General features: G+C 63.8%; 46 protein-coding genes and 1 riboswitch (1 of these 47 running past the window's edge). Of the genes, 17 read left to right on the top strand and 29 right to left on the bottom strand.

The genetic code is table 11. The annotated features are described in order from the left end of the window. The 8 genes from C9427_RS09185 to C9427_RS09150 all read right to left on the bottom strand — a co-directional run. A protein-coding gene (locus C9427_RS09185) for an ABC transporter substrate-binding protein (RefSeq protein WP_107648826.1) crosses the window boundary here: on the bottom strand, positions 1-338 show its 5' portion. It extends 625 nt beyond the left edge of the window; only the first 338 of its 963 coding nucleotides appear in the window; its start codon is at positions 336-338; the stop codon falls past the left edge of the window. 74 nt (positions 339-412) lie between these two features. Continuing rightward, positions 413-1,180 carry an ABC transporter ATP-binding protein gene (locus tag C9427_RS09180; RefSeq protein ID WP_107648817.1) on the bottom strand — a complete coding sequence of 256 codons (768 nt, stop codon included), beginning with the start codon at positions 1,178-1,180 and terminating at the stop codon, positions 413-415. Further along, positions 1,177-2,010, bottom strand: coding sequence for an ABC transporter permease (locus tag C9427_RS09175; protein ID WP_107648816.1), 834 nt, complete (start codon positions 2,008-2,010; stop codon positions 1,177-1,179). Before C9427_RS09175 ends, C9427_RS09180 begins: the two co-directional genes overlap by 4 nt. Positions 2,011-2,377: 367 nt before the next feature. Then, positions 2,378-3,811: an aldehyde dehydrogenase family protein gene (locus tag C9427_RS09170; RefSeq protein ID WP_107648815.1), complete on the bottom strand. Its 1,434-nt coding sequence runs from the start codon at positions 3,809-3,811 to the stop codon at positions 2,378-2,380. A 183-nt stretch (positions 3,812-3,994) separates the two neighbouring features. Continuing rightward, positions 3,995-7,141, bottom strand: coding sequence for an efflux RND transporter permease subunit (locus C9427_RS09165; protein ID WP_107648814.1), 3,147 nt, complete (start codon positions 7,139-7,141; stop codon positions 3,995-3,997). Between the two features lie 248 nt (positions 7,142-7,389). After that, positions 7,390-8,538, bottom strand: coding sequence for an efflux RND transporter periplasmic adaptor subunit (locus tag C9427_RS09160; RefSeq protein WP_107648813.1), 1,149 nt, complete (start codon positions 8,536-8,538; stop codon positions 7,390-7,392). 54 nt (positions 8,539-8,592) lie between these two features. Next, positions 8,593-9,204: a TetR/AcrR family transcriptional regulator gene (locus C9427_RS09155; RefSeq protein ID WP_107648812.1), complete on the bottom strand. Its 612-nt coding sequence runs from the start codon at positions 9,202-9,204 to the stop codon at positions 8,593-8,595. A 151-nt stretch (positions 9,205-9,355) separates the two neighbouring features. Then, positions 9,356-10,996: an acyl-CoA synthetase gene (locus C9427_RS09150; RefSeq protein WP_107648811.1), complete on the bottom strand. Its 1,641-nt coding sequence runs from the start codon at positions 10,994-10,996 to the stop codon at positions 9,356-9,358. Between the two features lie 213 nt (positions 10,997-11,209). Here C9427_RS09150 and C9427_RS09145 point away from each other — a divergent pair, with 213 nt between their 5' ends. From C9427_RS09145 to C9427_RS09135, 3 genes are all read left to right on the top strand, one after another. After that, entirely contained in the window at positions 11,210-12,175 is a 966-nt protein-coding gene (locus C9427_RS09145; protein WP_107648810.1) for a sugar-binding transcriptional regulator, read from the top strand. A gap of 92 nt (positions 12,176-12,267) precedes the next feature. Continuing rightward, complete coding sequence (locus C9427_RS09140) at positions 12,268-14,322, top strand: bifunctional aldolase/short-chain dehydrogenase (protein WP_107648809.1); 2,055 nt, start codon at positions 12,268-12,270, stop codon at positions 14,320-14,322. Positions 14,323-14,527: 205 nt separating this feature from the next. After that, entirely contained in the window at positions 14,528-15,319 is a 792-nt protein-coding gene (locus tag C9427_RS09135; RefSeq protein WP_107648808.1) for a phytanoyl-CoA dioxygenase family protein, read from the top strand. Positions 15,320-15,389: 70 nt separating this feature from the next. Here C9427_RS09135 and C9427_RS09130 read toward each other — a convergent pair whose 3' ends face one another. The 3 genes from C9427_RS09130 to C9427_RS09120 form a co-directional block, all read right to left on the bottom strand. Next, positions 15,390-16,442, bottom strand: coding sequence for a substrate-binding domain-containing protein (locus tag C9427_RS09130; RefSeq protein ID WP_107648807.1), 1,053 nt, complete (start codon positions 16,440-16,442; stop codon positions 15,390-15,392). Positions 16,443-16,489: 47 nt separating this feature from the next. Then, positions 16,490-17,485, bottom strand: a complete 996-nt coding sequence (locus C9427_RS09125) for an ABC transporter permease (protein WP_107648806.1) — start codon at positions 17,483-17,485, stop codon at positions 16,490-16,492. Between the two features lie 85 nt (positions 17,486-17,570). After that, the gene (locus tag C9427_RS09120; protein WP_107648805.1) at positions 17,571-19,082 is read right to left on the bottom strand and encodes a sugar ABC transporter ATP-binding protein; all 1,512 of its coding nucleotides are present in this window, start codon (positions 19,080-19,082) and stop codon (positions 17,571-17,573) included. 136 nt (positions 19,083-19,218) lie between these two features. Between C9427_RS09120 and mtnK the strand changes: the two genes are divergently transcribed. The 5 genes from mtnK (at position 19,219) to dhaL (ending at position 24,130) form a co-directional block, all read left to right on the top strand. Next, complete coding sequence (mtnK, locus tag C9427_RS09115) at positions 19,219-20,505, top strand: S-methyl-5-thioribose kinase (protein ID WP_107648823.1); 1,287 nt, start codon at positions 19,219-19,221, stop codon at positions 20,503-20,505. Continuing rightward, positions 20,502-21,596, top strand: a complete 1,095-nt coding sequence (mtnA, locus tag C9427_RS09110; protein ID WP_107648804.1) for an S-methyl-5-thioribose-1-phosphate isomerase — start codon at positions 20,502-20,504, stop codon at positions 21,594-21,596. The genes mtnK and mtnA overlap by 4 nt, the downstream gene beginning before the upstream one ends. Positions 21,597-21,649: 53 nt before the next feature. Next, positions 21,650-21,848, top strand: a riboswitch (FMN riboswitch). 77 nt (positions 21,849-21,925) lie between these two features. Continuing rightward, the gene (locus C9427_RS09105) at positions 21,926-22,399 is read left to right on the top strand and encodes a 6,7-dimethyl-8-ribityllumazine synthase (protein ID WP_107648803.1); all 474 of its coding nucleotides are present in this window, start codon (positions 21,926-21,928) and stop codon (positions 22,397-22,399) included. A 75-nt stretch (positions 22,400-22,474) separates the two neighbouring features. Beyond that, positions 22,475-23,482 carry a dihydroxyacetone kinase subunit DhaK gene (locus C9427_RS09100; protein WP_107648802.1) on the top strand — a complete coding sequence of 336 codons (1,008 nt, stop codon included), beginning with the start codon at positions 22,475-22,477 and terminating at the stop codon, positions 23,480-23,482. A gap of 9 nt (positions 23,483-23,491) precedes the next feature. Then, the gene (gene dhaL, locus C9427_RS09095) at positions 23,492-24,130 is read left to right on the top strand and encodes a dihydroxyacetone kinase subunit DhaL (RefSeq protein ID WP_107648801.1); all 639 of its coding nucleotides are present in this window, start codon (positions 23,492-23,494) and stop codon (positions 24,128-24,130) included. Positions 24,131-24,192: 62 nt separating this feature from the next. Here dhaL and derI read toward each other — a convergent pair whose 3' ends face one another. Genes derI through C9427_RS09080 form a run of 3 tightly spaced genes read right to left on the bottom strand, consistent with a single transcriptional unit; the run spans position 24,193 to position 26,205 of the window. Next, on the bottom strand, positions 24,193-24,636 hold the full coding sequence (gene derI / locus C9427_RS09090) for a D-erythrulose-4-phosphate isomerase (protein WP_107648800.1): 444 nt from the start codon (positions 24,634-24,636) through the stop codon (positions 24,193-24,195). Between the two features lie 35 nt (positions 24,637-24,671). Continuing rightward, on the bottom strand, positions 24,672-25,430 hold the full coding sequence (locus C9427_RS09085) for a triose-phosphate isomerase (protein WP_107648799.1): 759 nt from the start codon (positions 25,428-25,430) through the stop codon (positions 24,672-24,674). A 7-nt stretch (positions 25,431-25,437) separates the two neighbouring features. Continuing rightward, the gene (locus C9427_RS09080; RefSeq protein WP_107648798.1) at positions 25,438-26,205 is read right to left on the bottom strand and encodes a DeoR/GlpR family DNA-binding transcription regulator; all 768 of its coding nucleotides are present in this window, start codon (positions 26,203-26,205) and stop codon (positions 25,438-25,440) included. Positions 26,206-26,477: 272 nt separating this feature from the next. Between C9427_RS09080 and fba the strand changes: the two genes are divergently transcribed. Then, complete coding sequence (gene fba / locus C9427_RS09075; RefSeq protein ID WP_107648797.1) at positions 26,478-27,542, top strand: class II fructose-bisphosphate aldolase; 1,065 nt, start codon at positions 26,478-26,480, stop codon at positions 27,540-27,542. 141 nt (positions 27,543-27,683) lie between these two features. On the opposite strand, the gene C9427_RS09070 is transcribed toward fba, so the two are convergent. The 10 genes from C9427_RS09070 to C9427_RS09025 form a co-directional block, all read right to left on the bottom strand. After that, positions 27,684-28,625 carry a sugar phosphate isomerase/epimerase family protein gene (locus tag C9427_RS09070; protein WP_107648821.1) on the bottom strand — a complete coding sequence of 314 codons (942 nt, stop codon included), beginning with the start codon at positions 28,623-28,625 and terminating at the stop codon, positions 27,684-27,686. Next, positions 28,625-30,142, bottom strand: coding sequence for a glycerol-3-phosphate dehydrogenase (locus C9427_RS09065; RefSeq protein WP_107648796.1), 1,518 nt, complete (start codon positions 30,140-30,142; stop codon positions 28,625-28,627). The genes C9427_RS09070 and C9427_RS09065 overlap by 1 nt, the downstream gene beginning before the upstream one ends. Before the next feature lie 49 nt (positions 30,143-30,191). Then, the gene (locus C9427_RS09060; RefSeq protein WP_107648795.1) at positions 30,192-31,229 is read right to left on the bottom strand and encodes a 2-hydroxyacid dehydrogenase; all 1,038 of its coding nucleotides are present in this window, start codon (positions 31,227-31,229) and stop codon (positions 30,192-30,194) included. A gap of 10 nt (positions 31,230-31,239) precedes the next feature. Next, positions 31,240-32,823 carry an FGGY-family carbohydrate kinase gene (locus C9427_RS09055; RefSeq protein WP_107648794.1) on the bottom strand — a complete coding sequence of 528 codons (1,584 nt, stop codon included), beginning with the start codon at positions 32,821-32,823 and terminating at the stop codon, positions 31,240-31,242. Then, entirely contained in the window at positions 32,823-33,947 is a 1,125-nt protein-coding gene (locus C9427_RS09050; protein ID WP_107648793.1) for an ABC transporter ATP-binding protein, read from the bottom strand. The genes C9427_RS09055 and C9427_RS09050 overlap by 1 nt, the downstream gene beginning before the upstream one ends. After that, entirely contained in the window at positions 33,944-35,062 is a 1,119-nt protein-coding gene (locus C9427_RS09045) for an ABC transporter ATP-binding protein (protein ID WP_107648792.1), read from the bottom strand. The genes C9427_RS09050 and C9427_RS09045 overlap by 4 nt, the downstream gene beginning before the upstream one ends. Before the next feature lie 5 nt (positions 35,063-35,067). Next, positions 35,068-35,925: a carbohydrate ABC transporter permease gene (locus C9427_RS09040; protein WP_107648791.1), complete on the bottom strand. Its 858-nt coding sequence runs from the start codon at positions 35,923-35,925 to the stop codon at positions 35,068-35,070. 9 nt (positions 35,926-35,934) lie between these two features. Continuing rightward, on the bottom strand, positions 35,935-36,858 hold the full coding sequence (locus C9427_RS09035) for a carbohydrate ABC transporter permease (RefSeq protein WP_107648790.1): 924 nt from the start codon (positions 36,856-36,858) through the stop codon (positions 35,935-35,937). A 162-nt stretch (positions 36,859-37,020) separates the two neighbouring features. Continuing rightward, positions 37,021-38,466, bottom strand: a complete 1,446-nt coding sequence (locus C9427_RS09030; RefSeq protein WP_107648789.1) for an ABC transporter substrate-binding protein — start codon at positions 38,464-38,466, stop codon at positions 37,021-37,023. A 44-nt stretch (positions 38,467-38,510) separates the two neighbouring features. Further along, positions 38,511-39,485: a sugar-binding transcriptional regulator gene (locus tag C9427_RS09025; RefSeq protein WP_107648788.1), complete on the bottom strand. Its 975-nt coding sequence runs from the start codon at positions 39,483-39,485 to the stop codon at positions 38,511-38,513. Positions 39,486-39,810: 325 nt separating this feature from the next. Here C9427_RS09025 and C9427_RS09015 point away from each other — a divergent pair, with 325 nt between their 5' ends. Then, a complete protein-coding gene (locus C9427_RS09015; protein ID WP_107648786.1) occupies positions 39,811-41,229 on the top strand; it encodes an FAD-binding oxidoreductase in 1,419 nt (472 codons plus the stop codon). Beyond that, positions 41,226-44,696: an indolepyruvate ferredoxin oxidoreductase family protein gene (locus C9427_RS09010; RefSeq protein ID WP_107648785.1), complete on the top strand. Its 3,471-nt coding sequence runs from the start codon at positions 41,226-41,228 to the stop codon at positions 44,694-44,696. Before C9427_RS09015 ends, C9427_RS09010 begins: the two co-directional genes overlap by 4 nt. A gap of 21 nt (positions 44,697-44,717) precedes the next feature. On the opposite strand, the gene C9427_RS09005 is transcribed toward C9427_RS09010, so the two are convergent. From C9427_RS09005 to C9427_RS08990, 4 genes are all read right to left on the bottom strand, one after another. Next, positions 44,718-46,877: an acetate--CoA ligase family protein gene (locus C9427_RS09005; protein WP_107648784.1), complete on the bottom strand. Its 2,160-nt coding sequence runs from the start codon at positions 46,875-46,877 to the stop codon at positions 44,718-44,720. Between the two features lie 3 nt (positions 46,878-46,880). Further along, positions 46,881-47,702, bottom strand: coding sequence for an enoyl-CoA hydratase/isomerase family protein (locus tag C9427_RS09000; protein WP_107648783.1), 822 nt, complete (start codon positions 47,700-47,702; stop codon positions 46,881-46,883). A gap of 73 nt (positions 47,703-47,775) precedes the next feature. Beyond that, entirely contained in the window at positions 47,776-48,705 is a 930-nt protein-coding gene (locus C9427_RS08995; RefSeq protein WP_107648820.1) for a pseudouridine-5'-phosphate glycosidase, read from the bottom strand. Positions 48,706-48,718: 13 nt separating this feature from the next. Beyond that, on the bottom strand, positions 48,719-49,828 hold the full coding sequence (locus C9427_RS08990) for a carbohydrate kinase (protein WP_107648782.1): 1,110 nt from the start codon (positions 49,826-49,828) through the stop codon (positions 48,719-48,721). Between the two features lie 153 nt (positions 49,829-49,981). Between C9427_RS08990 and C9427_RS08985 the strand changes: the two genes are divergently transcribed. The 6 genes from C9427_RS08985 to ftsZ all read left to right on the top strand — a co-directional run bounded on the left by C9427_RS08985 (position 49,982) and on the right by ftsZ (position 56,070). Continuing rightward, positions 49,982-50,947 carry an isopenicillin N synthase family dioxygenase gene (locus C9427_RS08985; protein ID WP_107648819.1) on the top strand — a complete coding sequence of 322 codons (966 nt, stop codon included), beginning with the start codon at positions 49,982-49,984 and terminating at the stop codon, positions 50,945-50,947. A gap of 66 nt (positions 50,948-51,013) precedes the next feature. Then, positions 51,014-52,051, top strand: a complete 1,038-nt coding sequence (locus C9427_RS08980) for an ABC transporter substrate-binding protein (RefSeq protein WP_107648781.1) — start codon at positions 51,014-51,016, stop codon at positions 52,049-52,051. 105 nt (positions 52,052-52,156) lie between these two features. Continuing rightward, positions 52,157-53,233, top strand: coding sequence for an ABC transporter ATP-binding protein (locus C9427_RS08975; protein ID WP_107648780.1), 1,077 nt, complete (start codon positions 52,157-52,159; stop codon positions 53,231-53,233). After that, positions 53,230-54,096: an ABC transporter permease gene (locus C9427_RS08970; protein ID WP_107648779.1), complete on the top strand. Its 867-nt coding sequence runs from the start codon at positions 53,230-53,232 to the stop codon at positions 54,094-54,096. Before C9427_RS08975 ends, C9427_RS08970 begins: the two co-directional genes overlap by 4 nt. Next, positions 54,093-54,875, top strand: a complete 783-nt coding sequence (locus tag C9427_RS08965; protein ID WP_107648778.1) for an ABC transporter permease — start codon at positions 54,093-54,095, stop codon at positions 54,873-54,875. Before C9427_RS08970 ends, C9427_RS08965 begins: the two co-directional genes overlap by 4 nt. 229 nt (positions 54,876-55,104) lie before the next feature. Then, positions 55,105-56,070, top strand: a complete 966-nt coding sequence (gene ftsZ, locus C9427_RS08960; protein WP_425351638.1) for a cell division protein FtsZ — start codon at positions 55,105-55,107, stop codon at positions 56,068-56,070. A gap of 32 nt (positions 56,071-56,102) precedes the next feature. Here the strand turns inward: ftsZ and C9427_RS08955 are convergent. After that, positions 56,103-57,671 (bottom strand): molybdopterin dinucleotide binding domain-containing protein (locus C9427_RS08955; RefSeq protein WP_107648776.1); only part of this gene is annotated, 1,569 nt, incomplete at its 5' end.

Raw genomic sequence — 57,671 nt, 5'->3', positions numbered from 1 at the left:
AGATCCCTCGGCGATTTGATGTCGGCACGGTCGGCGTTGAAGACGACACGCCCGGTCTCATGCTGGACGACCGCGTAAACCGCCCTGAGGTCGGCGCCGGCCGCGTGCTGGGTGTAGAAGCCGACGCCGGCGACACCGAAATCGGCGAGGCGATTGCTGACCAGCGTGCCGGCGGCGGTGTCGGAATAAGGCAGGATCTCGACGTCGAGGCCGGCCTCCTTGTAGAAGCCTTTCTCGCGCGCGACGTAGAGGCCGATATGGTTGGTGTTCGGTGTCCAGTCGAGCGCGACGGTCACCTTCTTTGCCTCCTGCGCATGGACGGGGGCTGCAAGGACCATAGCCCCGGTCAGCGCGGTGGCGACGAGTTTGATTGCGTTGCGGCGATCGATCAATTCAGTCTCCTTGTTTGAATTCAGGCAAGTTCGGGCGAAGCGCTGCCAAGCAGCGCGTGGAGAAGTTCGGCTTCGATCCGCGTCGCTTCGGGGGCGGACAGATCGCGCAAGGTGCGCGGGCGGCCGAGCGGCACGGCGATCTCGTGGATCACGCGGGCCGGACGTGCAGAAAGCACGTAGATCCTGTCGGACAGAAAGACGGCCTCCCGCACGTCATGGGTGATGAGCAACGCGGTCCAGCGATGGCGTTCCCACATCCGTTCGAGCCATTGCTGCATGGAGGTGCGCGTCAGCGCGTCGAGCGCGCCGAACGGCTCGTCGAGCAACAGCATCTGCCGGTCCTGGACGACGGTCCGCAACAGCGCGACGCGCTGGCGCATGCCGCCCGACAATTGGCTGGGGTAGTGCTGCTCGAAGCCGGCAAGCCCGAACTGCTCCAACAGCGGGGCGACACGCCGGTGGGCCTCACGGCGCGGCACGCCCTGCACTTCGAGGCCGAGCACGGCATTGTCGATGACGCGCCGCCACGGCATCAGCGCGTCGCGCTGCGGCATGAAGGCGAATTTGCCGGCAGGGTCGGTCAGGTCGGCCCCGTCGAAGGCGATGGTTCCCGCGCCGGGCGTGGTGGCACCGGTCAGGATCTGGAACAGGGTCGACTTGCCGGCTCCCGACGGGCCGAGAATGGAGACGAATTCGCCGGGCGCGACATCAAGATTGATGCCGCCCAGCACGTCGAGCGTGTCGAAGCGTTTGGCGACATGGCGCAACGAAAGCCTGGGCGTGCTCATTTGCGGTCGTCCTTACGCACCTTTTCCCAAGGCATGGACAAGCGCTCGATCACCACGGTGCAGCCAAAGAGGACAAGCGTGATGAGCGCGCTGCAGAACACCGCCGCCAGCACGAGGTCGGGACGAAAATTGTTCTTGGCGGCAAGCATGTAGATCCCGAGGCCCTTCGCCGCGCCTGAATATTCGGCAAAGATCGCACCGACCACCGCATAGGTGATCGAAATGCGCAGTCCGGTGAAAAAGAAGGGGATGGCCGATGGCAGCCGCGCCTTGAGGAACACCTGCGCGCGGGTGGCACCCATGGAGCGCAGCAGCCACTCCATGTCCTTGTCGGTCGAGTCATAGCCCTGGACCAGGGCCACCATCATGGGGAAGAAGGTGACCAGCGCGACCAGCAATATCTTGGGCAGCAGGCCAAAGCCGAACCAGAGAACGACGAGCGGCGCGATCGCCACCAGCGGCAGCGTCTGGCTGATGATGAACACCGGGAACAGCGCACGGCGCAGCGGCCGCACGAAATCGACCAGGATCGAAGAGATGAAGGCGGATGCCACCGAAAGCGCAAAGCCGCTCAAGGTTGCGGCGACCGTGGGAAGCGCGTTGTCGATCAGCGCCTGACGGTTTTCGACAATCTGCTGGAGGACGCGCGACGGCGCCGGCAGCGTCGTTGGCTTGATGCCGGAATAGCGGGTATAGAACTCCCAAACGAGTATTATCGTCACAACGAGGACCGTCGCTGGCCAGGCCGCGCCGATTGCGGCGCCAAGGCGCTTTCCGGGGCCGGTCAGTTGCCCCACGATCCTGGAGACAGGCGAATAGTCGACAAGCATGACGATCTCACTTGCATCATGCCCCCCCGCAGATCGCTCTAGCCTTAGTTCCGCTATTTCGCCAGATCGCCTCGCCAACTTTGCCGTGGTCAGTTGAAGGCGTCCTCGCAGGCGGCAACCCTTGCACGCACGCGGCTGCCAAGCAGCCCGACTGCAATGTCCACTTTTTATAGACATTGCGATTGAGAGAAAGGAATGGATGCTCGCCACGACGGAAAACCGCGGATAATTTTTCTGTTTGCGGCGGCGTCGAAAAAACAGAGCCGCCGCCTGCCCCACGCGGATGACCGATGTCCAGGAGCGGGCCGGCGCCACAAAACTTCCCCGTGAGCATTTTTCGAATGTCTGGTCTGTATAGGCGGCCTGCTCAGTCGATTTTGATGAACACGCCCTTGGTGCTGAGATACTCGTCGAGGTGCTCGGCGCCGCCCTCGCGACCGTAGCCGCTCATCTTGTAGCCGCCGAAGGGTACGGCCGGATCGATGGCGTGATAGGTGTTGACCCAGACCGAGCCGGCGCGGATCTTCCGTGAAAGCTGATGCGCCTTGGTGACGTTCTGGGTAAAGATGCCGGCAGCAAGGCCATAGGGCGTATTGTTGGCGCGCTCGACCGCCTCGTCCAGCGTATCGAAGGGCAGCGCCGAAATAACCGGCCCGAAGATTTCCTCGCGCGCGATCTTCATATCATCCGAGACGCCGGCAAAGACGGTCGGCGCGACGAAATTGCCGGCCGCGAGCGCGCCTTCCGTCAGCCGTGCGCCGCCGGTCACGAGCGTCGCGCCCTCGGCCGTGCCGGCTTCGAGAAAGCCAGTGACCCGTTCGAGCTGCCGCAGTGAAACCAACGGGCCGATCTCGGTTGCCGGGTCGATGCCGTCGCCGACCCTAAGACCCTTGGCATAGGCAGCCAGCCGCTCGACGAACTCGTCATGAATAGGGCGCTCGACGAACAGGCGCGAGCCGGCGATGCAGATCTGGCCGGAATTGGCGAATACCGACATCGCCACCACCGGCACCGCCCTGTCGAGATCGGCATCGGCGCAGACGATAACCGGCGACTTGCCGCCGAGCTCCAGCGAAACGCGCTTGAGATTGCCGGCCGAGGCGCGGACGATCGACTGTCCGGTCGCCGTCGAGCCGGTGAAGACGATCTTGTCAACGCCCATATGTTCGGCAAGCGCAGCGCCTGCCTCGGCGCCGGTGCCGGTGACGATGTTGACGACGCCTGGCGGAACACCTGCCTCGTTCATGATGTCGGCGATCAAAAGCGGTGTCAGCGGGGCTTCCTCAGACGGCTTCAGCACGATGGTGCAGCCTGTCGCCAGCGCCGGCCCGATCTTCCAGACGGAGGCGGCGGTCGGCGCGTTCCAGGGGATGATGGCGCCGACGACGCCAACCGGTTCCTTGCGGGTGAAAGAGACGACCTCACCCGGCAGCGAGTTTTCGATCGTCTCGCCATGCAGCGCCGTGGCCATGCCGGCATAATAGCGCAACATACCGATGACGCGGTTGCGGTTGGCGCGGGTGCGCATGATCGGCATGCCCATGTCGGTCGTGTCCGACCGGCTGATCTCTTCCCAGTGCTTTTCGAAAAGGTCGGCGATCCTGAGGAGCAGCACCTGCCGCTCATAGGGCTTGAACCGGCTCCACGGCCCGTCGAAGGCCTGGCGCGCCGCAGCTACCGCCAAGTCGATGTCCTGGCGATCGCCGCGCGGCACCGTGGCGATGACCGCGCCGGTCGCCGGATTGCGGGTCTCCATGATGCGGCCCGAGCGGGCGTCGAGCCAGGCGCCATCGATGAACATCTGGCGATGGCGTCCGTCGATCGGCAGACGTAGGTCTATCGAGGTCTGAGCCAGGGTCAATATCTTCCTCCTTGTGAGGCGGGCATATAGCCGCCCTGTAATGGAGGACGCCACAACGCCGCAACGTCAGACGTACGGCGTTCTAGCATTTTTTGGCCGGCGCATCCTATGCGCCAGCAAGGATTACTCGGCCGCCAGGGGCAGTTGCATTTGGGGCCTTTCGCTTTCTTCCGCCTCCCCTGTCCCGGGCGCCTGCTCGGCAGCCTTCTTGGGCTCCCTGCCGAAGAACAGGGCATAGCCTGCCGGAAGGACGAGGATGGTGAGCACGGTGGCAACCAGGATGCCGCCCATCATGGCATAGGCGAGCGGACCCCAGAAGACGGCGCGCGAGATCGGGATCAACGCCAGCACCGCCGTCATCGCCGTCAGCACGATCGGCCGGAAACGGCGGACGGCCGAGCCGATGATGGCCTCCGAGCGCTCCATGCCTCTCGCGATGTCCTGGTCGATCTGGTCGACCAGGATGATCGAGTTGCGCATGATGATGCCGAGCAGCGCAATGACGCCAAGGATGGCGACGAAGCCGAATGGCGCGCCACTGATCAGCAGTGCGGCGGCGGCACCAATGATGCCGAGCGGGCCGGTCGCCAGCACCAGCATCGCCTTGCCGAAATGCTGCAGCTGGATCATCAACAGCACGACGATGACGGCCAGCATGATTGGAGCTTTCGCGGCAATCGAGGCCTGGCTTTCGGCCGAATCCTCGGCACCGCCCTGGATCTCGATCTTGTAGCCGGGCGCCAGACCGTCGCGCAGGCCCTTCATGTCGTTGTACATCTTGGTGACGACATCGTTCGACTGCACGCCGTCCGGCAGCGTGGCGCGCACGCTGATCGTCGGCAGGCGATCGCGTCGCCATTCGATGCCCTGCTCGAGCACCGGCACGACCTTGGCCACCTGCGACAATGGCACGAAGCCGCCGAAATCGGTCGGGATGTAGACCGAGTCGACCGACGACAGCAGCTTGCGGCTCGCCTCCGGCTCGCGGGCGACAATGGAAACCGTCTCCTCGCCGTCGCGGAAATCGTCGAGCGGCGCGCCGGACATCGTCGCCTGCAGCATCTGACGGATGCGCTGCGAGGTGACGCCGAGCGCACGGGCACGATCCTGGTCGATGACCAGCTTCATCGCCGGCACCGGCTCCAGCCAGTCGTCGTGCACGGCGCCGAGCAGCGGATTTGCCTGGAATTTCGCCTTCACCTCATCGGCGATGCGGCGCACCTCCTGACGGTCCGGACCCATGACGCGCATCTGCACCGGCCAGCCGGTCGGCGGACCGAGGAACAGGCGGTCGACCTTGGCGCGGATCGACGGGAAATCCTCAGCCAGGATGGTGCGCATCTTGACGATCAGCCGTTCGCGCGCCGGCTCGTCCTTGGCCATCACCAGAAGCTGGGCAAAGTTCGGATTCCTGAGCTGCTGGTCGAGCGGCAGGAAGAAGCGCGGCGCGCCTTCGCCGATATAGGTGGCGATGAAGCGCTTGTCCGGGTCGTCCATCATCCTTGATTCGAGCGCCTTGGCCTGCGTCTCGACCTCCTTGATGCTGGTGCCTTCCGGCAACCAGAGATCGACAAGGATTTCCGGACGCGACGATTGCGGAAAGAAGTTCTGCGGGATGAACTGGAATGCCCAGAGACTGGTGGCGAAGGTCATCAGCGTCATGGTCAGCACGATGATGCGATGGCGTACGGCCCAGCCGACCGTGGCGCGAAGCCGGCGGTAGAAGCCTGTGTCGAAGGCATCGTGGTGACTGCCGGCGTGCTTGCGCTGCTTGAGGATCATGTGGCCGAGCCATGGCGTGAAATAAACCGCCACGAACCAGGACACGACCAGCGCGATGCCGACGACGTAGAACAGGGTGCGCACATATTCGCCGGCGGTCGAGGCGGCGAAGCCGACCGGGATGAAGCCGGCGGTGGTGATCAGCGTGCCGGTCAGCATCGGGAACGCGGTGGAGGAATAGGCGAAGCTCGCCGCCTCGATCTTGACCAGTCCTTCCTCGAGCTTTCGCTCCATCATCTCGACGACGATCATGGCGTCGTCGACCAGGAGGCCCAGCGCGATGATCAGCGCGCCGAGCGAGATGCGCTGCAGATCGATGCCGATTTCGTACATGATGGCGAAGGTGGCTGCCAGCACCAGCGGAATGGCGATCGCGATCACCAGGCCCGAACGCCAGCCGATCGACAGGAACGAGACGACAAGCACGATCAGCAGCGCCTCGCCGAGCGCCTCCATGAATTCGTTGACGGCGTCCTTGACGACCTCAGGCTGGTCCGAAATCTGGTCGACCGCAACGCCATAGGGCAGTCCTTCCTCGAAGCGTTGGTAGGTCGCCTCGACATCCTTGCCGACGTCCCTGACGTTGAAACCCTTGGCCATGACGACGCCGAGCTGGACGCTGTCGTGGCCGTTGTAGCGGTATTTGCGCTGGTAGGGGTCCTCGAGACCGGAGGTGACGGTGGCGATGTCGCCCAGCCGCGTCACCTGGTTGCCGGCGCGCAGGCGAAGTTCGCGGATATCGGCCGCCTTGGTCACGTCGCCTTCGACCGAAATGCGCACCGAGTTCGTGCCGGTATCGACCGAACCCGCCGGATCGACATTGTTCTGGCCCTTGATCGCATTCTGCAGATCGGTGAGCGTCAGGCCGCGTTCGGCCAGCGTTTTCGACGAAACGTCGATGTAGAGTTTCTCGGGCTGGTCGCCGATGATGACGGCCTTCTCCACTCCGGGCGTCGTCAACAGCATGTCGCGCGCCTGGATGGCGAATTTCTTCAGCTCGGGATAGCTGTAGCCGTCGCCGCTGATCGAGTGCAGCGTGATGAAAGTGTCGCCGAACTCGTCGTTGAAGTATGGGCCGAGCAAGCCCTGCGGCAAGTCGCCTGATATGTCGCCGACCTTCTTGCGCACCTGGTAGAAGGCGTCCGCCACCTGCGCCGGATTGGTGTCGCCCTTGATCTGAACGGTGATGATAGCGCTGCCGGCGCGCGTGTAGGAGCGGACGAAATCGAGATGCGGCGTTTCCTGCAGCTTGCGCTCGATCTTGTTGACGACCTGGTCCTCCATCTCCTTGATCGAGGAGCCCGGCCAGACGGCCTGGACGACCATGACGCGGAAGGTGAAATCCGGATCTTCCTTCTGGCCCATGCGCATCAGGCCGAGCGCGCCGGCAATGATGATCAGGCCGAACAGAAACCGCGCAATGCTCGGGTGGCCGATTGCCCAGCGCGAAAGATTGAAAGGCCGCTTCTCAGTGCTGTCGGTGGTCATGACGCCAGTCCTGTCCAATTGATCGGCAGCGCTCGCGCTTGCTGCTCATGAATTTTCGATCTGGCTTCCGGGCGGCGAGGCTTTCCGAGCGGAGAGACACTCGTCGTGGTGGGGCACGAGGATCGATGTGGGGGGTACATCGACCTCGCGTCTCGACAATCGGGCGCTCACCGCCCGGAAACCATGACCCACTCGACCCGTGGCTTGCGCCTCGGCGATGACGGTGGGGCTTTCATTTCGCCCGCGCTTCAGCGCAGGCTGCTGGTGGTGTCGCCATCATTCTCGGCCGATGCGGACTGCTGGGCTGCATCGCCGGAAAGCTTTACTTTCAGATTCTCGGTCATGAACTGCGTCCCGGCGGCGACGACGACGTCGCCGGGCTTCAACCCGTCGGTAACCCGCACGCCGTCAGGAGCGAATTCGGCGACCTTGACCGGCCGTGCATGGACGGTGTCGCCGTTGCGGTCCACGGTCCAGACGATCTTTTGGCCATCCTTCTGCGCCAGCGCGCTCAACGGGATCGCAACGCTTTGCCGGCTGTTGGACACCGAGGCTTCAATGGTCGCGGTCATGCCGAGAAGCACGCGCGGATCGTTTGGCAGGCTGACACGAACGGCAAAGGTGCGCGATTGCTGATCGGCGCTGCCGGCGACCTCGCGGACCTTGCCGTCGAGCGTCAGCGCGTCGTCGGACCAGAAGCCTGCCTTGACGTCCTTTCCCGGCTTGAACTGGGCGATATCCATTTCCGGAACGGCGATCAGCACTTCCTTTTCGCCATCGACGGCAACGGTCACGACCGGACTGCCGGAGCCAACCACCTGGCCGACATCGGCGGCAACCGATGTGACGATGCCGTTTCTGTCCGCCTTGAGGTCGGTGTAGAGAACCTGGTTTTTCGCCTGGTCCAGCGATGACCGGGCGGAATCCCGGGTGGCGACCGCCTGATCGTAGCTAAGGGTTGCCTGCTCGAGCTGCGATTTCGACGAGACGTTCCTGGTAAACAATTGTTCGGTGCGACGGCGCGCGAGACCTGCTGTCTCGACCCCCCTTTCGGCGGCATCAAGTGCTGACTTGGCGCTGCTGACCGAGAGCTCGTAATCGGCGGGATCGATGCGGGCAAGGACATCGCCCGGCTTCACCCTGTCGCCGATATCGACCAGGCGCTCAGTGATCTTGCCGTTGATGCGGAAGCCAAGATTCATCTCGGTGCGGGCATGCACCGAGCCGGAATAGGAGAGCTCACGGGTGTCGTTCGCCTTGGCGATCTCGACCACCTTGACCGGGCGGATGATCTCCTTGACCTCAGCTTTTTCCTGCGAGCAGGCGGCGAGCCCAAGCGTGGCGACGATCAGGCCAGCGACTGGCAGCCTGCGGATGATGATACTGGACAAGGACACTTTCGCACTCCTGCTGGAGATGAATTGTCGACACTGACACCCGGCGGGCGGCGGCTATTTCTTCAAGGCCTGGATCGCATAGTCGATGAGGTCGTCGGGCATTGCCCGATTGGTCTTGGCAAGACACTGCGCCACCATTTGCGGGTGGCACAAAATGACCGTGGCGGCGCCGAAGCAGCGCGACGCGATCACCGGATCCTGGTCGGCAAACTCGCCGGCTTCAATGCCGTCGCGGATTACCTCGGCGAACAGATCGTGGATGCTGTCGATATGCTTGTCGATGACGCCCCAGTCACGTTCGAGGGCGACGATGACCATCTCATGGACCTTCTGGTCGTCGAGCATGACCTCCATCGTCATCTTGTATTGCGCGTGCACGTAGCGCCGCAGCCGCTCCTCGGCGCTGATCGGCAGACGGGAAATCTCGTAGGCCATTTTGTAGCTTGCGCCGAGCATCCGGCCACAGACGGCCTGGTGGATTTCGACCTTGGAGGCAAAGAAACGATAAATGTTGGCCGGCGACATGCCGAGTTCGCGCGCGATGTCGGCGACATTGGTCTTGCCGTAGCCATAATGGCGAAACAGGCGTTCGGCGCAGTCGAGAATGCGCGTCACATTCTCCTGGCGGGTGGGGTCGGCCACGATGTGGGTTGCGGCTTCTGACATGGCTCTCTGTCAATTTACGAGTGACGAATTTTAACTTTCGTCACTCGTAAATTGAAACCAACGACCTGTCAATGCGATTTCGACGTACGCGTACGCCTGGTGACATATGGTGACAGAATCGACTGATGTTGCCGAAGTCCGGGGCCGCCTATCAGGCGCCCTTCGCCATTTCCCGCAGCCGGAACTTCTGGATCTTGCCGGTCGAGGTCTTCGGGATCTCGGCGAAGATCACCGCCTTCGGCACCTTGAAGCGAGCAAGCAGCGAGCGGCAATGCTCGATGATCTCGGCCTCGGTCGCCGTCCTGTCCGGCTTCAGCTCGACATAGGCGACCGGCACCTCGCCCCATTTGTCGTCGGATCTGGCGACCACGCCGCAGGAGGCGATGGCCGGATGCTTGTAGAGCGCGTCCTCGACCTCGATCGAGGAGATGTTCTCGCCGCCGGAAATGATGATGTCCTTGGAGCGGTCCTTGAGCTGGATATAGCCATCGGGATGCATGACGCCGAGGTCGCCGGAGTGGAACCAGCCGCCGGCAAAGGCCTCGTCGCTGGCTTTGCGGTTCTTCAGATAGCCCTTCATGACGATGTTGCCGCGGAACATGACCTCGCCGATCGTCTCGCCATCGGCCGGGGTTTTTTCCATCGTCGCGGGATCCATCACGGTCAGGCCTTCGAGTGCGGCGTAGCGCACGCCTTGCCTGGCCTTCTTCGCCGCCTTCGGACCCTTGTCCAGCCCATCCCACTCGCCATGCCATTCGTTGACGACGGCCGGGCCGTAAGTCTCGGTCAGGCCGTAAAGATGGGTGACGGCGAAACCGGCATCGGCCATGCCCGACAAAACGGCTTCCGGCGGAGGCGCCGCGGCCGTGTTGAAGGTGACGGTCTGCGGGAATTCCCGCTTGTCCTCATCCCTGGCATTGATCAGCACCGACATGACGATCGGGGCGCCGCACAGATGGGTCACGCGATGGTCGGCGATCGCGTTGTAGATCGGCTTTGGCCGCACCCAGCGCAGGCAGACATGGGTGCCGGCCTGGATGGCCAGCGTCCAGGGAAAACACCAGCCGTTGCAATGGAACATCGGCAGCGTCCAGAGATAGACAGCATGCTTGGCCATGCCAGCATGGATGGTGTTGGTGTAGGCCATCAGCGCCGCGCCGCGATGATGGTAGACGACGCCCTTGGGATTGCCTGTGGTGCCGGAGGTGTAGTTGAGCGATATTGCGTCCCATTCGTCGTCGGGCATCGACCAGGCGAAATCCTCGTCGCCGCCGGCGACAAACTCCTCGTAGTCCAGCGTGCCGATGCGCTCGCCCTTGGGATATGGCGCGTCGGCGGCGTACTCCGGATCGTCATAGTCGATGACCAGCGGCTTGACCTTGGCCATGGCCAGCGCTTGCCTGACGACGCCGGCGAATTCGCGGTCGACGATCAGCACTTTCGTCTCGGCGTGGTCGAACTGAAAGGCGATGACCGCGGCATCGAGGCGGGTGTTAAGCGAATGCAGCACTGCCTTGGTCATCGGCACGCCGAAATGCGCTTCCAGCATCGGCGGCGTGTTGGAGAGCATGACGGTGACGGTGTCGCCCTTGCCGATGCCATGTTTCGAAAGCGCCGAGGCGAGCTTCAACGACCGCCGCCAGAAATCGCGATAGGTGGTTTGCTGGCGGCCATGAATGATGGCGACATGATCGGGGTAGGTGCTTGCCGCCCGCTCCAGATAGGTCAGTGGCGTCAACGGCTGGTAGTTGGCCGCGTTCCTGTCGAGATCCTGTTCATACTGATTGCCCATCCCCGTCCTCCCCCTGATGTGCTTGTTGGAAACTTCTAATCACAGGCTCCCGGCCGCGTCACCACCCTTGTATGGCCCCCTTGCATGGCCAAGCCTATGATACGCTGCATGCAGCTCGACCTTGATCCCCATCAAAAGAGGGAATGTATTCGTGCTCCCACCCAAGTTTGACTTTTGTCGAGAGCCGTGAATAATGTCAGAGAGGGAGATGGCATGGCGATCCGACCGGCAGAACAGCTTATCCACAAGGCCGCATGGCTCTATTATGCCCATGGCCTGCGCCAGGATCAGGTGGCCAGCCAGCTCAAGATTTCCCGTGCCTCGGTCGCCATGTATCTGCGCAAGGCACGCGAGACCGGCATCGTCAACATCTCGACCTCAACGCAGCTCTTCACCGACGACGTGCTGGCGCGCAAGCTGGAAGACGCGCTGAAGCTCGACGCGGTCTGGATCGCGCCGGAAAACGGCCATGTCGCCGATCCCTCGACCGACATCGCGGTGCTGGCGGCCAGCGTCTTCCTCGAACTGGTCAAGAAGGGCGACCGCATCGGCGTCGCCTGGGGACGCACCGTCTATACGATCGCCGATATCATGTCCTATGCCGACCTGCAGGACGTCACGGTGGTGCAGCTCTGCGGCAATCTGGGAGCGCCTTATTCGTACCGGCCCGACCAATGCACCATGGAGATCGCGCGCCGGCTCAACGCCAAGGGGCTCAATTTCTATGCGCCGCTGGTGCTGACGACGGAAGAACTGGCGCGCGGCCTGCGCGCCGAGCCGGTGATCCGCGAGCAATTGTCGGGCATTGGCGATTGCGACCTGGCGCTCTATTCGGTCGGCACCGTCGATGCCGACAGCCACGTCGTCAAATGCGGCGCGCTGACGGCCGAGGAGATGGCGGCATTGCGAAAGGCGGGGGCGGCCGGTGTCATTGCCGGGCAGATCATCGACGCCGAAGGCAAGGCGCTCGACTGCAGCTACAACCGCCGGGTCATTTCGGCGGCGCTGTCATCGCTGCGCAAGATCGAAAAGCGGCTCATGGTCGTACAGGAGGACAGCAAGTTCGAACCGCTGATCGCGGCGATCACCGGCGGGCTGTGCACACATCTAGTGGTCGGTGCGCATATGGCACGGCGGCTGCTGGACCATGCCGGGCCTGCGGCAGAAAAGGCCTCATAGCAAAGACATCTCTTGCCGCAAGCGCATTGTCATCAAAGCGTCGCGGCATTCCTGTTCACAACGACAAAAGACAACAATCGGACGAAGCGAACATGAAGAACCTGTGGAATGACGGCAACGCAGAAAAGCTCGTTGCCGACTACGCGAAGAAGGGCGTCAGCCGGGATCTCGCGCTGCGCGTCTACACGACGCGGCTTCTGGGCGGCGAGCCGCGGCTTGTCCTGCATGGCGGTGGCAACACCTCCTGCAAAACGAAGGCGACCGACCTCGTTGGCGACGAATGGGACGTGCTCTGCGTCAAGGGCAGCGGCTGGGACATGGGCGTCATCGAGCCCCAGGGCCTGCCGGCGGTCAAGCTCGGTGCGCTGCTGAAGGCGCGGTCGCTCAAAAGGCTCTCCGACGAGGACATGGTCGCCCTGCAGCGGGCGAACCTCATCGATCCAACCTCGCCGAACCCTTCGGTCGAAACGCTGCTGCATGCCTTCCTGCCGCATAAATTCGTCGACCACACGCATTCGACCGCTATCCTCGCCATCGTCGACCAGGACGACAGCGAGGCGCTGAGCGAGAAGGTCTTCGGCAGCAAGATGGGTTACGTGCCCTACATCATGCCGGGCTTCGACCTGGCGAAAGCGGCTGCCGATGTCTTCGAAGCCGACCCGGCGGTCGAAGGCCTGATCCTCGACAAGCATGGCATCTTCACTTTCGGCGACGATGCCAAGCAGGCCTATGACCGCATGATCCATTACGTGAACGTCGCCGAGGATTTCATCGCCAGGCATGGCAAGCCGCGCACCGAAAAAGCCGTCCTGCCTGCGAGACTGGCGACGGCGGCGGATCTTGCGCCGATGCTGCGCGGCGCTGTGGCCGTGGCGCGCGGCGAAGGCCGCTTCGAGCGCATGATCAGCGATTTCCGCACCTCGGACGCGATCGTCGACTTCATCAATTCGGCCAGGATTGCCGACTATGCCGGGCGCGGCGTGTCGACGCCTGATCTCTCGATCCGCATCAAGACCGGACCGATGGCGCTGCCGGCGCCCGACGCGGCAAAAATCGGCGACTACAAATCCGTCATCCGCAGCCACGTCGGGGCATTCGCCAAGGATTATCGCGCCTATTTCGAAAGCAATGACGGGCTCGACGATGTGAAGCGTACCATGCTCGACCCGATGCCGCGCCTGACGCTGGTGCCGGGCCTCGGCATGTTCGGCCATGGCCGCACGCTGAAGGATGCGAGGATCGCATCCGACGTCGGCGAGATGTGGATCGAGGCGGTGCGCGGAGCAGAGGCTGTCGGCGACTTCCGGCCGCTGTCGAAAGCCGACCTGTTTTCGCTCGAATACTGGTCGCTGGAACAGGCCAAGCTCGCCACCAACAAGCCGAAGCCGCTGACCGGCCAGGTGGTGGTGGTTACCGGCGGCGCCGGCGCGATCGGCGCCGCCACCGCAAAGCTGTTCGCCGACAATGGGGCGCACGCCGTCATTGTCGATCTCGACGCGACGAAGGCTGCCGAGGCGGCAAGGAAGGCCGGCAACAACTCGATCGGCATCGGCACCGACATCACCGATCCGGCTGAGATGCGCGCTGCGTTCGACAAGGCCGTCGCCGTCTTCGGCGGTGTCGACATCCTGGTTTCCAATGCGGGCGCTGCCTGGGAAGGCCGGATCGGCGAACTCGACAACGCCACTTTGCGCAAGAGCTTCGAGCTCAATTTCTTCGCCCACCAATCGGCGGCACAGAACGCCGTGCGCATCATGCTCGAACAAGGCACCGGCGGCGTGCTCCTGTTCAACACCTCCAAGCAGGCGGTCAACCCGGGTCCAAAATTCGGCGCCTACGGCATACCGAAGGCGGCGACGCTGTTCCTATCAAGGCAATATGCCCTCGACTATGGCGCCCATGGCATCCGCTCGAATGCCGTCAACGCCGACCGCATCCGTTCCGGGCTATTGACCGACGCCATGATCGCCAGCCGTTCAGGCGCGCGCGGCGTGTCGGAGAAGGAATACATGTCCGGCAATCTGCTCGGGCAGGAAGTGACGGCCGAGGACGTGGCCTTGGCCTTCCTGCATCAGGCGCTGGCCGAGCGGACCACCGCCGATGTGACGACGGTGGATGGCGGTAACATTGCCGCGGCGCTAAGATAGCAATCGGGCAGCCAAGAGCTGCCTGTGTTTCCAACGACCTTGGTCGAGCGCTTGCATTGCAGGCTACGCCGGCCTATCCGGATGCATGATGTTCATGTCCACATTCTTCCCGCTCGCCTGACCGAAGCAACGTTTCGGGGCGCTTGATGCGCCGAGCAGGTTTGAAGGCGCCGCAGCATCGGTCGCCGAGTGGAGATAATGGATAATGACCAAACCCCGTCAATCCGACCTGAGCGAGGCTCAGGTCGGTCAATTCATCGATCATGGTTATGTCGCGCTGGAGGATGCATTCAGCGGCGCCCTTGCCCGGATGTGCCGCGGCATGTTGTGGACGGAGATGGGCCTTGCCCCGGATCGCCCGGAGGAATGGAAACAGCCTGTCGTTCGCCTCGGCTTCATGACGCAACGCCCCTTCGTTGAAGCCGCCAACACGCCGCGGCTTCACAATGCCTATGACGCTCTCGCTGGAGCGGGGCGGTGGATAGCTCCGACAGGACTCGGAACGTTTCCCATTCGCTTCCCTTCGAAGCAGGGTCCCGGCGATGCCGGCTGGCATGTCGACATGAGCTTTGGAACTGACCATGCGGACTTCATGCAGTGGCGAACCAATGTCACAAGCAGGGGACGAGCGCTGCTGATGCTGTTCTTGTTTTCAGACGTGGGACCTGACGATGCGCCAACGAAGATTCGTGTTGGCTCGCACCAGACGATCGCGCGTCGGCTGCTGCCTCATGGGCCGGAAGGCATGACACTGCAGGAATTGGCGACGGACGGTTTTGCCGAAACGGAGGCCTGCGACGAAGTCCTGGCAACCGGCCGTGCCGGAACGGTTTTCCTGTGCCACCCCTTCATCGTGCACACCGCACAGCCGCATCGCGGAACACAACCGCGTTTCCTCGCGCAACCACCATTGCTGCCGAAAGCCGAGTTCGATTCGGCTCTGCCACCATCCCCGGTGCAGATCGCGATCCGCCGCGCCTGCGGCCTTGGTTTCTGATCATCCCAGAGGAAACAGAAAGGGCCGCCCCTGGAGGCCCTTTCGTTCGTTCGAGGTCGAACGTTAAACGTTACTTGGCGTTCGGGTTCGGCATCCAGGCCGGCATGGCGACATCGGCATGGGCGAACTGCGGCAGCTTGGCCGAGAGATCTTCCATGTTCTTGATGTCCTTGTCGATGAGGTCCTTCTGGGTGATCAGCGTCGGCGGCACGATGACATTGTGGCCGGGATCTTCGCCGGCAAGCATCTGCGCCAGAGCGCGCACGGAGACTTGGCCGACGACAGCCGGGTTGGTGGCGGCGGTCGCCGCCCAGGCGCTGTCCGGCTCGCGCATGGCGGCAATGTCAGAGGTCGAGATGTCGGCAGAGTAGATCTTGATGTCCTTGTTCATCCCGGCTTCGTCGACGGCGATCTTCACACCCTTGGCGAATTCGTCATAGGGGGCGAACATCACCTTGATGTCAGGATGGGCCGACAGCACCGAGCGCGCCTGGTTGGCGACGGAATTGGCGATCGGATTGTCAAGCGTGCCGAACATGGCGACTTCATCGATGCCGGCATGCTTCTTCTTGACGTCGACCCAGGTCTCGTTGCGGCGGTCGAGCGGCGCGATGCCGGCGACATAGACATAGCCGGCCTTCCAGCTCTCGCCATTGTCCTTGACCGCCTGTTCGAGTGCCAGCCGCGCGAGGTCGCGGTCGGACTGCTCGATCTGCGGAATCTTCGGGTTTTCGACATTGACGTCGAAGGCGACGACCTTGATGCCGGCATCCACCGCGCGCTGGGCGGCCTCCTTCATCGATTCCGTCAGCCCGTGCTGGATGATGATGCCCTGCACGCCGAGCGCGATGGCCTGGTCGACCATGTCGGCCTGTAGGGCCGCGTCCTGGCGGCTGTCGAGCACGCGCAAATCGACGCCGAGGGCCTTCGACTGCGCCTCGACGCCGGAGAGATAGGCCTGGAAGAAGTCGCCGGTCGAGAGGTAACGGACGAGCGCTATCTTGACGCCCGGCTTGTCGAAGGGCGCCGGCTTGTCCGCGGCAAGAGCCGGAAACTGCATCAGCATTGTTGCGCCGGCCAGCCCGAGGGCTGCCTTGCCCAAAAGTCTTCTTGTGATCTTCACGTTGTTTCCTCCACTTGTTGAACTCAAAAATCTGATCCGGCCGAAAGCTATCTCCTGTCCCTGCCGGAAAGGGCGAAGGTGAAGACAAGGGCGACGACCAGAACCACGCCCTTGACGAAATCCTGCGTGTAGTAAGGCGCGTTCATCATGGTAAGGCCCTGCAGTAAGATGCCGACGAACAGCGCGCCGACGGCGGTGCCAAAGGCGTTCGGCTTGGCGGCCCCGAGCACCGCATAGCCGATGAGCGCCGCGGCGACAGCGTCAAGCAGCAGATTATTACCCGAGGCGATGTCGCCGCGTCCAAGCCGGGCGGCGAGCAAAATACCGCCGATCGAGGCAAAAACGCCTGAAATAATGTAGGCCCAGATTTTGTATGCCTTGACAGGCGCGCCGGCGAGTTCAGCGGCCCGCTCATTGCTGCCGACCGCATACATCATGCGTCCGAAACGGGTGTATTCGAGAAAGAACCAGATCAGCGCCGCCAGCACGAGCAGCACGACGACCGACACCGGAATGAGGTTGGGGATGAAGAAATCGAAGCGATGTCGGCCAAGCGCCAGGAAGGCGTCGGAGAATTTGCCGTTGGCGACCGAGCCATCGGGCATGGTCATGCCGGTAGCGATCGAGCGGCCCTCGGTCGGGATGCGCTGCAGGCCGACCAGCAGGAACATCATGCCGAGCGTCGCCAGAAGGTCGGGCACGCGCATATAGACGATCAGCCAGCCATTGATGAGGCCGACAACGGCGCCAATCAGAAGGCAGGCGACGACCGCGACGACAGCATTCTGCTCCAGCACGACCATCACATAGGCCGCCGCCATCATGGCGCTTGTAGCGACGGAGCCGATCGACAGGTCGAAGCCGCCGACAACCAAAGTGGCGGTGACGCCGAGCGCCAGCACGCCGGTGATGGCGACCGACTGGAAGATGAAGACGGCACTTTGCGGCGAGACGAAGCCGTCGGCGGCAATAGCGAAATAGGCGATCAGCCCGAACAGCAGAAGGATGAAGCCGTAGCGAATGGCGTAGTCGCGCAGCGTCATTCAGCGCTCCCGCGCGGTGCCGCCATTTCTAGCCGAACTGAACTCATGCCTTCTCCGTTCCACGTCTCATCATCGTCTTGTGATCTCATGCCGCGCCGTGCAGCGACCCGCCCGCGACTTCCGCGAGCAGGCGATCCATGTCGACGTCGCCGTTGCGGTGTTCGCCGACGATCGTCTGCTCCGACATCACCAGGATGCGGTCGGCCGTTTCCAGCGCCTCGTCGAGTTCGGTGACGAACAGCAGCGTTGCCCGGCCGTTGGCGCTCGCCCTGAGCTTGGCCGCGATGTCGCGCCTGGCGGAGATGTCGACGCCCTGAAACGGCTCGTCGAGGATGAACAGCCTGGCGGCCTGCGACATCCAGCGCGCCACCATCACCTTCTGCTGATTGCCGCCGGAAAGGGCTGACATCTCGTCCTTCTCCGAGCGGCAGACGATACCCAGTTCCTGGATCTGCCGGCGGGCCGTGGCGCGTTCGATACGGCGCCTGAGAACACCGAGGCGCGATGTCCGCTTGAGGAACGGCAGGCTGACATTCCGCTCGATGTTGAAGTCACCGACGATGCCGCTTGTCGCGCGGTCCTTGGCGACCAGGAACACGCCGGCCGCGATCGCCTCACCGGCCGTTTCAGGCGCATAAGGCCTGCCGTTCATCGTCATGGTGCCGGCGAGCGGCTTGCGCACGCCAAACAGCGTCTCGGCGAGCGCGGTCTTGCCGACGCCGACGAGGCCGGTGATGGCAACGACCTCGCCGTCGCCGAGCGTCAGCGAGATCGGCCGGGCGCCCGGTGCGATACGCAGCCCATCGACGGTCAGGACAGGCTTGACCGAATTCCTGGCGACGATGCGGTCGAGATGGATCTTGCGGCCGAGCATGGCGTTGACCGCGCCTTCATAGTCGAGCGGCTTCCGGTCGAAGACGCCCGAGATGACGCCGTCGCGCATCGAGACGATGCGGTCGGCAAGCCGCCTGATGTCCGACATGCGGTGCGAGATATAGAGGATCGCCACGCCTTGCTCGCGCAGCCGGTCGAGCAGCGCGAACAGCCGGTCGGCCTCGGCGCTGGACAGGGAAGAGGTCGGCTCGTCGAGAATCAACACTTTCGGCTGATGCGCCATGGCGCGGGCGATCGCCACCATCTGACGGTCGGCCAGTGAGAGATCGCTGATGCGGGCCTTGAGGTCGATGACCAGCCCCATGCGGTCGGCAACGGCCCTCGCCTCGCGGCGCACCCGGCCCGGATTGAACAGGAACGGCGCACTGCTGCCGCTCAGCCGGTCCAGCGTCAGATTGGTGGCGACGTCGAGATCGGCGACGACGCCGTCATTGATGTTCTGGTGAACGGTGACGACGCCGGCGCGGATCGCTTCTGCCGGCGTATTCGGGGCAAACTCGTGACCTACCAGGCTCATGCCGCCGCCGCCGCGCTCATAGACGCCGCTGATGATCTTGACGAGGGTGGATTTGCCAGCGCCGTTGGCGCCCATCAGCACGGTGACTTCGCCGGCATGCAATTCGAGCGAGACGCCGCCAAGCACCTCGATATGGCCGAAGGATTTCCTCAGGCCGCCCACGCGGAACACGGCATCATTGCCCATTCGTTCCTCCCTGACCGTGACGCTATGGGCTCCATCGGCAATTGTCAACACGATTGACAATTGCCAGAGGGCTTCCTAGCTTGGCCCCGTCGCCATGCCTCCGTTATATCAGGAGCGCATATGCGGGAGGATGACGATGACTGGGAAATTGCCGTTCGAAGCACTATCGGTCGAGACGCTTTCGACGCGCCTTGGCACAAACGATGCGCTGTGCGCGCGGATCGGCAAGGACACGGCGAACTGGAAGGTCCGAGAAGTCGGTGACGGCAATCTGAACCTGGTGTTCATTGTCGAGGGCACGACGGGCGCGGCCATCGTCAAGCAGGCCCTGCCCTATGTCCGCCTGGTCGGCGACAGCTGGCCGCTGCCTTTGAAGCGCTCCTTCTTCGAATATCATGCGCTGACACGGCAAGAGGCGCGCGCGCCGGGTTCGGTGCCGGCCATCCATCACTTCGACGAAGGCCAGGCGCTGATCATCATGGAGTATCTGTCGCCGCACATCATCCTGCGGCGGGCGCTGATCGAAGGCCGGCAGCTTCCGAACATCGCGCGAGACATCGGCCTGTTCATGGCCCGCACGCTGTTTCGCGGCTCCGACCTCTCGATGGTAACCAAGGATCGCAAGGCGGATCTGGCGCTGTTCGCCGACAATGTCGAGCTCTGCGACATCACCGAGAATCTGGTGTTCTCCGACCCCTATTTCGACGCCAAGATGAACCGGCATACGTCACCTCAGCTCGACAGCCTGGTCGCCGAATTGCGCGCCGACCGCGACCTCAAGGTCGAGGCACAGCGGCTGAAGCATCTGTTCGCGACCAATGCCGAAACGCTGCTGCATGGCGATTTGCATTCCGGTTCGATCATGGTCACCGACACCGAAACCAGGATGATCGATCCGGAGTTCGCCTTCTACGGTCCGATGGCCTTCGACGTCGGCATGCTGCTCGCCAATTTCTGGATGGCGTTCTTCTCGCAGCGTGGACATGAGCAAGCGGGGCACGAACAGAAGGAAAAGCGCGACGCCATGCGCGCCTATCTGCTCGATGTCATCGTCGAGACTTGGGTAGTGTTCCGCGCCGAGTTCTCGCATCTGTGGCGAACCGAGCGCACCGGCATGCTCTACCAGAAGAGCCTGTTCGAGGATCAGGGCGACAGGCTCGGCGCCGAGCAGGCGCTCGACCATGTGCTGCATCAGATCTGGGACGACCTGCTGGGCTTTGCCGGTATCGAGATCCATCGGCGCATCCTTGGCCTCGCGCACAATGCCGATTTCGAGACCATTGCCGACGAGGACCTACGCGCCACATGTGAGGCCAAGGCGCTGAAATTCGGCCGCCACATCGCAGTCAATCGGCGCCAGATCCATAGCATCGACGAGGTCAACAATCTGGCCGCGCGGATCGAACAGGAGAGCAGAGTTTGAACGTCGGCGACCGCCACTATCGCACCATCTGGCTGAGTGACGACAAGCGCTCGGTCGAGATCATCGACCAGCGCTGGCTGCCGCATGATTTCCGCATCGAAAAGATCGGCACCGTTGCCGGCATCGCCACGGCGATCCGCGATATGTGGGTGCGCGGCGCGCCGCTGATCGGCGTCACCGCGGCTTACGGCGTCGCCATGCAGATGGCCGACGACCCTTCGGACGCCGCGCTCGACGCGGTCTGGGAGACCTTGCACGAAACCCGGCCGACTGCGATCAATCTGCGCTGGGCGCTGGATGAGATGCGGCGCTTCCTGCGACCTCTGCCACTTGCAGAACGCGCCGCGGCCGCCTACCGGCGCGCCGGCGAAATCGCCGACGAGGATGTCGGCCTTAACCGCGCCATCGGCGCCAACGGTCTTGAAATCATCAAGGCGATCGCGGCGCGCAAGCAGAAGGGCGAGCCGGTCAACATCCTGACCCATTGCAATGCCGGCTGGCTGGCCACCGTCGATTACGGCACCGCCACCGCGCCGATTTACCTCGCAACCGAAGCCGGCATTCCGGTCCACGTCTATGTCGATGAGACGCGGCCGCGCAACCAGGGCGCACAACTCACCGCCTGGGAGATGGCCGGGCACGGCGTGCCGCACACGCTGATCGTCGACAATGCCGGCGGCCATCTGATGCAGCGCGGCGAGATCGACATGGTCATCGTCGGCACCGACCGCACGACAGCCGACGGCGACGTCTGCAACAAGATCGGCACCTATCTCAAGGCGCTGGCCGCCGCCGACAATGACGTGCCGTTCTATGTCGCGCTCCCCTCGCCGACCATCGACTGGACGGTGGGCGACGGGCTCACCGAAATCCCGATCGAACAGCGCTCGCCCGACGAGGTCTCGCTGGTCTGGGGCAAGACCGCGTCCGGCGAGATCGCCCAGGTCCGGGTGTCACCGGAGGCGACGCCGGCGGCCAACCCGGCCTTTGACGTGACGCCGGCGCGCCTGGTCACAGGCCTGATCACAGAGCGCGGCGTCGCTAAGGCCTCGCGCGAAGGCCTGAAGGCGATGTTTCCCGAACGCGAGTGACCCCCTCGATGGGAGATTGACACCGGCGCCCTGCCCTTCCATACAAACGCCGTCAAAGTTCTCAGGGCGGGGTGAAACTCCCCACCGGCGGTAAGGGTTCTTGGTTGCGCATGATTCCTTTGCGAAAACCGTTCCGGTTTTCGGGGTCATGTGCCGGATCCAAGCCCGCGAGCGCTTCTCTGATAAGGGAAGGTCAGCAGATCCGGTGCGATTCCGGGGCCGACGGTATAGTCCGGATGGAAGAGAACGAGCGAAAGACAGACCGTCTCGACGGGCCGGATTTTCGTATCGTGCGTCCTGATTCTGGTTCGAAACGGAAGGATGGACCCATGAATCAACATTCCCCAAAAGGCTACGAAACCGTTCGCGTTGGCGTCATTCGCGCGCGCTGGCATGCCGACATCGTCGACCAGTGCGTGCAAGCCTTCGAAGCGAAGCTCGCCGTGCTCGGGGAGAACCGCTTTGCCGTCGATGTCTTCGACGTGCCGGGCGCCTACGAGATCCCGCTGCATGCCAAGACCTTGGCCGGAACCGGTCGCTATGCCGCAATCCTCGGCGCGGCCTTCGTCGTCAATGGCGGCATCTACCGGCACGAATTCGTGGCGAGCGCAGTGATCGACGGCATGATGAACGTGCAGCTTGCGACCGGCGTGCCGGTGCTTTCAGCGGTGCTGACGCCGCACAATTATCATGACAGCGCCGAGCACCACCGCTTCTTTTTCGAGCATTTCCAAGTGAAGGGAAAAGAGGCGGCCAAGGCCTGCGTCGAGATCCTGGCCGCGCGTGAAAAACTTGCGGCGTGAAATGTTCGCAGCCGGGTGGAAATCGCGATAACACCCGGTAGTATTTGCGAAAATTCCGAGTTGGGGAGGACGCCGATGCAGACCAAGAAGATCATCAATGACGGTAGCCGCTCCGTCGACGAGATGCTGGAAGGCATACTCGCCGCGCATCCGCGCCACCTCAAAAGCGCTGCCGGCAGCCCGCGCTCGATCATCGCCCGCGACGGGCCGCGCCGCGGCAAGGTCGGCCTCGTCATCGGCGGCGGCTCGGGCCATGAGCCGACCTTTCTCGGCTTTGTCGGCAAGGGGCTGGCGGATGCGGCGGCAATAGGCAATGTCTTTGCCTCGCCGCCGCCGAACCCGATCCTCGAATGCGCCAAGGCGGTCAACGGCGGCGCAGGCGTTCTGTTCATGTATGGCAACTATGCCGGCGACGTGATGAATTTCGACATGGCGGCCGAGATGGCCGCAATGGACGACATCGAGGTGCGCACGGTGCTGAGCACCGACGACGTCGCCTCGGCGCCACGTGACCAGCGGCATAAGCGGCGCGGCGTCGCCGGCAATTTCTTCATCTTCAAGGCGGCGGGCGCGGCCTGCGACCGGATGCTGTCCTTCGACGAATGCGAGCGCATCGCCCGCAAGGCCAACGACCATACCTTCACCATGGGCGTGGCGCTGTCGCCCTGCTCGCTGCCGCAGACCCGCCGGCCGAATTTCGAGATCGGGCCGGACGAGATGGAGATCGGCATGGGCATCCATGGCGAACCCGGCATCGCACGCGGCAAGCTCAGCACGGCCGACGAGATCACCGACGAGATGCTGGACAAGATCCTTGACGAGATGGCGCCGGCACGCGGCGACAAGGTCGCCGTGCTCGTCAATTCGCTCGGTTCGACGCCGCTGATGGAACTCTACATCATGAACCGCAGGGTCAAGCGGATGCTCGACGACATCGGCGTCTCAATCCACGCGACCTGGGTCGGCAATTACTGCACCTCGCTGGAGATGGCCGGCGCCTCGGTGACGCTGATGCATCTCGACGGCGAATTGCAGACCATGCTCGATCACCCCTGCGATTGCGCTATGTTCCGCGCCGGCTGAGAGCAGACCATGACAGCCATCGACACAGCCGGTCTGAAGACAATGTTCGATGAAATCTCGGTGGCGATCGAAGCCGACAGGGACCGGCTCTGCCAGCTCGACGGCGTCATTGGCGACGCCGACCACGGCATCGCCATGGCGCTGGGCTTCGGTGCGGTGCGCGATGCGCTGGCCGCGCTCGACCTTTCGGCGATCGAGCCCACGGCCTTGCTCAACACCGCCGCGAAATCCTTCCTCAATGCTGTCGGTGCCTCGTCCGGCCCGCTCTATGCCACGGCGTTCATGCGCAGTGCGGCCGCCGTCAAGGGCAAGGCGGTACTGGAGGACGCGGATGTGGTCGCCATGTTGCAGGCGATGGCGCAAGGCATCAGGGATCGCGGCAAGGCCGATATCGGCGAAAAGACGATGGTCGACGCCTGGCAGCCGGCGGCTGAGGCGGCAGCTGCCGCGCATGCCGCCGGCAAGACGCTGACCGAAATTCTTGACGCTGCGTTCGCCGCGGCCGAGCGCGGTGCCGAGGCGACCAAGGACATGATCGCCTCGAAGGGCCGCTCGTCGCGGCTCGGCGAGCGGTCGCTCGGGCACATGGATCCTGGCGCCGCGTCGGCCGTCACTGTCATCGGCGCGATGCGGAAAGGTCTGGCTTAGAGCGACGAATCAATCTGCCATTCTAACTCTTTGTTTGAGAGTCGGAATTTGGGTCCGCTGCTCTAGCCTGCCTTGGCCGCATCAAGCTTATTGATCGCCTGGACATTGCCGGCGGACGGGCCCTTTTCGTCGAACTCCGAAGCCAGCCAGGTGTCGACGATCGCTTTGGCCAATTCCGGACCGATGATGCGGGCGCCCATGGTGATGATCTGGGCGTTGTTGGATTTCGCCGCGCGCTCGGCCGAATAGGTGTCGTGGGTCAGTGCGGCACGAATGCCGGGCACCTTGTTGGCCGAAATCGAGACGCCGATGCCGGTGCCGCAAAACAGGATGCCGCGATCGTTCTCGCCATCGACGATCGTCTGGGCGAGTTTCTGCGACAGGTCGGCATAGTAGCCGGCCTGGCTGAGGTCGCTGACGGTGAGGCCGGGCTTGGTGGCGAGATGGGCGGCAATGACGTCGAGCAGCGGCTTGCCGGCGCTGTCGGCTCCAATGGCTATTTTCATGGTCGTGTCCTTCCTTGAATGAGATTTCGATTGGTTCAGATCGCCGCCGAGGCGCGTTGCAGGATGTCGATATAACCTTCCGCCTGCCAGGCCGAGCGGCCGATGAACAGGCCGTCGACATGCGGCTGGCCGATCAGTTCGGCGGCATTCTGAGGGTTGACGCTGCCGCCATAGAGGACCGGCGGTGTGGCAGGAAGCAGCGCGGCGGCGACCTGCTTGATCAGCGCCTGCTGCCTGTCGGCATAGTCGGAACCGGCCGGAATGCCCTTGTCGCCGATCGCCCAGACCGGCTCATAGGCGAACAGGATTTTTTCTCCCCTTGCCTCGGCTTCGAGGAATTGCAGCGCGCCTTGAACCTGCGCGGTCAGCACGGCATCGGCCCGCCCGCCTTCGCGCTCGGCAAGCGTCTCGCCGACGCAGATCAGCGGTATCAACCCATGCTTCACCGCCGCCGCGGTCTTGAGGCCGACGGCATGGTCGGTCTCGCCGAAATGCTCACGCCGCTCGCTGTGGCCGAGTTCGACCAGGTCGAGCCCGCAATCCCTCAGCATCAGCGGCGAGATCTCGCCGGTCCAGGCGCCGGCGTCGGCCCAGTGCATGTTCTGCGCACCGACCTTGACGCGCGTCGACGACAGAGCCTGCTTGACTTCGCGGACCGCCGTGAAGGGAGGAATGACGAAGGGCTGGATACGATCGTCGAAGCCCGGCACGAAGCCGGCCAGCACTTTGGCGAAAGCAAGTGCCTCGGCGAGCGTCTTGTTCATCTTCCAGCTTGTACCGACCCAGTAAACCACGCGTCTTTCACTCCTTGTCGACAATCGTTACCGAAACGCCGGCGGCGTCCAGCGCCTCGCGCATGGGAGGCTCCAATTCGCGACCGGTGAAGACGGTGTCGAATGCCTTGAGATCGGTCAGGAAATGCAGCGCCGTGCGACCGAACTTGCCATGATCGACCAGCAGATATTTGCGCGCCGCGGCAGCCATCATCAGCCGCTTGGTCTGGACCACTTCCTGGTCCTGATGGAAGGCGGAAGCGCCGTGGATGGCCGACGACGACAGGAAGGCGACATCGGCGCGCAGCGATTTCAACGTGTCCTCGGCCAACAGGCCGAAGAATCCGTGAAACTTCTTGCTGTACTGGCCGCCGAGCGCAATCAGGGTGATGCCGCCGACGCCGGCCAGATCCTGGATGACGGCCAGATTGTTGGAGATCACCGTCAGTGGGCGCAGGTCCGCAAGGTGCCGCGCAATGCCGCCGGCCGTCGAGCCGTCATCGATGATCACCGTCTGGCCCGGCTCGATCATCGTCACCGCGGCAGCGGCCAGGCGCCGTTTTTCCTCGCCCGCCTGCTTCTGGCGGTAGCGGAAGTCACTCTCGAACAGACCGCTCGGCTGGATCGAGGCGCCACCGCGCACCTTGCGCAGGAAGCCGCTTTCCTCGAGCTCGTCGAGGTCACGATGAACGGTCATCCTGGACACGCCGAAACGCGCGGCAAGGTCGTCGACACTCGCCGTTCCCGCGTCCATCAGAAAATCCATGATGCCTTGCCGCCGGCCGTCGCTCTTCATTGCGCAGCTTTCTCCGGGCGACCCTGTGCGCCCCGAATTCCTCAAAGAATTATAACACAGAAAATCGCAATCGCATCAAAATCTTTGTGATAATGTTATATTCATATGAGATGTTTTCGCTCCCAGATCGCTTTCCTGTAACAAGAATTGCTCCGCCCGGGGCGTCCAAAGGTTGCGGTCTGGCGGAAATCCGGCCAGAAGCATCAGCGGGTCGAACGACGATCGGACGGCTCGCAACCAGAGGCCTGAAACCAGCTACGGGAGACTATTGGGTGGCTCGCATCACATTGAGACAATTGCTCGACCATGCCGCCGAACACGGCTATGGCGTGCCCGCCTTCAACATGAACAACATGGAACAGGGCCTCGCCATCATGGAGGCCGCAGAGGAGACCAAGTCGCCGGTCATCCTGCAGGCGAGCCGCGGGGCGCGGGCCTATGCCAATGACGTGGTGCTGGCCAAGCTGATCGACGCACTCGTGGAAATCCACCCGGATATCCCTGTCTGCATGCATCTCGACCACGGCAACAACGAAGCCACCTGCGTGACCGCGATCCAGTACGGTTTCACCTCGGTGATGATGGACGGGTCGCTGAAGGAAGACGGCAAGACGCCGGCCGACTACGCCTATAATTCCGGCATCACGCGCCGCGTCGTCGACATGGCGCATTGGGGCGGCGTCTCGGTGGAAGGCGAGATCGGCGTGCTCGGTTCGCTGGAGATGGGCGGCGGCGAGCAGGAGGACGGCCATGGCGTCGAAGGCGCCGTCAGCCACGACCAGCTTTTGACCGATCCGGAACAGGCGGTGGAATTCGTCAAGGATACGCATGTCGATGCGCTGGCTGTTGCCATGGGCACCAGCCACGGCGCCTACAAATTCTCGCGCAAGCCCGATGGCGCCGTGCTGGCCATGAACGTCATCGAGGAGATCCACCGCCGTCTGCCGAACATGCACCTCGTCATGCATGGCTCGTCCTCGGTGCCGGAAGAGCTGCAGGAGATCATCAACAAATATGGCGGCCAGATGAAGCCGACCTGGGGTGTGCCGGTCGAGGAGATCCAGCGCGGCATCAAGCACGGCGTGCGCAAGATCAACATCGACACCGACAACCGCATGGCGCTGACCGGCGCCATCCGCAAGGTGCTGACCGAGAACCCGAGCGAGTTCGACCCGCGCAAATATCTGACGCCGGCCATGGCGGCGATGCGCAAGCTGTGCAAGGAGCGCTTCGAGCAGTTCGGCACCGCCGGCAACGCGCCGAAGATCAAGCCGCTGCCGGTCTCGGAAATGGCCAAGCGCTACAAGTCGGGCAGCCTCGATCCAAAATTCGGCTGACGCATTCAGGCTTTAACGCGCGTCGCATTGAAACCGATTCAATCGACGCGCTTAAGTCTTTGTTTTTAAGCATGTCATCGCGCCAGAAGCGCTGGCATTTGGCGATACGCAGCAGGTGGGAGCCGTACGGCTTCCGTCAGCCTATCCTGTTCGTGGCAAAAGACTGGCCCTGCCCGCGTCGATGAACGGCGCCCAGTAGTCGACCGACTCGCGGATCATGGCGACGACCTGGTGATCGATCGGCTCGCGCTCCCTGAACGACAATTCGAGGCAGATCTCATTGTCGGTGCCGCCGCCGCGCCGCACCGTCTCCAGGAATTTCTCCGGTGTGATGCGGCCATCCCTGTTGTAGGCGTCAGTGAAGGGCCAATGGCCGCCCTTGTTCATCGACGACTGTTTGATGTGGATGATCGGCGACTCCAGGGGAAACGCTTCGGCCCAGGCATAGGGGTCGATGTCGGCGGGGTTGCTCGAGGTGACGTCGCCATGATCGATGTCGACCATCATCTTCAGCGGAATGGCCATGCCGGCCGCTTCGATCTCCCGGTGCAACGCCCGGCAGCTTTCGATCGTGTGACCGAATTCGCGGCCGACCGACATCGGCTCCCAGAACAGATAGGTCAGCCCGGCCGCTTGCGCATGTTCGGCGACCTCGCGCCAGCATTCCATGGCGATGTCGAGAAGCCGCGCGCGGCGTTCGGGATCGTCATAATCCTTGTGGGTGAAGATCGCGAATTGCGTGCCCATGCCGCTGGCGCCGAGTTCGGCGGAAATGTCGGCGAAGGTCTTGAACCAGTCGACATAGTAGCGGCGCACATCGGCGTCGGGATGGCCGAAATGATTGAGCCGGCCATAGGGGCCGGTCATCCCCGATGTCACGCGCACGCCGGTGCGGTCGAGCGCGCCGCGAAACAGCCTGATGAATTTCGCGATCGTTGCCGCCGGCCAGCCGGGATTGACGAATTCATGCGTCAGCTGCACGTCCCTGATGCCGATGTCGTAGGCGATCGTGTCGATCAGATCGTCCGGATCGGCAAAGCGGTTGACCAGCGGATTGGTGTTGAGGGACAGCGTGAAGGTCATCAACCCGCCTTTGCCAGCCGGCTCGCGCACCAATTCTCAAATGCGGTTCTTTCCGCCGCCGACAGATGCAGGCCATGCTTGGTGCGCCGTTCCACAATATCGCTCGATGTCAGCGCCCATTCATGCTCGAACAGGTAATTGGCTTCGCGTTCGAAGAAATCCTTGCCGAAGCGCCGCCCCAAATCGGAGAGCGAGCGCGCCGAACCGACCAGAACGCGCGTCCGTGTGCCGTAGAGTCGGCCATAGTGCTTGGCGAGGGATGCCGGCATCCAGGGATAGTCGCGGCCGAGGTCGCCGAGGAACTGTTCGAAGTCGGCATTGGCGATGTCGCCGCCCGGCAGATGCCCTTTCGATGTCCAGGGCTTGCCCATCCCCGGAAAAAACGGGGCGATCCGGTCCAGCGCGTGTTCGGCCAGCTTGCGGAAAGTGGTGATCTTGCCGCCGAAAACGGAGAGCAGCGGCGCCTGCCCCGCCGAAGCGTCGAGTTCGAAAATGTAGTCGCGTGTCACCGCGCTCGGATTGTCGGCGTTGTCGTCATAGAGCGGCCTGACCCCGGAAAACGAATGGACGACATCCTCGCGGGCAAGCCCGCGCTTGAAGTAGCGATTGACGACCTTGATCAGGTAATCGATCTCGCTGGTGTCAGCCTTGACGTCTTCCGGCCGTCCTTCGTAGGGAATGTCGGTGGTGCCGATGAGTGCCAGATCGTTCTGGTAGGGGTTGATGAAGATGACCCGCTTGTCGCTGTTCTGGATGAGATAGGCCTGCCGCCCTTCCCAGAATTTCGGCACGACGATGTGGCTGCCCTTGACCAGGCGTACGTTGCGCCTGGAATTCTGGCCGGCAACGCGATTGATGACGTCGTTGACCCAGGGGCCGGCGGCGTTGATCAGCGCCCGTGCCCGCACCGTGGTTTTGACGCCGGTCCTGCCGTCGCGCATCTCAACCGACCACAGACCGTTTTCGCGACGGGCGGCGGTGCAGGCAGTCCGGGTCAGGATCTTCGCGCCTCGTTCCGCTGCGTCCAGCGCATTGAGAAGGACGAGGCGGGCGTCGTCGACCCAGCAGTCCGAATATTCGAAGCCGCGCCGGAACGCGTCCTTGATCGGCGCACCTTCGGGCGCGGTGCGCAGGTTCAGCGTACGGGTGGGAGGCAGCCGCTTGCGGCCGCCGAGATGGTCGTAGAGGAACAGGCCGAGCCGGACCAGCCAGGCCGGCCGGTCGTCGGGGCTGTGCGGCAGCACGAAGCGCATCGGCCAGATGATGTGCGGTGCCGATTCCAGCAGCACTTCGCGCTCGATCAACGCCTCGCGCACCAGGCGGAACTCGTAATATTCGAGATAGCGCAGGCCGCCATGGACGAGCTTGCCCGACCGTGAGCTGGTGCCTTCGGCGAGGTCGTCCTTCTCGCACAGGATGACGGATAGGCCCCGGCCGGCGGCGTCGCGCGCGATGCCGGCGCCGTTGACGCCGCCGCCGATGACGAAGAGGTCGACGATTTCGCTATCGCCGCTCATCTCACTGGGCCCTCGATACGTAGCAAGTCCTTCATGGCTCCTGCGGCTTTCAGCACGGATTGACCGGCGGCAGACCGGCGATGTAGCGGCGCACCTCCTCGGCTGCCTGTTCGGCGGCGTAGGTGACGGTGCGCACCGAGGCGCCGGCGATGTGCGGCGTCAAGGTGACGTTTGGCAATTGCAGCAGCGGCCAGTCGGCGGGCACCGGCTCGACCGCGAAGGTTTCCAGCATGGCGCTGGCGATCTGGCCGGACACCAAGGCCTCGTAGAGCGCGTCATAGTCGACCAGTGGTCCGCGCGCGGTGTTGACGAGGGTCACCCCCGGCTTCATTCGCGCGATGGTTTCCTTGCCGATCATGCCGCGGGTTTCCTCGGTCACCCGGGGATGAAGCGTGATCACGTCGGAGCGGGACAGAAGCTCGTCCAGCGCGACCAGTTCGACACCGCCATTGCGATCGTCGGCGCTCAGTTGCACGTAGGGATCGGTGACCAGGATGCGGCAGCCGAAGGCGCGCAACAAGCGGACAACCTTGGTGCCGATGTTGCCATAGCCGATGACGCCGACGGTCATTTCATTGAGCTCGCGGCCGGTGCGGTCGGCGCGGTAGAGATCGCCGCGCCATTCCCCCTTGCGAAGGGCCTCGTGCCCCACCCGGATCAACCTGGTTTCGGCAAGGATGGCGCCGATGGCGAACTCGGCCACGGCGCTGGCATTGCGACCCGGCACGTTGACCACTCTGATGCCGTGCGCTTTGGCGGCGGCCATATCGATGTTGATCGGACCGCCGCGCGACACCGCAACCAGCTTGAGCGCCGGCAGGCGCCGCATCATGGCCTCGGAAAGTGGCGAGAGTTGAGTGACGAAGATTTCGCCATCGCCGATGAAATCCACCACCTCGTCCGGATCGCCAAAATACTCCTTGACCTTGTCGAGGCCGAGGGCTGCATTGCCGAACTGCATCGGCTCGTCGGGCCAGGCGGTCTCAAGCGTGCGGATGTCGAGATTGTCGCCGCAGGCTTCCTCGATTTTCGCGCGGAACACTTCGGGAAGCATGAAACGGTCGCCAATGATCGCTATCTTGCGCATACTCGACTTCTCAGTTCGTCAGGCCAGTTTTGGTCACGTCGGTTTTTGTTCTGGGCGCGGCCATCGAACGCCAGACCGGCCGCAGCGCCTCATGCGCCAATGTGTAGGATGGAACAAGCCGCTCGTATGTCGCGGCAAGTTTTCGGTCGCTCGGCTCGGCCGCGCCAAGCAGCGGCGTGACCCATTCCTCGACGCATTCATCCATCGATGCGTATTGGCCAACGCACACCGCTGCGATCATCGCCGCGCCCGCCGCACCCGCCTCCTCGCGCTCGCTGGTGCGAATGTCGGCACCGATCGCAGCGCCCAGTATCTTGCGCAAGGCCGGACTTCTGGCCGCGCCGCCCGTCAAACGAACCTCCATGGGCAGCGGACCCATGGCGGCGTAGCAATCGCGGGCCGCGAAAGCCAGCCCCTCGAAAACGGCGCGGACCAGGTCGGCATAGCCATGCCGCGACGAAATGCCGACGAAGCCGGCCCTGGCATTGGCATCGACGAACGGGCCGCGCTCGCCGGCTTCCGACACATAGGGCTGGTAGAGCAGCGAGGCCGGTTCCGACGACGATATCCACTCGTCGACCAGCGCGATCATCTCGCCATTTGTCCGCGTGATGCCTTGCGAGGCGAGAATGCCGGAGGCAAGGCCAAGCACCCAGTCGATGTTGAGCGTCGCCGCCATGTTCGACTGCATCTGCGCAAAGACGCCGGGCGCCGGCATCGTCATGGTGTAGCCGGTCGCAGCCTCGTTCAGCAGCACCTCGTCCGGCGTCTCGGCCAGCCGCATGTGCATGCCGGTAGAGCCGATGATGGAACAACCGGGCTTGCGCTCACGATCGAACAGTCCGGCGCCAAGCGCGGTGCAGACGACGTCGACATAGGCGAGCACGACCGGCGTGCCGGCGATAAGCCCGGTGGCGTCGGCCGCCGCCTGCGACAGGCTCGCATTATGCCTGGTACCGTCGACGATCGGCGGCAGCAGATGTCTGAGATCGGTGACGCCGAGCACATCCAGCACCTCGTCGCTGTAACCGCGCGTACGAAAATCACCGAAGGTGAAGGTCCCTTCCGACGGGTCGGTAGCGCGCTCGCCGGTCAGCTTGAAATAGAGCCAGTCCTTGCAGTGGAATGCGGTCGCCGCCCTGCCAAGCATCTCGGGCATGTTGCGCTTCATGAAGGCGAACTGCGATCCCTGCTGGCAGGCGGCGAGACCGCTGCCGGTCTTCTCAAACCGCAGCCGATCCTCCGGCCGGGCGCGGATTTCCTCGACCACCCCTGCGGCGCGCGCGTCGAGCCACAGCCAACCCCTGGCGACCGGTTCGCCTTCCCTGTCGATCAGCCAGGTGCCATCGCCCTGCCCGGTCACGGCGATCGCAATCACCCGACCGGCGAGGTTGGGCACCTTGTCGGCGAGTTGGCGCAAGGTAGCAGCGGTATCGAGCCAGGTGCGCGCGAGATCCTGTTCGGCGCCGCCGCCCGGCAATGTCTCGTATTTGTTCGGCAGCGCGGCGGCCGCGATCTGCCGGCCCGCCGTGTCGAAGGCGACGGACTTGATGACAGACGTGCCGGCGTCGATGCCGATCAGCACATCCCGCATCAGGCGAGCTCCATGCCGTGCGAAATGGCGTTGCCGCTGGCCTGGTCGAAGACGTGCAGGTTTTTCGGATCGATGCTGATGTTGATCGGCGCGCCAAGCTCAAGGCGGGTCCGGTCATGCTCGACCAGGACCAGCGAGCCGCCGGCGAAATCGGCGGCGATGTGCGTCTGGTCGCCAAGCCACTGATTGGCCGAGACGGTGGCCGGCACGCCGTCCTTGGAGCGGCGGACCGCATAGGGCCTGACGCCGATCACCACCCGCTCGCGGTTGAGCAGCTCATCGCGCACGGGGGCGCTGAAAGCATCCTTGTCGTAGTCGAGGGAAAGTCCATCGGGGAGCCGCAGATTGATCTTGCCGGCGTTCATTCCAACATAGGCCTCGAAGACATTCATCGGCGGTTCGCCGACGAAGGTGCCGGTGAACAGATTGGCCGGCCGCTGCTTGATCCTGTCAGGCGTATCGAACTGCTGCAGCACGCCGCCTTCCATCACCGCGATGCGGTCTGCCAGCGCATTGGCCTCGGTCTGGTCGTGGGTGACCAGGATCGCGGTCAGGCCGCGCTCCTTGATGAAGTGCTTGATGCGGCCGCGCAGCACGGCGCGCAGCTGCGGCTCGAGCTGGCCCATCGGCTCGTCGAGCAGATGTAGGTCGGCCTCGCGGATCAGCGCCCGGCCAAGGCTGGCGCGCTGTTGCTGGCCGCCCGAGATAGAGCTTGGATAGCGCTCGAGGATATCCTCGATCTCGAGCAATTTGGCAATGCTGGCGACCTTGGAGTCGACCTCGCTCTTCGGCAGCCTGGCCGCTTTCAGCGCGAAAGCCATGTTCTCGCGCACGGTCAGCGGCGGATAGAGCGAATAGCCCTCGAAGGCCATCGCCACATTGCGCTTGACCGGTGCCAGCCTGTGTACCTGGCGGCCGGCAACCGAGATCGTGCCGCGCGAGACCTCCTCGAAGCCGGCTATCATGCGCAATGTCGAGGTCTTGCCGCAGCCGGACGAGCCGAGCAGCGCGACGATCTCACCCTTGCCGATCTCCATCGTCAGGTTCTGGACGGCGTGCACGCCTCTGTCGATGGGGCCGTAGAATTTGTCGACGCCGGAAATGGTGAGTGCGCTGGCGCTCATGCCGCTTCTCCATTGCGCAGGCTGACGACGTTCTTCGAGCCTATCCGCTCGCCGCTTGCCTGATCGAACAACAGCGCGCTTTTGCTGTCGATGGCGATATGGGCCTTGCCTTCGGCTTGGCCCGGCGCTCCGGCCGGACGCGACACCAGGATCTCGCGACCGCGCACGGTGCGCACCAGCGTAACGATCTTTTCGTTGAGCGGCGTCTCGGCCTCGACCGTCACGGGAATGGCGCCGGGCGCTCCTGCATCGACGAAGCTCAGCGCTTCCGGGCGCAAGCCAATCACGCAGTCGCGGCCGACCGCCGTCTCATAGGCGGCTGGCAGATGAACCTGGACATTCGACAGGCCGACATAGACGCCCTTGCCGTCACGCGCGGGCTTGACGTCGAGCAGGTTGATGGTCGGGTCGCCAAACAGTCGCGCGATCTCGATGTTGGCCGGCTCGCGATAGATCTGCTCGGGCGTGCCGAGCTGCCTGACGACGCCCTGCGACATTACCGCGATGCGATCACCGAGCGCCATCGCCTCCTTGTAGTCCTGGGTGACGTAGACGACGGTGGCGCCACGATCGGCCAGGAGCCTGGGCAGTTCGAGCCGCATCTCGAAGCGCAGTTTGGCATCGACATTGCGCAAGGGATCGTCGAGCAGCAGTAGCGGCGGCGCGCCGACCAAAGCACGGGCGAGCGCGGTGCGCTGCTTCTGGCCGTTGGACAGCGCGCGCGGCTTGTGGCTGAGCACATGGCCGATCTTGAGCAGCTTGGCGACGCTCTCGACACCTGCCTTGATCGTCGACTGCGACGAGTGCCTAGCCTCAAGCGGTGTCGCAATGTTGTCGAAGGCACTCATATGCGGAAACAGCGCGAAGTTCTGGAACGCCATGCCGACGCCGCGGAACTCGGCATCGACATCGGTCATGTCCTCGCCGCCGATCAGGATCTTGCCTTCGTCGGGGTCGATGACGCCGGCGACCAGGCGCAGCAGCACGGTCTTGCCAGCTCCTGAGGGTCCGAACAGGACCAGCGTCTCGCCATCGGCGACGGTCAGCGACAGATTGTCGAGGACGGTCTGGCTCTTGTAGCGCTTGACGATGTTTTTCAGTTCAAGGCTTGCCATCGGACCTATCCTTTCACCGCGCCAAGCGACAGGCCTTCGACGAGATAGCGCTGCGCGTAGAGTGCGAGCGCCAGCGTCGGCGTGATCGACAGCACGATCGCCGCCGAGATCTGGCCGTACTGGATGCCCGAAGAGGTGATGAAGGCAAGCGCTCCGACCGTTACCGGCTGCTTGTCGGCCGAGGCGAGCACAAGCGCGAAGACGAAATTGTTCCAGGCGAAGATGAAGGCGAGCAGGCCGGCGGCCGCGATACCGGGTCCGGCGAGCGGCAGCGCGATCTTGCGGAAGGTGGCGAACCAGGAATGGCCGGCGATGCGATAGGCGTATTCGATGTCGGCCGGGATGTCCTCGAAATAGCCGCGCACGATCCACAGGATCAGCGGCAGGCAGATCAACTGGTAGACCCAGATCAGCCCGATATAGGTGTTGGCGAGGCCGAGCTTCTGGAAATAGAGGGTGAGCGGCAACAGCACCAGCAACGCCGGCGCGAAGCGGAACGACAATAGCGTGAAGGCGATGTCCTCAGAGCCGCGGAACTTGTGCCGCGCAAAGGCGTAGGCCGCGGGAACGCCGAGCAGCAGCGCGACGGCAACCGAGGTGGTTGACAGGAACACCGAATTCCAGAGGTTGCGCATGAAGGCGATATCGAGCGTGCCGGACATCGTCGTCAGCTTGCCGGTGATCAGCGCCGTGTAGTTGGCGAGCGTCGGCTCGAAGACAAGCTGCGGCGGGATGCGCAGGATGGTCTCGTTGGTCTGGAACGACATCATGAAGATCCAGACGATCGGGAACATGAAGAAGATGACGACCAGCGTGAGTGCCACGCCGCGCAGGATGCGTTCGAGAAGCGAGGTGTGTTCCATCCCGGCCTCCTATGCCAGGCCACGGGCGCGCTCGCGCAGGCGCAGCCAGTTCTTGATGAAGATGTTGGAGAGGAAATAGGTGATCGCCCACAGGATGATCATCAGCGCGGCCGAACGGCCGACATTGGTCGACTGGAAGAAGTTGAGGTAGGCCTCGACCTGGAAGACGGTCAGCGTGTCGCCGGGGCCCCCTTGAGTCATCGCATAGATGATATCGAACTGCTGGATGGAATCGAGCAGGCGAAACAGCGTCGCCGTCAGGATATAGGGCGTCAGCATCGGCAGGGTGATGCGGAAGAACACGAAGCTCCTCGGCACGCCGTCAAGCGCGGCCGCCTCGAAAGGCTGAGTCGGCAGGCTGCGCAGGCCGGCAAGCAGCAGGATCATGATGAAGGGCGTGTAGACCCAGATGTCGACCAGCACGACAGTGAAAAGCGCGGTCGACGGCGACGAGGCCCAGCGGAAATCCTGCAGGCCGATGAGGCTGGCCAGGTAGCTGAGCACGCCGAAGCCGGGGTTGGTCATCAGCTTCCACATCAGCGCGGCAAGTGCGGGCGCCGTCATCAGCGGCATCAACAGCATGATCGAGATGAAGTTGTTCAGCGTCGTGCGCTTCTGCAGCAGCATGGCGATGCCGAGGCCGAGCAGCAGTTCGAGCAGGACCGTGATGCCGGCATAGAGCAGCGATATCTCGAGCGTGTTCCAGAACTTCGGGTCGGTGAAAAAGTTGAGGTAATTCTCGCCCCAGTTGAACTGCCGCGCCCAGGGCTGGCTCAGCCGGTAGCGCTGGAACGAATAGACCACAGACGTGAAAAACGGGATCAGGATGCCGATGCAGACGAGCAAGGCCGGCAGGCTGAGCACATAGGGCAGAACCCGCTTGCTGATCCTGAAGCCGGAAGGCCTGTTTCTTTGCACCGTCACCGCAGTCATCGTGGCTCACCCGTCATTCCTGTTGCTTCGCCCTGCCGGCCGCCCAAGGGAGCAAGGCGGCCGGGTCGGGCGAATGGCGGCGCCGGGAGCGCCGCATCGCAAGATGTTGAAGTTCCCGGCTGGCTGGCCCGCCCAAGCGGGCCAGCCAGCCGGCGGCCCGGCTTAGCCGAGGCCGGCTTCCTTGAGCTGGCCGTTGATGCTCTCGGCCAGCTTGTCCAGGCCTTCGTCGACCGGCACTTCCTTGGCCACCATCTTCTGCAACGTCGCGGCCCATTCGGTTGTCAGATCGAAGAACAGCGGCTGCGGCGTGAACTTGATGCTGGCTCCCGGCGCCGAAGCGTCGAACATCTCGACATAACCGGGATAGCTCTTGTTCAGCTTCTCGCGGAACACCTCGTCCTTCCAGACCGACTGACGGACAGGATTGACGAAGTCCATCTTGGTGGCGCCGAACAGTGCGTGTTCGGGTCCGGATGCCCATTGCATGAAGTACCAGGTGGCGTCCTTGTCCTTCGAGAAGTTGGACATCGACAGCGACCAGATCCAGATGTTGGGCGTCGGCGCCTTGGCCGCAGGATTGGCCTTGAAGCCGGCGAAGGCGAGCTTGCCGGCCATCTTGTTGTCGCCGCCATTCATGAAGTAGCCGAGGATATCGGCGTCGAAGATCATCGCCGAGGCGCCGGCGCCGAGATCGGTGCCGACCTGATACCAGGTGTAGGTCGACCAGTCCTTCGGGCCGCTCTCCTGGATCATCTGGACCCATTGCTTGTGGAAGGCCTTGGATTCGGCGGTGTTCATGGCAGCCGACAATTTGCCGTCGGCCGACAGGTTAAGGTCCTTCTGGTCGAAGTTGGCGTAGGCCGACAGGAAGCCCGGATGGATCGTCGCCCATGAACGCGAGCCGCGCACGCCGATACCGTAGACGCCGCCACCGACATCCTTGGTGAGCTTGGCCGCCGCGGCGACCATCTCGTTCATATTGCCGGGAACGGCGACGCCGGCCTTGTCGAACATGCCCTTGTTGTAAGTGATGTTGTTCTGCTCGAAGCCCCACGGAATGCACCACTGCTTGGCGTCCTCGGAACCGAGCACGCCGCCCGGATGGCCATTCCAGGCGCAGGACTTCCTGACGCCGGGCAGGAAGTCGTCCCAGGCATAGTTCACATTGGTCTTGGCGGGGTCCTTGATCCACTCGTTGAGATCGGTGATCCAGCCGGCCGGGCCATATGTCCAGGTCATGTAGGCGCCGGTCATGAACGCATCATATTCGGGCGAGCTGGCAGAGAGCGCAGCCGTGACCTTGTCGAAATAGACGTCTTCCGGGAACACGTCATAGACGACATTCATGCCGGTCAGCTGCTTGAAGTTCTCGAGATTGGCGATCATCGCATCGGCGTAAGGATGCTTGTTGAGCAAGAGCTTGATGGTCTTGCCCTTGTGCGCCTGCCAATCGAAATCCGCGGCAAGCGCGCGGGTCTGCCCCAGATTGAGCAGCGTGCCGGCCGTGCCAGCGGCAAGGCCCATTGCGCCAAGGCCCTTGATCAGCCCACGGCGATCGACTTGTCCGCGCAGGAACGCGTCGATCAGGTCTTTTTCTTTCTCATGCATTTTTCTTCTCCTCCACAGGGTAGTTTCAACTTGGATGTTGCCGGCTACCCGACCGGCGTTTCTCCCACGAGCGCTCGCGCCGTCCGCTCATCGGTGACCAGGCCCTTGAGATAGCGGCCCTCCAACACCGATTTGATGGCACGAACCTTCACCTTGCCGCCGGCAACGGCGACAATTCTGCGATTGCTGATGTCTTCGCGCGCTAGCGCCAGCGCCCGGTTGGAAAGTGTCGTTTCGACCGCCTTTCCGGTGTCATCGAAGAAATGGCCGAGCAGTTCGCCGACGCCTCCCTTGCGACGGGTCTCCTCCATTTCGCCCTTCTCGATCATGCCGGTGGCGACAAGCGAGGCCTCGCGCTCGGCTGTGCCGATGCCGGCAATCAAAAGGTCGGCCGATTTGGCGAGATCGAAGACCTCGCTGATGCCCTTCTGGCCGAGCAGCACGGCCCGATCCTCGACCGTGTTGGCGAACATCGGCACCGGCATGACATAGGCTTCCGCGCCAGTGCGTTCGGCCAGGCGATGAATAACGTCGTGCGGGTTGGCCGAGAACTTGCGCGTCAAGCCGCCCAGCAGCGACACAAAGCGGATCCCGTCGGCCGCAATGCGCGGCAGATACTCCACGCAGGCGGCAAGCGTGCGGCCATGACCGACGCCGATCAGCGTGCCCTCGCCGCGTTCGATCTCACGCTTGAGAAACTGCGCGCCGGCGATGCCGAGCGCCTTGAGCGGCAATTCTTCCGCATCGAAGTCCGGAACGACTTCGCAATAATCGAGGCCGTATCGCCCGGACAGTTCGTCCTCGAGCGCGACGCATTCCGACACTTCGCCGTCGATATAGACTTTGACCAGACCTTCCTGATTGGCCTTGGTGATGAGGCGGTGCGCCTTGAGGCTGGTCAGGCCGAGCCGCTTGGCGACCTCCGACTGGGTCAGCCCGCCGGCATAATGAAGCCAAGCGGCCCGGGTCGCCATGCTGGTTTCATCGTCGCGCAGGAGACCGTTGCCAAAACCAACCATTTCCGCCCTATGATATTTTTATCAGTTAGTGCAAAATTTTTCACAAGGCGCCGCCGAAGTCAAGCGCCGTGTGTACGGCAAGCGGCTGTTTCACCTTGACCGCGCAATGGCGATCGGGTTCTCAAACGTTTGACAAATAGCAGGCCGCGCCTATGGTCGATCCGTTACAGGAGCGACGCATGGCGAAGACAACCGGCTGTATTTTTGGCGGGTTTTCCCCACATTTGCCTGACGGTAGAAATCAGCCGCGACCGCTTTCACCGCACTCGCCCTTCCCTCTCCCGGCCGCGTCGAAGCGTCCGGGTCATCCGTTTCCTTGACCCTCATGTCCCGAAAAATTGCCGAGCTTCTGTCGCGGCTGGAAAAGCGGCTGGACAGGTCCGCGATTGTCTCGGCCGACGAAGCCGGACCGCGCTATCAGGAGGACCCGGACGGCAAGGACGGCGCGCCGCCGGCGATCGTCCTGCGGCCGCGCACGACCGGCGAAGTGTCGGACATTCTGCGGCTCTGCAACGATGCCGGGCAGAGGCTCGTCGTCCAGGGTGGCCGCACCGGGCTTGCGGGCGCGGCGCGCATTCAAGCCGGCGAAGCGGTGCTGTCGCTGGAACGGATGACGGCGATTGCTGCGCCCGACCGCGAGGCGGCGACGATCATCACTGAAGCCGGCGCGCCGCTGCAGATGGTGCAGGAAGCGGCAGACGCGGCCGGCTTGCTGTTCGGCGTCGACATCGGCGCGCGCGGCACGTCCACCGTCGGCGGCAATATCGCCACCAATGCCGGCGGCATCCGCGTGCTGCGCTACGGCATGTACCGGGCGCAGGTTCTGGGCCTCGAAGCAGTGCTTGCCGACGGCAGCGTGCTGACGTCGCTCAAGGGCTTGCCCAAGGACAATTCCGGCTATGACCTCAACCAGCTCTTCATCGGCAGCGAGGGCACGCTTGGCGTCGTCACGCGCGCCTGCCTGCGCCTGCATCCTAAGCCGGCCACCGAGGTCAACGCCTTTTGCGCGCTTGCCTCGCTCGATGCGGCGATCGCGCTGCTTGCGCTGCTAAGGCAGAAGCTCGGGCCGTTGCTGTCGGCCTATGAGGTGAATTTCGCGCCGCTCTACGGCGCCATGGTCGCCGGCATGGATGCGCTGGCGCCGCTGCCGGTCGGCGCGCCCGTCTATGTGCTGGCAGAGATACAGGGCAACGAGCCCGACCGCGACGGCGACCGCTTTGCCGCGGTGCTGATGCAGGCGGTCGAGGACGGGGTGGTCGACGACGTGGTCGTCTCGCAATCGCCGCGCGAATTCCGCGCGCTGTGGGCGGTGCGCGAGGACGCCAACCGCTTCCTGTTTTCGAAGCGAGGCCTGATCGGCGTCGACATCAGTATCCCGCTAGCCAGGATGGGGGCTTTCCTGCAGGACGCGGAAGCCGCGATCCGGGCTGTCGACCCCAATGCCGACATCTATGTCTTCGGCCATCTCGGCGACGGCAATCTGCATTATCAGGTCGGCACCGTGGATCCGGCGGCGGCGTATGACATCGTCTATCGTGGCGTCGCCGCTGCCGGCGGCGGCGTCTCGGCCGAACACGGCATCGGCCTCGACAAGAAGCAATGGCTGCACCTGGCGCGCAGCGATGCCGAGATCGCGGTCATGCGGCGCTTGAAAGCAGCCTTCGACCCGAACAATATCCTCAATGCCGGTCGCGTCTTCGACCTTGTGCCGGCGACTGCGTTGTCTGACGGAGTGCCCCAATGACAGCTGCCGCTCTCCCGAAAGCCGGCCAGGCGAATGCGGGCCCAGTCAGCCTTGACGACCGCTATGTGCTCGAGCACGGCCGCATCCTGGTCTCGGGTACGCAGGCGCTGGTGCGGCTGCCGCTCGTCCAGCGCCAGCGCGATCTTGCCGCCGGTCTCAACACCGCCGGCTATGTCTCGGGTTATCGCGGTTCACCGCTGGCCGGCTTCGACCGCGAGATGCAGCGCGCCGGCAAATATCTCAAGGCGAACCATGTCGTCTTCCATCCCGGCCTCAACGAGGACATGGCCGCGACCGCGGTCTGGGGCACGCAGCAGACCGGCATGTTCGCGGGTTCGCGCTACGACGGCGTGTTTTCCATGTGGTACGGCAAGGGTCCCGGCGTCGACCGGACCATGGACGTCATCCGCCATGCCAACGCCGTCGGCACCAATCGCCATGGCGGCGTGCTGCTTCTGGTCGGCGACGACCACGGCGCCGTCTCCTCGACGCTGCCGCATCAGAGCGAGCACAATCTGATCTCGGCCATGGTGCCGCTGCTGTCGCCCGGCGGCGTCGGCGAATATATCGTCTATGGCCTGCTCGGCTGGGCGATGAGCCGCTATTCCGGCGCCTGGATCGGCTTCAAGTGCCAGACCGAGATCGTCGAATGCACGGCGACGGTCGATGTCGACCCGGCGCGGCTTAGCATCGTCATGCCGGGGCTGGCGCTGCCGGCGGACGGCCTGTCGCTGCGCTGGCCGGATGGCCCGCATGCGATGGAGCGCCGCATCGAACACAAGATGGCGGCGGTGCACGCCTTTGCCCGCGCCAATGGCATCGACCGCATCGTGCATGGCGGCGGCAAGGCGCGGCTCGGCATCGTCTCGACCGGCAAGTCGTGGCTCGATCTGCTCGGCGCGCTGTCGGCCCTCGGCATCGACGAGCGGCGCGCGGCCGAGCTTGGCATCCGGCTATACAAGGTCGGCATGGTCTGGCCGCTCGAGCCGGAAGGGCTCAGGGCTTTCACTGAGGGGCTGGAGGAAATCCTGGTCGTCGAGGAGAAGCGGCCGGTGATCGAGGACCAGATCAAGGCGCTGCTGTTCAACGCGCCCAATCGCCCGCGCGTCTTCGGCAAGACGGACGAGCGGGGCGCACCGCTGCTGCCTTCCATCGGCGAGATCAGCGCCGTTTCGGTCGCGCGCGCCATCGTCTCGCGGCTCGGCGCGCCGGACGCAGAGCTTGGCCTGCACATGAAGACAATCGAGGCCGTCGCGGCGTCAGCACCCGGCGAGGTGATCGCGCTGAAGCGCGAGCCCTATTTCTGCTCCGGCTGCCCACACTCGATCTCCACCGTGGTGCCCGATGGCAGCCGTGCCTCGACCGGCATCGGCTGCCACATGATGGTCATCGGCATGGAGCGCGAGACTTCCACCTTCACCCAGATGGGTGGCGAAGGCGGCGCGTGGATCGGCCTGGCACCGTTCACCGACGAGAAGCACATTTTCGTCAATATGGGCGACGGCACCTATTTCCATTCCGGCTTGCTGGCCATCCGCGCCGCCATCGCCGCCAAGGTCAGCGCCACCTACAAGATCCTCTACAACGACGCGGTCGCCATGACCGGCGGCCAGCGCCATGACGGCGAGGTCTCCGTACCGTCGATCGTCGAGCAGACGCTGGCCGAAGGCGCGAAACGCGTCGTCGTCGTGTCCGAAAAACCCGAGGCCTGGGCGGGTGTCCTGCCGCGGTCCGTGACCATCCACCATCGCGACGAGCTCGACGCCGTGCAACGCGAGCTCAGGGAGATCGAGGGGGTGACGGTGCTGGTCTTTGACCAGGTCTGCGCCGCCGAAAAACGTCGCCGGCGCAAGCGCGGCGCCTATCCGGTCTCGCCAAAACGCGCCTTCATCAACGAGCTGGTCTGCGAAGGCTGCGGCGATTGCTCGGCAGTCTCCAACTGCATTTCGATCGAGCCCGAGGAAACCGAGTTCGGCCGCAAGCGCAGGATCAACCAGTCGAGCTGCAACACCGACCTGTCCTGCATCAAGGGCTTTTGCCCGAGCTTCGTGACCGTGGAAGGCGGCACGATCCGCAAGCCGAAGGCGCGGGCCATGGAGGCTGGTTCCGCCGAATTGCCGATGCCGGCGCTGGCGGCACTCGAGCGCCCCTATAACATGCTGCTGGCCGGCATTGGCGGCACCGGCGTCATCACGGTCAGCGCCATCCTGTCGCAAGCAGCGCATCTCGACGGGCTCGGCCTGCTGACGCTCGACCAGACCGGGCTGGCGCAAAAGAACGGCGCGGTGGTTTCGCATATCAGGCTGGCACGCGATCCCGAATTGCTCAACACGGTCAGGATCGGCCCCGGCGAGGCCGATCTTGTGCTTGGCTTCGACATCGTCGTGTCGGCGGCCGCTGCTTCGCTTGCGACCTTCGCGCATGGCCGCACGAGAGCCGTGCTCGACGATCATTTCGCGCCGACCGCGTCCTTCGTGCAGAACACCGCGATCGACTTCCGCCAGGAGGCGACGCTGAAGCAATTGCGGCGGGCGGCCGGTGAAGAGGCTATCACGCTGATCCCAGCGACCAGGCTCGGCCTCGCGCTGATGGGCGACGCCATCGCCGCCAACATGTTCCTGCTCGGCAATGCCTGGCAGCGCGGACTGGTGCCGATCAGCCTGACATCCATCGACAAGGCAATCGAGATGAACGGCGCCGGCGTCGCCATGAACCGCGCAGCTTTCAACTGGGGCCGCCGCGCGGCGGTCGACCTTGCGGCGGTGCTGGATGCTGCGCAAACGAGCAGTCTAGAAGCACCGAAACCCGAGACGCTCGACGCCATGGTTGCGCGCCGGATGGCATTCCTGACCGGCTACCAGGACGCCGCCTATGCGAACCGCTACCGCAAGCTGGTCGACACCGCCCGCGCGGCCGAAGCCAGCATCTCAACCGGCTCTCAGGAGTTCGCCAGGGCCGTGGCGATCGGCGCCTTCAAGCTGATGGCCTACAAGGATGAATATGAGGTGGCGCGGCTGCATCGCGACCAATCCTTCAAGAAGAAACTGGCCGAACAGTTCGAGGGCGATTTCAGGATCAGGCATCATCTCGCGCCGCCGATGATTTCACGCATCGACCCGCGCACCGGCCACCCCGGCAAGATCGCTTTTGGCGCCTGGATCAATCCGGTATTCGCGGTGCTGGCGCGATTGAAGGGCCTGCGTGGGACGCGTCTGGATCCGTTCGGGCGCACAGAAGAGCGGCGGATGGAACGGCAAATGATCGCCGATTATGAAGGGCTGATCGCGGATCTTTCGGCGCGGCTGACAAAAGGCAACCATGTCGTAGCGACGGAGCTTGCCCGGCTGCCGGAAGAGGTGCGCGGCTTCGGCTACGTCAAGATGGCGGCGGTCGAACGCTTCGAGAAGAAGAAGGCGGCGCTGCTGGCAAAATTAGGCAAGGAAAGCCGCCTGGAAACAGCGGCTTAGCGGTTGCGCCTCAGAAGCAGATCAAGGCGAGGCGGCGCCCTTTGGGCGGCCAGCGGCGCTGCCGGCCGCAATCACCAGCGCATCGAGCACGCAGGTGCCGTTCTCGAACACGACGACCGGATTGAGATCGACGGCCTCGATCAAATGGCCGTAGCGGCCGGCGAAATCGGATAGCGCCACGATCGTCTCGACCAGTGCTTCCCGATCGGCTGGCGGCGCGCCGCGATAACCCTTGAGCAGAGCGGCCAAGCGCGTGCGGTCGATGAGCGCCTCGGCTGCGTCGCGATCCACCGGCAGCAGATCGAAAGCGGCGTCCTTGACCAGCTCGACCAGCACGCCGCCGACGCCGACGACAATTCCGAGGCCGAACGGCTCATGCCGGACCAAGCCGACCAGCGCTTCGACACCGCGTCCGGCCATTTCCTGCACGACGACGCCGCGCAGTTTCGCATCCGGCGCGTGAGCGCGAGCGCTTTGCATGATCGCCGCGAAGGCTTCGGCCGCTTCGGCCGGGCTGGTTATGCCGAGCCGTACGCCGCCGGCTTCGGTCTTGTGAGGAATGTCGGGCGACTCGATTTTCAGCACGACCGGAAAGCCGATCACCTCGGCCGCCGCGACTGCCTCCTGCGCGGTAACGGCCAGACGCTCGCGCGTCACTCTCAGGCCGTTCTCGGCCAGCAATTGCTTGGCTTCCCGCTCGGTCAATTTCCCCCCGGTGGCGAGGCGCTTTGCCCACGGATCGTTTTCGCCGGCCGATTCGATTGCCGGGGCGTTCGGTGCCGTACCGCCCGTCGCGTCCAGCAGCCGTCGCACGGCGCTGAGCGCAGCGCGCGTGCCATTGAGCGCCGGGACGCCGGCAAGCCGCTGCATGACAGCGGGATGGTGTCCAGAGGACAGGTTGCTGATGAAGGCGACCGGAACGGTCGCGTCCTTCGCGTAGGCGGCAACGGCATCGGCAATGCCGGTATATTCGGCAGCGCCTGTGGCATCGAGGCCGACAGGCGCGTCCTGCGCGGCGACGATCAGGCCGACGGCGGGATCTTGCGCCAGGATGTCGAGTACGCTGCGATAGATCCCGCCATCGGCGAAGACCACGCCCGTCGTGTCGACCGGATTCTGCGGCGTCGCGAAAGGCGGCAGCAAGACCTTCAACCGCGCGACGGTATCTTGCGAAAATTCCGGCAGGTCGATGCCGACCTGTTCGGCAATGTCGGAGACATGGGCGACACCGCCGCCGCTGACGCCGACAACCGCGACGCCCTTGCGCGCGGGCCTCGCCTTCAGCGACAGACAGAGCGTGGCGGTCTCGACGAACTCGTCCATGTCGGCGACCTCGATCACGCCGGTGCGCCGGAAGAAGGCTTCGTAGGCTTCGTTGGCGGCAGCGAGCGAGCCGGTATGCGCGGCGGCGGCCTCGGCCCCCTTGCTTGACTTGCCGGCGCGCAGCGCAACCACCTTCTTGCCCGCGGCATGCACAGCCTGCATCGCGGAGGTGAAGGCGGCGGGATCGCGGATGGCTTCCACGACAAGTCCGATGACGTGCGTCGCCTCGTCATCGGCGAGATAGGCGAGATAATCGGGAAGATCGGTCGCCGCGCTGTTGCCGCAGGAGACGATGTGGCTCAGGCCGAAGCGCCCGGAATTGGCGAGCGCGATGGCGCTGGCGCCGGAATGCGACAGGATGGCGAGCTGGCCTTTCCTCAGATTGGGCGACAGCGTCGAGGAATAAAGGGCCGCACCGCTTTGCAGATTGAACAGGCCGAGGCAGTTCGGCCCGCAGACCGCCATGCCGTATTTTCGCGCGATCCCGATCAGCGCCTGCTGACGCGCCTTGCCTTCCCCGTCGGTCTCGGCAAAGCCGCTGGCCAGCACGACAGCCGCCTTGATACCGGCCTTCCCTGCGTCTTCGAGCGCGGCCAGCACGTGCGCCGCGCCGATGCCGATCACCGCCACGTCGGCTGGCGCATCGAGCCCGTCGAGCGACGGCATGGCCGCAATGCCGAACACCGTTTCGGCCTTCGGATGCACGGGGATGATGGTGCCCGAAAATCCGAACGCCATCAAATTGCGCATGACGTAGCTCGACGACGCATCGGCGCGTTCCGTCGCGCCGATGACGGCGACCGAACGCGGCGCCATCAGCGCCCGCATCGCCTCACGCGAAGCGGCAAGGCCGGTCACGGCTCAGTCGAGGCCCTTGAACGGGCCGTCGCGGAAAGCGAGGTATTCCTTGAGGCTCATCTTGGCGAGGTTGGCCATCCATTCGCGGCCCTGCCTGGTGACGTGAAGTGCGGCGATCGCCTCGATATTGTACTGGAAGGACGGCAGCAGCCCGGCCACCATCTGCTGGTTGTTGATCGACGCCTTGGTGAATTTCAACGCCGGCACCGGCATGCGGGCCAGCTTGCGGGCGAGGTTTTCGGTCTTTTCCTTCAACCGATCGGCCGGCACGATCTTGTTGATCAGATGCATGCGCAGCGCCTCCTCGGCATCGACCAGGTCGCCCGTATACATCAGCCAGCGCACATCGCGGGTGGCAAGCAGCCAGGGCATCATCAGCGCCGGCGGACCGGAATTATGGCGCACCTCGGGCTCGCCGAATTTTGCATTGTCGGCGGCGATCGCCAGGTCGCAGCACATCATCAGCTCCAGCGCACCGGCCAGCGCATAACCGTTGACGGAGGCAATGACCGGGATCGGCGCCTTCCAGATGTTGAGCAGCGCTTCGGCGTTCTCGCCCATGTCCGCGCGCCAGAAATCGATGTCGACATCGAAATCGCCGCCCTGCAGATCGTAGCCGGAGGAGAAGGCGCGGCCGGCGCCGGTGATCACCAGCGCATTGACGTCCGGATCGGCGACGGCGGCCGCGAGCGCCTTGTCGATCTCGCGGACCACCGTCTTGTTCATCGCATTGAGCTTGTCGGGACGATTGATGGTGATCGTCGCGAACTTGTCCGTCGCATCCTTATCGTAAAGGATCGTCTCGTAGGTGGCCTGCGCGCTCATGCGGTTCTCCTGGGATGCCTTCGAAAATCAGAGGAACGTGCCGGCTAGCAAAGCGCCGACTGGTTCTTCGCCTCTATGCTGCCTCGCGCTTCGATCCGGCATGCGCCACGGCGATGCGGGCGGCTAGGGCTGCATTGTTGCGGACCAGCGCGATGTTGGCCTTCAGGCTGCGGCCTTGCGAAAGCTCGTTGATGCGAGCGAGCAGGAACGGCGTCAATTCCTTGCGCCCGATGCCGCGTTTCTCGGCTTCCGCCACCGCGGCCGCGATGGTGCCGTCGATGAAGGCGGGATCAAGCGCGTCAGCCTCGGGAATTGGATTGGCGACGAGGATGCCGGTGCCCGAGCCCATCTGCTCGTGCAGCAGCATGGCCTGCGCAATCTCCTCCGGTGTGTCGAGGCGATGATCGGCCTTGAGCCCGCTGGAGCGGGTATAGAAGGCCGGGAAATCGTCGCTTTGATAGGCAATCACCGGCACGCGCTGGGTCTCCAGATATTCCAGCGTCTTGGCGATATCGAGGATCGATTTCACGCCGGCGCAGACGACGGTCGTGCCGGTCTGGCCGAGTTCGGTCAGGTCGGCAGAGATGTCGAAGGTGGCTTCGGCGCCGCGATGCACGCCGCCGACGCCGCCGGTGGCGAAAATGCCGATGCCGGCGAGGGCGGCGATCCGCATCGTCGCCGACACCGTAGTTCCGGCCGAGCCGCCGCGCACCATGATGGCGGCGAGATCGCGCCCGGAGGCCTTGACCACGTCCTTTGCCGCTGCGAGCCGTTCCAGCTCAGCGTCGTCGAGCCCTACCTTGATCTTGCCCCTCACCACGGCGATCGTGGCCGGAACGGCGCCGTTGTCGCGCACCACGGCCTCGACGCCACGGGCGGTCTCCAGATTTGCGGGATAGGGCATGCCGTGGGTGATGATGGTCGATTCCAGCGCCACCACCGCGCGGCCTTCGCGAAGCGCTGCCGCAACCTCGTCATTCAGGTAGATAAGGGAAGGTTTCATGATCATCTCGCTTTCAGGCGGGAATGCGGTACATGCCGGCGGTGAGGAAGCGCGGCGACAGATCGGGATGGACGCTGGATTCGCTCTCGGTGGTCAGCGTGGCGAGCAACGCGCCGGTGCGCGCGGCGTGCGGCACGGAATCTCCGGAAAGCACCTTGTACATGGTGCCGGCGATCATTGCGTCACCGGCGCCGGTGATGTCGACGGCGCGAGCCGGCACGGAGCGCATGGTCGCCACGCCGCTCTCGGTCGCTACCGCAAATCCATGCGCGCCCATGGTCACGATCACTTCGGCGGCTCCGGCCGCGCGCAGCGCCGCTGCCGCCTCCTTCGGCTTTAGCCGCTTGTCGGCATCGGTGATGCCGAGCATCGAATTGGCCTCGTCGTGATTGGTGAACAGAAGGTCGATGCCGGTCAGGTCCTTCGGCAGGCGCGCCGATTTCGGTGACGACACGGTGTCGACGGCGAGCTTGAAGCGCGCGCCCTGCTTGCGCGACATCAGCGCTGCGATCGTCGCCGCCGGCAGGTTGCAGTCGATGAACACCCAGGTCGCCGAAGCGAGATGCGGCCAGAAGCGGTCGAGATAGGACGGCGAGAACAGATCGAAGATCTCCATGTCGGCAATGCCGAGCACGAGATCGTTGTTGAGATCGAGGATGGCCGCATATTCGGCCGTCGGCCGCTCCGTGGTGGTGATGACCTGGCTGACATCGGCACCGAAGTCGCGCAGATGCCGCACCAGCGAGCGGCCGGTTTCGTCGTCGCCGACAATCGAGACGAAGCTGACGTCGACGCCGAGGCGGACAAGGTTCTCGGCGACGTTGCGGGCGACGCCGCCGAAGCTGCGATAGCCGTCGACCGGGTTCGACGTCTCGAAGATCAGATCCTTCTTGGCGTGGTATTTGCGGTCCAGGACCGCGCCGCCGATGCAGATCATGCGCTTGGAGGCCGGCAGGACGTAGCCGCGGCCGAGAATATAGCCCTTGTTGACCAGTTGCATGATGTGGGCCGCAACGGTCGAACGGGCGATGCCGAGCGCGGTGGCTATGTCCTGCTGGCCGGCGAACGGGTTCGCCGCGATGAGATCCAGAACCGCCTGCTCCTGTGCTCCAAGGTCGTCCATCGTCCCCGTCCAATTCGTGGCTGAACATTTTCGATATGGACAACAACAGATGATCTTGTCAACATTCGTTTGTAGCTATAACGTTTCGTTCAACCGGCGTTTCCACCGTCTGTCCCTAAGGCGGAACAAGGCAACAGAAAGGTGATCGCGATCATGCAGACCGCACCTCAGGCCGAAGCAACGGACCAGGGAATCCCCGTCATCGATGTCGGGCCTTTCATCCGCGGCGAGGCCGGCGCCGACGCTGTTGTCAAAGCCATCGAGACCGCCTGCCGGGATACCGGTTTCTTCCTCGTCACCGGCCATGGCGTATCGCCGGAAAGGACGATGCGGCTCTACAATCTGGCGCGCGCCTTCTTCGATCTGCCCGAGGACTACAAGCGCGGCCATGGGCGTGGAACAGCCTTGACCGGCGGAATGGCCTTCTCGCCGATCGCCGACGAAGCGCTGGCCGCCACCAAGGGCATCAAGACGCCCGGCGACTACAAGGAAAGCCTGAATTTCGGCCTGCGCCTCAAGGGCGACACATGGCCTGACCAGCCCGAGAACATCGAGAGTGCCTTTCGCGATTATTTCTTAGAGATGGAGACGCTGGCGAGGCATTTGCGCCGCATCTTCTGCCAGGCGATCGGCCTCGAGCCCGACTATTTCGAGCCGGCCTTCGAGAACCATCTGTCGGCGCTCAGGGTCATCAACTATCCCGAGCAGGACGTGGATCCCCTGCCCGGCCAGCTTCGCGCCGGCGTTCACAGCGACTACGGCTTCATGACCATCCTGCGTTCGGAGGCCTCGTCGGGCGGCTTGCAGGTGCAGACCCGCGACGGCCGCTGGCTCGATGCGCCGTCGATCGACGGCGCCTATGTCGTCAACATCGCCGACGCCTTCATGCGCTGGAGCAATGACGAATGGGTGTCGACGCCGCATCGCGTCGCCAATCCGCCGCGCAACAAGAAAGGCAGTTCGCGCCGCCAGTCGATCCCGTTCTTCGTCAACCCTGCCAAGGAGACGCTGATCTCCTGCCTGGAGCCATTCTGCGCCAATGGCAAGCAGGCCAAATACGAACCGATCACCTATGGAGACTATATCGAGCTGAAGACAAGACAGGCTTTCGGCCGCTGAACGATGGAGGGCTTCGGCCGTCCCAAAGAACGAATTGATTGAAAGAAATCAACAAGGGGAATTGTGATGACGAAACTGACCAGACGACAGACGCTTGCCGGAATGGGCGCGCTCGGCGCTGCCGGGCTCATCGGAATGCCTGCCATCGCCCAGGAAAAGACGCTGATCGTGCCGACGCTCGGCGGTGTCTGGGAACAGTTCTGGCGCTCGACCATCGCACCGGCCTTCGAAAAGGCCTCCGGCGCCAAGGTGACGCTCGATGTCGGCAATGGCCGCGTCTTCGGCGCCAATCTGCGCGCCGCCGGCGTCGACAAGCCGCCCTATTCGATCATCATGACCAATGAGGTTTTTGCCTCCGGCCTGCGCAAGGAGGGCTTCTTCGAAAAGCTCGACCTGGCAAAACTGCCGAACTACAACGACCTCTATCCTCTGGCCAAGATCGCCGACGGTTTTGGCGCCACCGGCGCCATCTCGCCGATCGGCATCGGCTACCGCACCGATCTGGTAAAGACACCGCCCAAGGCATGGAAGGATCTTTGGAACAACGAGGAATTCAAGGGCAAGATCGGCCTCTACAATTTCGCCAACAGTGCCGGCAAGATGGAGCTGCTGCTGGCCTCGAAGATCTTCGGCAAGGACCAGTACGATGTCGATGCCGGCTTTGACGCGCTGGCCAAGCTGGGCCAGGTGATCCAGGTCGACTTCAACCTTTCCACGGCCCTGTCGTCGGGCGAGATCGTCGTCGCGCCGTTCGATTTCGGCGAGATCGCGCGGCTGCGCAAGCAGGGCCTGCCGGTCGACTGCGTCGTTCCCGAGGAAGGCATGTTCATGTTCGACCAGACGGTCTCGATCCTGGCCAACGGTCCGGAAAAGGAACTCGCCTATCAATATGCTGATTTCCTGCTGTCGCCGGAAACCCAGATGCTGATGGCGAAGGAATTCTTCGTGTCGCCGACGAATTCGAAGGTGATCATTCCCGACGACCTCAAGGCCGATGTGCCGGTGTCGGGCGAGGCAATGACCAAGATCCTCACCTGGGACTGGGATTTCGTCAACGAGAAGCAGGGCGAGCTGGCCGAGCGCTGGGCCAAGACGATCCTTTAAGGGCTGATGTTGAACTGGGATGGCGCGTCTCGATTTCGAGGGGCGCCTCCCGCCAGCCGCGCCGCACCTCCGGTTGCGGTCGATCGCCTGTGAAGTGGAGCATTCATGACAGAGGTTAGCATCGAGCGGCTGACCAAGACCTTCGGCAGCGCCCGCGCGGTCGACGGCATCTCGATCCGCATCGCCGATGGCGAGTTCATTTCGCTGCTCGGTCCGTCGGGCTGCGGCAAGACGACGACGCTGAAGATGATCGCCGGCTTCGAGGAGGCAAGCGAAGGCGCGATCCGCTTCGACGGCAAGGACGTCGTCAACGTGCCGGCCGAAAAGCGCGACATCGGCATGGTGTTCCAGAACTACGCACTGTTTCCGCATATGACGGTGGATCAGAACCTCGCCTTCGGGCTGGAGATGCGCAAGATCGCCAAGCCCGAAATGCTGAGCCGCATCGCAAAGGTGCTCGACATGGTGCAGCTCGGCGGCTATTCCGACCGCTATCCGAACCAGCTTTCGGGCGGCCAGCAGCAGCGCGTGGCGCTTGCCCGCGCGCTGGTCATCGAACCGAAGATCCTGCTGCTCGACGAGCCGCTCGCCAATCTCGACGCCAAGCTGCGCGAGGAAATGCGCGTCTTCATCCGCGACCTGCAGCGGCGCGTCGGCATCACCACCGTCTATGTCACGCATGACCAGGCCGAGGCGATGACCATGTCCGACCGGGTGGTGGTGATGTTCGGCGGCCGCATCGCCCAGATCGGCGCGCCGTCGGACATCTATGAGCGTCCCGAAAACCTCGAAGTGGCGCAATTCGTCGGCCAGGTGAACCTGGTCAGGGGCACGATCCTAGGCGGCACGATCACCGGGCCGGCCGGAGCCGGCAAGAGCCGCGTCGCGTCGGTCTTTGGCGACGTCGCCGTCGACAGCCGCGCGGACCACGCGCCGGGCACTGCCGTCACGCTGTCGCTGCGTCCGGAGGCGATCGAACTCAAACCCGCCGGCCAGGGCGGAGCGCAGGGCAAGGTCATGGCGCGCTACTATTCCGGCAGCATCATCGACTACCGCATCGCGCTGGATTCGAGCGAGACGCTGCACGTCCAGACCTTCCCGAACATCAGGATCGCCGAAGGCGACCGTGTCAGCGTGCATGCGCCTGCGGACGGGTTCTGGCTGCTCGGGGCGGCTCAATGATGCCGGCACGCCGCAAGGGCCTTGGACCGCTGATCCTGATCGCGCCGGCGGCCGTGCTGCTCGGCGTGTTCCTCGTCCTGCCCTATCTCAACATCGTGGTGATGAGCTTTCGCATGCCGGGGCAAGGCACGCCTTACGGTGCGGGTTTCACCATCGGCAACTACACGAAATTCTTCGTCGACAGTTTCTATCTGCTCCAGGTCGCCAACACGCTGTGGATCGGCCTCATCACCACCGCCATCTGCCTCGTCGTCGGCTTTCCCGTCGCCTGGCAACTGGCGCGCGGCGCTATGCGCTTTCGCGCCCTGGCCTACGGGCTGGTGCTGTCGCCGCTGCTGGTCGGCATCGTCATCCGCTCCTATGGCTGGACGATTCTTCTGGGCAATGCCGGCCTCATCAACCGCACGCTGACCGGCATGGGCCTGATCGATCGCCCGCTGCCGCTGATGTACAACGCGCTCGGCATCGTCATCGCGCTGGTCCACGTCTTCCTGCCGTTCATGATCCTGCCGATCATGGCGGCGATCCAGGGGGTCGACCCGTCGCTGGAATCGGCGGCGCGTTCGCTCGGCGCGTCGCGCTTCACCGCCTTCCGCCGCATCGTACTGCCGCTGTGCACGCCTGGCATCCAGGCCGGCTGCATCCTCGTGTTCGTCTTGTCGCTCAGCGCCTATGTGACGCCGTCGCTGATCGGCGGGCTCAGGGTGAAGACCATGGCCGTCACAGTCGTCGACGCGCTGATCGACACGTTCCAGTGGCCATGGGGCTCGGCGCTGGCGCTGATGCTGTCGGTCACCGGTGCGCTCTGCGTCGTCATCTTCGCGCGGCTGACGCGCATGAAATGGAAAGTGGGGCGGACATGAAGCGGCCGGTGCTCACGCTCTACTGCCTGCTGGTCTATGCGTTCCTGCTGGCGCCCATTTTGGTCGTCGTTGGCGCCTCCTTCAACGCCGGCAATTTCCTGACGTTCCCGCCGCAGGGCCTGTCGCTGCGCTGGTATGTGACCTTCTTCCATAATGACGTGTTCATGCGCGCGATCCGCACCTCGCTCTGGGTGGCGGCGGTGGCGACCGTCATTTCCGGAACGATCGGCACCATGGCCGCGCTCTATTACGTCCAGCATGCCGGCCGCTGGAAGGAGGCGGTGCGCATCGCCATGCTGGCGCCGCTCTTGCTGCCGGAAGTGCTGACGGCGATCGCGCTGCTGTTCTTCGTCTATGCGATCGGCATCGGCACCACGACCATGATCGGCATGGTCGTCGGCCATGTGCTGATCACGCTGCCCTTCGTCTTCATCAACGTCTCGGCCTCGCTGGAAAGTTTCGATCCATCCTGGGACATGGCGGCGCGCTCGCTGGGCGCCGGCCGCCTGACAAGGTTCCGGCGCATCATGCTGCCACTGATCAAGCCCGGCGTCATCGGCGGCGCACTGTTTGCCTTCATCATATCCTTCGACACCTTCACCATCTCGTTCATGCTGAAGGGGATCGGGACGTCGACGCTGCCGATCCAGCTCTTCGACTATCTGCGCACCAATTTCACGCCGGAAGCGGCTGCCGTCTCGACCGTGTCGATCGTGCTGACGCTGGTGGTGGTGATCGTCTCGGAGAAGGTGCTGGGGCTGCGCATCCACCGCTTTTGACGGACCGCGCATCAGCCTGAGCAGCGCTTAGCAGGGCAAATCTCACAAGCGGCACTTGCGGGCGCGTTCGCGCTCTGATTCCTTGATGGTGGGGAGCATGGCCTGATTCGCGAGCTTGCTGCATCGGAGCCCTGACGGTTTCGGAAAAGCATTCGGTTGCTTGCAGCGCCCAGAATTTTCAACGGAGGGACGGGCAGTGAACGCCACAAAGAGGCCGGAAATCTCCGAGATGAGGCCGAAGATAACGGTTGTCGGAGTCGGCGGCGGCGGCGGCAATGCCGTCAACAACATGATCGCCGAAGGCCTGCAAGGCGCGGAGTTCATCGTTGCCAACACCGATGCCCAGGCGCTTACCATGTCGAAGGCATCCCGGCTGATCCAGCTCGGAGCCCATGTGACGGAAGGCCTGGGTGCCGGCTCACTGCCCGAAGTCGGCCGCGCGGCAGCCGAGGAAACGATCGACGAGATCATGGACCACCTTGCGGGAACGCATATGTGTTTCGTGACGGCCGGCATGGGCGGCGGAACCGGTACCGGTGCCGCACCTGTTATCGCGCACGCCGCGCGGGCAGCGGGGATCCTGACGGTGGCGGTCGTCACCAAGCCTTTTACCTTCGAGGGGAAACGCCGGATGCAATCGGCCGACGAAGGCATCGAACGGCTGCGTGAGAGCGCCGACACGGTGATCGTCATCCCGAACCAGAATCTCTTCAGGGTGGCCGATGCCAAGACGACATTCGCGGACGCCTTCATCATGGCGGACCGCGTCCTCTACGCCGGTGTCGGCTGCATTACCGACCTCATCGTCAAGGAAGGCCTGATCAATCTCGACTTCGCCGACGTGAAATCCGTGATGCGCGACATGGGCCGCGCAATGATGGGCACGGGCGAAGCCTCGGGCGAGGACCGCGCCAGGAAAGCCGCTGAAGCGGCAATCGCCAACCCGCTCCTCGACGAGGCCTCCATGGCCGGGGCCAAGGGTGTTCTTGTCTCGATATCGGGTGGCGTCGACATGACACTGTTCGAGGTCGATGAAGCGGCTACCCGTATACGAGAAGAGGTCGACACCGATGCCGATATCATCGTCGGCGCCATTTTCGACAAGGCGCTGGAGGGAAAATTCAGGGTGTCGGTCGTCGCGACGGGGTTGCGCCAGGGAGTGGAAGTGTTTCAGCCGGGGCGGATGACCGCCTGAGGTTTTTGCCGACAGCGTTTAACAGCGGCTGTTCAGCTGTCGATCGGTGGATCGAACGCCGACACTCGTGGGACCGCTCCCTCGAACCTTGCCACCTCGACCAGAGTGCTCTGCGCCGACGGGCCTTGAGCGAGCTTCGATGTGCCTCTGTCGGGCGTCAGCACATTGGGATTGCCATGCTTGTCGAGGCTGCCGATCTCGCCCGGCGTCTCGGGGTCGTACCAGGCCCCGGTGGCGATCTGAATCACGCCCGGCCGGATTGCATCGGTAAGAACCGCGCCGACCAGAATAGCGCCGCGATCGTTGAAGACACGCACGATATCACCATCCCCAACGCCGCGAGCGGCGGCGTCCGCCGGATTGATCCGCATCGGCTCGCGACCGGCGACCTTGCTCGCCTGGCTGACCGTGCCCATGTCCATCTGCCCATGCAGGCGAGTGGCCGGCTGTGTCGTCAGCAGATGCAGCGGAAACCGCGCGGCGAGCGGACTGCCCAGCCATTCGCGCGGCGCCATCCATGTCGGATGGCCGGGGCAGTCTTCGTAGGCAAAACCGGCGATCGCCCCGGAAACGATCTCGATGCGACCCGACGGCGTGCCAAGCCGGTGTAGGGCTGGATCCCTTCGGAACGCCTCGAAAAGTACATAGGGTTTTTCAGCCGCGGGGATTTCCACAAAGCCCTGGTCCCAAAAGGCATCGAAATCCGGCCAGCGCATATCGGCTTGTGCGGCGCGCTCACGGGCGCGTTGATACATCAGCCGAAGCCACTCCCGTTCGCCGCGACCTTCGTGAAAGGCCGCGCCAAGGCCGAGGCGCTCGGCAAGGCCGCCGAAGATGGCGAAATCGCTACGCGCTTCGCCCAGCGGCTCGATGGCCTTGCGCATCGCGACCATGAAACGGTCGAGCGAGCTCGCGCCAATGTCGTCGCGCTCGAGCGGCGAGCTTGCCGGCAGCACCACGTCGGCATGGCGCGCCGTCGCCGTCCACCAGGTCTCATGAACGATGACGGCCTCGGGACGCCGCCAGGCAGCAATGAGCCGGTTGAGATCCTGGTGGTGATGGAACGGATTGCCGCCGCACCAATAGACGAGCCGGATGTCGGGATAGGCCAGGTCGCGGCCGTCATACTGGAACGGTGCGCCGGGTGACAGCAGCATGTCGGCGATCCGCGCAACCGGAATGAAGGCCTCGACCGGATTGCGCAAGGTCGGGAATGTCGGGCGCGGAGCCGCGCGGCGCTGCCCGCCGAGACCCTCCAGGCTGCCATAGCCGAAGCCCAGGCCGCCGCCGGGCAGGCCGAGTTGGCCGAGAGCCGCGGCAAGCGCGATCGCCGCCCAGAACGGCTGCTCGCCATGCTCGCTGCGTTGTAGCGACCAGTTGACGACAAGAAACGTGCGGGTGGCGGCCATGCGCCGCGCCAGCGCGCGGATCGCCTCGGCCGGCAGTTCACTGAGACCGCTTGCCCATTGCGCGGTCTTCGGCACACCATCTGTCACGCCCATCACATAATCGGCGAAACATTCGAAGCCGGTGGCGTGGCTGGCGAGGAATTCCCGGTCGTGCAGGCCTTCGCTGATCAGCGTGTGGATCAGGCCGAGCAT

The sequence above is a fragment of the Mesorhizobium helmanticense genome (assembly GCF_003034915.1).
Lineage (GTDB): Bacteria > Pseudomonadota > Alphaproteobacteria > Rhizobiales > Rhizobiaceae > Mesorhizobium > Mesorhizobium helmanticense.
Note: the sequence above shows the minus strand (reverse complement) of the source record. Positions and strands in the feature narration are given on the sequence as shown.

Coding starts and splice junctions, on each gene's coding strand:
- mtnK (WP_107648823.1), top strand. CDS start 19,219: ATGACTGGGAAATTGCCGTTCGAAGCACTATCGGTCGAGACGCTTTCG.
- C9427_RS09140 (WP_107648809.1), top strand. CDS start 12,268: ATGAAGAACCTGTGGAATGACGGCAACGCAGAAAAGCTCGTTGCCGAC.
- C9427_RS09010 (WP_107648785.1), top strand. CDS start 41,226: ATGACAGCTGCCGCTCTCCCGAAAGCCGGCCAGGCGAATGCGGGCCCA.
- C9427_RS09015 (WP_107648786.1), top strand. CDS start 39,811: ATGTCCCGAAAAATTGCCGAGCTTCTGTCGCGGCTGGAAAAGCGGCTG.
- C9427_RS09100 (WP_107648802.1), top strand. CDS start 22,475: ATGCAGACCAAGAAGATCATCAATGACGGTAGCCGCTCCGTCGACGAG.
- C9427_RS09165 (WP_107648814.1), bottom strand. CDS start 7,141: ATGACCACCGACAGCACTGAGAAGCGGCCTTTCAATCTTTCGCGCTGG.
- C9427_RS09025 (WP_107648788.1), bottom strand. CDS start 39,485: ATGGTTGGTTTTGGCAACGGTCTCCTGCGCGACGATGAAACCAGCATG.
- C9427_RS08965 (WP_107648778.1), top strand. CDS start 54,093: ATGAAGCGGCCGGTGCTCACGCTCTACTGCCTGCTGGTCTATGCGTTC.
- C9427_RS09145 (WP_107648810.1), top strand. CDS start 11,210: ATGGCGATCCGACCGGCAGAACAGCTTATCCACAAGGCCGCATGGCTC.
- C9427_RS09150 (WP_107648811.1), bottom strand. CDS start 10,996: ATGGGCAATCAGTATGAACAGGATCTCGACAGGAACGCGGCCAACTAC.
- C9427_RS09030 (WP_107648789.1), bottom strand. CDS start 38,466: ATGCATGAGAAAGAAAAAGACCTGATCGACGCGTTCCTGCGCGGACAA.
- C9427_RS09080 (WP_107648798.1), bottom strand. CDS start 26,205: ATGAAGAGCGACGGCCGGCGGCAAGGCATCATGGATTTTCTGATGGAC.
- C9427_RS09000 (WP_107648783.1), bottom strand. CDS start 47,702: ATGAGCGCGCAGGCCACCTACGAGACGATCCTTTACGATAAGGATGCG.
- C9427_RS08995 (WP_107648820.1), bottom strand. CDS start 48,705: ATGAAACCTTCCCTTATCTACCTGAATGACGAGGTTGCGGCAGCGCTT.
- C9427_RS09060 (WP_107648795.1), bottom strand. CDS start 31,229: ATGCGCAAGATAGCGATCATTGGCGACCGTTTCATGCTTCCCGAAGTG.
- C9427_RS09045 (WP_107648792.1), bottom strand. CDS start 35,062: ATGGCAAGCCTTGAACTGAAAAACATCGTCAAGCGCTACAAGAGCCAG.
- C9427_RS09050 (WP_107648793.1), bottom strand. CDS start 33,947: ATGAGCGCCAGCGCACTCACCATTTCCGGCGTCGACAAATTCTACGGC.
- ftsZ (WP_425351638.1), top strand. CDS start 55,105: ATGAGGCCGAAGATAACGGTTGTCGGAGTCGGCGGCGGCGGCGGCAAT.
- dhaL (WP_107648801.1), top strand. CDS start 23,492: ATGACAGCCATCGACACAGCCGGTCTGAAGACAATGTTCGATGAAATC.
- C9427_RS08985 (WP_107648819.1), top strand. CDS start 49,982: ATGCAGACCGCACCTCAGGCCGAAGCAACGGACCAGGGAATCCCCGTC.
- C9427_RS09120 (WP_107648805.1), bottom strand. CDS start 19,082: ATGGGCAATGATGCCGTGTTCCGCGTGGGCGGCCTGAGGAAATCCTTC.
- C9427_RS09155 (WP_107648812.1), bottom strand. CDS start 9,204: ATGTCAGAAGCCGCAACCCACATCGTGGCCGACCCCACCCGCCAGGAG.
- C9427_RS08980 (WP_107648781.1), top strand. CDS start 51,014: ATGACGAAACTGACCAGACGACAGACGCTTGCCGGAATGGGCGCGCTC.
- C9427_RS08990 (WP_107648782.1), bottom strand. CDS start 49,828: ATGGACGACCTTGGAGCACAGGAGCAGGCGGTTCTGGATCTCATCGCG.
- C9427_RS09125 (WP_107648806.1), bottom strand. CDS start 17,485: ATGACGCTGCGCGACTACGCCATTCGCTACGGCTTCATCCTTCTGCTG.
- C9427_RS09055 (WP_107648794.1), bottom strand. CDS start 32,823: ATGCGGGATGTGCTGATCGGCATCGACGCCGGCACGTCTGTCATCAAG.
- C9427_RS08970 (WP_107648779.1), top strand. CDS start 53,230: ATGATGCCGGCACGCCGCAAGGGCCTTGGACCGCTGATCCTGATCGCG.
- C9427_RS09105 (WP_107648803.1), top strand. CDS start 21,926: ATGAATCAACATTCCCCAAAAGGCTACGAAACCGTTCGCGTTGGCGTC.
- C9427_RS09035 (WP_107648790.1), bottom strand. CDS start 36,858: ATGACTGCGGTGACGGTGCAAAGAAACAGGCCTTCCGGCTTCAGGATC.
- C9427_RS09170 (WP_107648815.1), bottom strand. CDS start 3,811: ATGTTCATCGATGGCGCCTGGCTCGACGCCCGCTCGGGCCGCATCATG.
- C9427_RS09040 (WP_107648791.1), bottom strand. CDS start 35,925: ATGGAACACACCTCGCTTCTCGAACGCATCCTGCGCGGCGTGGCACTC.
- C9427_RS09180 (WP_107648817.1), bottom strand. CDS start 1,180: ATGAGCACGCCCAGGCTTTCGTTGCGCCATGTCGCCAAACGCTTCGAC.
- C9427_RS08975 (WP_107648780.1), top strand. CDS start 52,157: ATGACAGAGGTTAGCATCGAGCGGCTGACCAAGACCTTCGGCAGCGCC.
- derI (WP_107648800.1), bottom strand. CDS start 24,636: ATGAAAATAGCCATTGGAGCCGACAGCGCCGGCAAGCCGCTGCTCGAC.
- C9427_RS09135 (WP_107648808.1), top strand. CDS start 14,528: ATGACCAAACCCCGTCAATCCGACCTGAGCGAGGCTCAGGTCGGTCAA.
- C9427_RS09070 (WP_107648821.1), bottom strand. CDS start 28,625: ATGACCTTCACGCTGTCCCTCAACACCAATCCGCTGGTCAACCGCTTT.
- C9427_RS09175 (WP_107648816.1), bottom strand. CDS start 2,010: ATGCTTGTCGACTATTCGCCTGTCTCCAGGATCGTGGGGCAACTGACC.
- C9427_RS09065 (WP_107648796.1), bottom strand. CDS start 30,142: ATGAGCGGCGATAGCGAAATCGTCGACCTCTTCGTCATCGGCGGCGGC.